Annotated in this window: 56 protein-coding genes (1 of these 56 only partly in view); 8 read left to right on the forward strand and 48 right to left on the reverse strand. The window is 67.1% G+C overall.

What is annotated here, in order from left to right:
- Positions 1-273: 273 nt before the first annotated feature.
- From ABZ348_RS25070 to glmS, 3 genes are all read right to left on the reverse strand, one after another.
- Entirely contained in the window at positions 274-1,710 is a 1,437-nt protein-coding gene (locus ABZ348_RS25070) for an NAD(P)H-hydrate dehydratase (protein WP_358936668.1), read from the reverse strand.
- A 532-nt stretch (positions 1,711-2,242) separates the two neighbouring features.
- Positions 2,243-2,611 carry a holo-ACP synthase gene (locus tag ABZ348_RS25075; RefSeq protein WP_358936670.1) on the reverse strand — a complete coding sequence of 123 codons (369 nt, stop codon included), beginning with the start codon at positions 2,609-2,611 and terminating at the stop codon, positions 2,243-2,245.
- 4 nt (positions 2,612-2,615) lie between these two features.
- A complete protein-coding gene (gene glmS, locus ABZ348_RS25080) occupies positions 2,616-4,463 on the reverse strand; it encodes a glutamine--fructose-6-phosphate transaminase (isomerizing) (RefSeq protein WP_358936672.1) in 1,848 nt (615 codons plus the stop codon).
- Positions 4,464-4,702: 239 nt separating this feature from the next.
- Here glmS and coaA point away from each other — a divergent pair, with 239 nt between their 5' ends.
- The gene (gene coaA / locus ABZ348_RS25085; RefSeq protein ID WP_358936673.1) at positions 4,703-5,698 is read left to right on the forward strand and encodes a type I pantothenate kinase; all 996 of its coding nucleotides are present in this window, start codon (positions 4,703-4,705) and stop codon (positions 5,696-5,698) included.
- A gap of 342 nt (positions 5,699-6,040) precedes the next feature.
- On the opposite strand, the gene glmM is transcribed toward coaA, so the two are convergent.
- The 3 genes from glmM to rplM all read right to left on the reverse strand — a co-directional run bounded on the left by glmM (position 6,041) and on the right by rplM (position 8,574).
- Positions 6,041-7,399: a phosphoglucosamine mutase gene (glmM, locus tag ABZ348_RS25090; RefSeq protein ID WP_358936675.1), complete on the reverse strand. Its 1,359-nt coding sequence runs from the start codon at positions 7,397-7,399 to the stop codon at positions 6,041-6,043.
- Between the two features lie 171 nt (positions 7,400-7,570).
- Entirely contained in the window at positions 7,571-8,089 is a 519-nt protein-coding gene (rpsI, locus tag ABZ348_RS25095; protein ID WP_358936677.1) for a 30S ribosomal protein S9, read from the reverse strand.
- A gap of 41 nt (positions 8,090-8,130) precedes the next feature.
- Complete coding sequence (rplM, locus tag ABZ348_RS25100) at positions 8,131-8,574, reverse strand: 50S ribosomal protein L13 (protein ID WP_358876471.1); 444 nt, start codon at positions 8,572-8,574, stop codon at positions 8,131-8,133.
- A 618-nt stretch (positions 8,575-9,192) separates the two neighbouring features.
- Here rplM and ABZ348_RS25105 point away from each other — a divergent pair.
- Entirely contained in the window at positions 9,193-9,819 is a 627-nt protein-coding gene (locus ABZ348_RS25105; RefSeq protein WP_358936679.1) for a hypothetical protein, read from the forward strand.
- A 44-nt stretch (positions 9,820-9,863) separates the two neighbouring features.
- On the opposite strand, the gene ABZ348_RS25110 is transcribed toward ABZ348_RS25105, so the two are convergent.
- The gene (locus tag ABZ348_RS25110) at positions 9,864-11,486 is read right to left on the reverse strand and encodes an ATP-binding cassette domain-containing protein (RefSeq protein ID WP_358936681.1); all 1,623 of its coding nucleotides are present in this window, start codon (positions 11,484-11,486) and stop codon (positions 9,864-9,866) included.
- 55 nt (positions 11,487-11,541) lie between these two features.
- Here ABZ348_RS25110 and ABZ348_RS25115 point away from each other — a divergent pair, with 55 nt between their 5' ends.
- Positions 11,542-12,468, forward strand: a complete 927-nt coding sequence (locus ABZ348_RS25115) for a hypothetical protein (RefSeq protein WP_358936683.1) — start codon at positions 11,542-11,544, stop codon at positions 12,466-12,468.
- Here the strand turns inward: ABZ348_RS25115 and truA are convergent.
- The 38 genes from truA to ABZ348_RS25305 form a co-directional block, all read right to left on the reverse strand.
- Entirely contained in the window at positions 12,439-13,308 is an 870-nt protein-coding gene (gene truA, locus ABZ348_RS25120) for a tRNA pseudouridine(38-40) synthase TruA (RefSeq protein ID WP_358936685.1), read from the reverse strand. The genes ABZ348_RS25115 and truA overlap by 30 nt on opposite strands.
- Before the next feature lie 100 nt (positions 13,309-13,408).
- The gene (gene rplQ, locus ABZ348_RS25125) at positions 13,409-13,915 is read right to left on the reverse strand and encodes a 50S ribosomal protein L17 (RefSeq protein ID WP_358936687.1); all 507 of its coding nucleotides are present in this window, start codon (positions 13,913-13,915) and stop codon (positions 13,409-13,411) included.
- A gap of 133 nt (positions 13,916-14,048) precedes the next feature.
- Entirely contained in the window at positions 14,049-15,071 is a 1,023-nt protein-coding gene (locus ABZ348_RS25130; protein ID WP_003956430.1) for a DNA-directed RNA polymerase subunit alpha, read from the reverse strand.
- 125 nt (positions 15,072-15,196) lie between these two features.
- Positions 15,197-15,601 (reverse strand): 30S ribosomal protein S11, encoded by a 405-nt coding sequence (rpsK, locus tag ABZ348_RS25135; RefSeq protein ID WP_003956432.1) that lies wholly within the window; start codon positions 15,599-15,601, stop codon positions 15,197-15,199.
- A 98-nt stretch (positions 15,602-15,699) separates the two neighbouring features.
- Entirely contained in the window at positions 15,700-16,080 is a 381-nt protein-coding gene (gene rpsM / locus ABZ348_RS25140; RefSeq protein WP_146481856.1) for a 30S ribosomal protein S13, read from the reverse strand.
- A 194-nt stretch (positions 16,081-16,274) separates the two neighbouring features.
- Positions 16,275-16,388, reverse strand: a complete 114-nt coding sequence (gene rpmJ / locus ABZ348_RS25145) for a 50S ribosomal protein L36 (protein WP_003956441.1) — start codon at positions 16,386-16,388, stop codon at positions 16,275-16,277.
- A gap of 58 nt (positions 16,389-16,446) precedes the next feature.
- Positions 16,447-16,668: a translation initiation factor IF-1 gene (infA, locus tag ABZ348_RS25150; RefSeq protein WP_003956442.1), complete on the reverse strand. Its 222-nt coding sequence runs from the start codon at positions 16,666-16,668 to the stop codon at positions 16,447-16,449.
- A gap of 333 nt (positions 16,669-17,001) precedes the next feature.
- On the reverse strand, positions 17,002-17,838 hold the full coding sequence (gene map, locus ABZ348_RS25155) for a type I methionyl aminopeptidase (protein WP_358936840.1): 837 nt from the start codon (positions 17,836-17,838) through the stop codon (positions 17,002-17,004).
- Positions 17,839-17,948: 110 nt separating this feature from the next.
- Entirely contained in the window at positions 17,949-18,617 is a 669-nt protein-coding gene (locus ABZ348_RS25160) for an adenylate kinase (RefSeq protein ID WP_358936689.1), read from the reverse strand.
- Positions 18,617-19,936, reverse strand: a complete 1,320-nt coding sequence (gene secY, locus ABZ348_RS25165; protein WP_358936691.1) for a preprotein translocase subunit SecY — start codon at positions 19,934-19,936, stop codon at positions 18,617-18,619. Before secY ends, ABZ348_RS25160 begins: the two co-directional genes overlap by 1 nt.
- Positions 19,937-20,171: 235 nt before the next feature.
- On the reverse strand, positions 20,172-20,627 hold the full coding sequence (gene rplO / locus ABZ348_RS25170) for a 50S ribosomal protein L15 (protein ID WP_329022223.1): 456 nt from the start codon (positions 20,625-20,627) through the stop codon (positions 20,172-20,174).
- A 1-nt stretch (position 20,628) separates the two neighbouring features.
- Entirely contained in the window at positions 20,629-20,811 is a 183-nt protein-coding gene (gene rpmD, locus ABZ348_RS25175) for a 50S ribosomal protein L30 (RefSeq protein ID WP_358876479.1), read from the reverse strand.
- Complete coding sequence (gene rpsE, locus ABZ348_RS25180) at positions 20,811-21,416, reverse strand: 30S ribosomal protein S5 (protein ID WP_005313527.1); 606 nt, start codon at positions 21,414-21,416, stop codon at positions 20,811-20,813. The genes rpmD and rpsE overlap by 1 nt, the downstream gene beginning before the upstream one ends.
- Before the next feature lie 46 nt (positions 21,417-21,462).
- Complete coding sequence (gene rplR, locus ABZ348_RS25185; protein WP_329022220.1) at positions 21,463-21,846, reverse strand: 50S ribosomal protein L18; 384 nt, start codon at positions 21,844-21,846, stop codon at positions 21,463-21,465.
- A 3-nt stretch (positions 21,847-21,849) separates the two neighbouring features.
- Positions 21,850-22,389, reverse strand: a complete 540-nt coding sequence (gene rplF / locus ABZ348_RS25190) for a 50S ribosomal protein L6 (protein ID WP_358876480.1) — start codon at positions 22,387-22,389, stop codon at positions 21,850-21,852.
- Between the two features lie 20 nt (positions 22,390-22,409).
- On the reverse strand, positions 22,410-22,808 hold the full coding sequence (rpsH, locus tag ABZ348_RS25195) for a 30S ribosomal protein S8 (RefSeq protein ID WP_329022216.1): 399 nt from the start codon (positions 22,806-22,808) through the stop codon (positions 22,410-22,412).
- Positions 22,809-23,073: 265 nt separating this feature from the next.
- Positions 23,074-23,259: a type Z 30S ribosomal protein S14 gene (locus ABZ348_RS25200; protein ID WP_003948630.1), complete on the reverse strand. Its 186-nt coding sequence runs from the start codon at positions 23,257-23,259 to the stop codon at positions 23,074-23,076.
- A 3-nt stretch (positions 23,260-23,262) separates the two neighbouring features.
- A complete protein-coding gene (gene rplE, locus ABZ348_RS25205; RefSeq protein WP_250923446.1) occupies positions 23,263-23,820 on the reverse strand; it encodes a 50S ribosomal protein L5 in 558 nt (185 codons plus the stop codon).
- Entirely contained in the window at positions 23,820-24,143 is a 324-nt protein-coding gene (gene rplX / locus ABZ348_RS25210) for a 50S ribosomal protein L24 (protein WP_250923445.1), read from the reverse strand. The genes rplE and rplX overlap by 1 nt, the downstream gene beginning before the upstream one ends.
- Before the next feature lie 2 nt (positions 24,144-24,145).
- A complete protein-coding gene (gene rplN / locus ABZ348_RS25215; protein ID WP_023539336.1) occupies positions 24,146-24,514 on the reverse strand; it encodes a 50S ribosomal protein L14 in 369 nt (122 codons plus the stop codon).
- Between the two features lie 96 nt (positions 24,515-24,610).
- Positions 24,611-24,895, reverse strand: coding sequence for a 30S ribosomal protein S17 (gene rpsQ / locus ABZ348_RS25220; protein ID WP_329022213.1), 285 nt, complete (start codon positions 24,893-24,895; stop codon positions 24,611-24,613).
- The gene (gene rpmC / locus ABZ348_RS25225) at positions 24,895-25,119 is read right to left on the reverse strand and encodes a 50S ribosomal protein L29 (RefSeq protein ID WP_329022211.1); all 225 of its coding nucleotides are present in this window, start codon (positions 25,117-25,119) and stop codon (positions 24,895-24,897) included. The genes rpsQ and rpmC overlap by 1 nt, the downstream gene beginning before the upstream one ends.
- Complete coding sequence (rplP, locus tag ABZ348_RS25230) at positions 25,119-25,538, reverse strand: 50S ribosomal protein L16 (RefSeq protein WP_072485538.1); 420 nt, start codon at positions 25,536-25,538, stop codon at positions 25,119-25,121. The genes rpmC and rplP overlap by 1 nt, the downstream gene beginning before the upstream one ends.
- A gap of 5 nt (positions 25,539-25,543) precedes the next feature.
- Positions 25,544-26,377 (reverse strand): 30S ribosomal protein S3, encoded by an 834-nt coding sequence (rpsC, locus tag ABZ348_RS25235; protein ID WP_358876481.1) that lies wholly within the window; start codon positions 26,375-26,377, stop codon positions 25,544-25,546.
- The gene (gene rplV, locus ABZ348_RS25240; RefSeq protein WP_358876482.1) at positions 26,377-26,724 is read right to left on the reverse strand and encodes a 50S ribosomal protein L22; all 348 of its coding nucleotides are present in this window, start codon (positions 26,722-26,724) and stop codon (positions 26,377-26,379) included. Before rplV ends, rpsC begins: the two co-directional genes overlap by 1 nt.
- A gap of 51 nt (positions 26,725-26,775) precedes the next feature.
- Complete coding sequence (gene rpsS, locus ABZ348_RS25245; RefSeq protein ID WP_030351437.1) at positions 26,776-27,057, reverse strand: 30S ribosomal protein S19; 282 nt, start codon at positions 27,055-27,057, stop codon at positions 26,776-26,778.
- A 12-nt stretch (positions 27,058-27,069) separates the two neighbouring features.
- The gene (rplB, locus tag ABZ348_RS25250) at positions 27,070-27,906 is read right to left on the reverse strand and encodes a 50S ribosomal protein L2 (RefSeq protein WP_358876483.1); all 837 of its coding nucleotides are present in this window, start codon (positions 27,904-27,906) and stop codon (positions 27,070-27,072) included.
- A gap of 39 nt (positions 27,907-27,945) precedes the next feature.
- Positions 27,946-28,278, reverse strand: coding sequence for a 50S ribosomal protein L23 (rplW, locus tag ABZ348_RS25255; RefSeq protein ID WP_358936693.1), 333 nt, complete (start codon positions 28,276-28,278; stop codon positions 27,946-27,948).
- Entirely contained in the window at positions 28,278-28,931 is a 654-nt protein-coding gene (gene rplD, locus ABZ348_RS25260) for a 50S ribosomal protein L4 (RefSeq protein WP_358936694.1), read from the reverse strand. The genes rplW and rplD overlap by 1 nt, the downstream gene beginning before the upstream one ends.
- 5 nt (positions 28,932-28,936) lie before the next feature.
- The gene (gene rplC, locus ABZ348_RS25265; RefSeq protein ID WP_153486756.1) at positions 28,937-29,581 is read right to left on the reverse strand and encodes a 50S ribosomal protein L3; all 645 of its coding nucleotides are present in this window, start codon (positions 29,579-29,581) and stop codon (positions 28,937-28,939) included.
- A 14-nt stretch (positions 29,582-29,595) separates the two neighbouring features.
- The gene (rpsJ, locus tag ABZ348_RS25270; RefSeq protein WP_003948644.1) at positions 29,596-29,904 is read right to left on the reverse strand and encodes a 30S ribosomal protein S10; all 309 of its coding nucleotides are present in this window, start codon (positions 29,902-29,904) and stop codon (positions 29,596-29,598) included.
- Between the two features lie 547 nt (positions 29,905-30,451).
- A complete protein-coding gene (locus tag ABZ348_RS25275; protein ID WP_358936696.1) occupies positions 30,452-31,000 on the reverse strand; it encodes a hypothetical protein in 549 nt (182 codons plus the stop codon).
- A gap of 338 nt (positions 31,001-31,338) precedes the next feature.
- Positions 31,339-31,920, reverse strand: coding sequence for a hypothetical protein (locus tag ABZ348_RS25280; protein WP_358936698.1), 582 nt, complete (start codon positions 31,918-31,920; stop codon positions 31,339-31,341).
- Positions 31,921-32,089: 169 nt separating this feature from the next.
- Entirely contained in the window at positions 32,090-32,473 is a 384-nt protein-coding gene (locus tag ABZ348_RS25285) for a hypothetical protein (protein WP_358936700.1), read from the reverse strand.
- Positions 32,474-32,478: 5 nt separating this feature from the next.
- Positions 32,479-37,254: a putative T7SS-secreted protein gene (locus ABZ348_RS25290; RefSeq protein WP_358936702.1), complete on the reverse strand. Its 4,776-nt coding sequence runs from the start codon at positions 37,252-37,254 to the stop codon at positions 32,479-32,481.
- A gap of 182 nt (positions 37,255-37,436) precedes the next feature.
- Positions 37,437-38,057, reverse strand: coding sequence for a hypothetical protein (locus ABZ348_RS25295; protein WP_358936704.1), 621 nt, complete (start codon positions 38,055-38,057; stop codon positions 37,437-37,439).
- Positions 38,054-39,865: an alpha/beta hydrolase gene (locus tag ABZ348_RS25300; protein ID WP_358936706.1), complete on the reverse strand. Its 1,812-nt coding sequence runs from the start codon at positions 39,863-39,865 to the stop codon at positions 38,054-38,056. Before ABZ348_RS25300 ends, ABZ348_RS25295 begins: the two co-directional genes overlap by 4 nt.
- A gap of 5 nt (positions 39,866-39,870) precedes the next feature.
- Positions 39,871-40,338, reverse strand: coding sequence for a hypothetical protein (locus ABZ348_RS25305; protein WP_358936708.1), 468 nt, complete (start codon positions 40,336-40,338; stop codon positions 39,871-39,873).
- Positions 40,339-40,759: 421 nt separating this feature from the next.
- Here ABZ348_RS25305 and ABZ348_RS25310 point away from each other — a divergent pair, with 421 nt between their 5' ends.
- The 3 genes from ABZ348_RS25310 (at position 40,760) to ABZ348_RS25320 (ending at position 45,717) form a co-directional block, all read left to right on the forward strand.
- The gene (locus tag ABZ348_RS25310) at positions 40,760-42,472 is read left to right on the forward strand and encodes an RNA ligase family protein (RefSeq protein WP_358936710.1); all 1,713 of its coding nucleotides are present in this window, start codon (positions 40,760-40,762) and stop codon (positions 42,470-42,472) included.
- A complete protein-coding gene (locus ABZ348_RS25315) occupies positions 42,459-44,630 on the forward strand; it encodes an RNA repair domain-containing protein (RefSeq protein WP_358936712.1) in 2,172 nt (723 codons plus the stop codon). The genes ABZ348_RS25310 and ABZ348_RS25315 overlap by 14 nt, the downstream gene beginning before the upstream one ends.
- A 136-nt stretch (positions 44,631-44,766) precedes the next feature.
- Positions 44,767-45,717 carry a hypothetical protein gene (locus tag ABZ348_RS25320; RefSeq protein ID WP_358936714.1) on the forward strand — a complete coding sequence of 317 codons (951 nt, stop codon included), beginning with the start codon at positions 44,767-44,769 and terminating at the stop codon, positions 45,715-45,717.
- A 908-nt stretch (positions 45,718-46,625) separates the two neighbouring features.
- Here ABZ348_RS25320 and ABZ348_RS25325 read toward each other — a convergent pair.
- The 3 genes from ABZ348_RS25325 to ABZ348_RS25335 are packed head-to-tail and all read right to left on the reverse strand — an operon-like array spanning position 46,626 to position 52,359.
- Positions 46,626-51,320, reverse strand: coding sequence for a putative T7SS-secreted protein (locus tag ABZ348_RS25325; RefSeq protein ID WP_358936716.1), 4,695 nt, complete (start codon positions 51,318-51,320; stop codon positions 46,626-46,628).
- Positions 51,320-51,958: a hypothetical protein gene (locus ABZ348_RS25330; protein WP_358936718.1), complete on the reverse strand. Its 639-nt coding sequence runs from the start codon at positions 51,956-51,958 to the stop codon at positions 51,320-51,322. Before ABZ348_RS25330 ends, ABZ348_RS25325 begins: the two co-directional genes overlap by 1 nt.
- Positions 51,955-52,359: an SseB family protein gene (locus ABZ348_RS25335; protein ID WP_358936720.1), complete on the reverse strand. Its 405-nt coding sequence runs from the start codon at positions 52,357-52,359 to the stop codon at positions 51,955-51,957. The genes ABZ348_RS25330 and ABZ348_RS25335 overlap by 4 nt, the downstream gene beginning before the upstream one ends.
- A gap of 361 nt (positions 52,360-52,720) precedes the next feature.
- On the opposite strand from ABZ348_RS25335, the gene drmD reads away from it, so the two are divergent.
- Positions 52,721-56,002, forward strand: coding sequence for a DISARM system SNF2-like helicase DrmD (gene drmD, locus ABZ348_RS25340; protein ID WP_358936722.1), 3,282 nt, complete (start codon positions 52,721-52,723; stop codon positions 56,000-56,002).
- Positions 56,002-56,415, forward strand: partial view of a type IIL restriction-modification enzyme MmeI gene (locus ABZ348_RS25345; RefSeq protein ID WP_358936724.1) — the start only. The gene runs 3,759 nt beyond the window's last position; 414 of the gene's 4,173 nt are visible here — the first part of the coding sequence; it begins with the start codon at positions 56,002-56,004; the stop codon falls past the right edge of the window. Before drmD ends, ABZ348_RS25345 begins: the two co-directional genes overlap by 1 nt.

Genomic DNA, 56,415 nt, shown 5'->3' on the forward strand with positions numbered 1-56,415 from the left:
CGCACCCCACCCCCAACCCGCACCCGGACCCCCAAAACCCCCAAACCCGAGCACCCCCAGCCCGTCCGGCGCTTGAGGACGGAAACCTCAGCCCCCCAAGGCTGAGCCCAACAAACGAGCCCCACCCGGAACAAGCCGGCACCCCCGTACCCCAGCCCCGGGCAAAGGCCCAGCGCCAGCCCTCCCAGCCCGTCCGGCGCTTGAGGACGGAACCCCCAGCCCCCAAGGCTGAGCCCAACAAACGAGCCCCACCCGGAACAAGCCGGCACCCCCTCAACCCAACCCCAGGCCCCCCGGCCAGGACACCCCCTCCGCCACCTCCCATGCCGTGATCGGCGTGCCGCGGCTCGCCGCGTTGCGGGCTGCGAGGCCGTGGAGGTAGGCCGCGAGCGTGCCCGCGTCCCGGGCGTCGAGTCCGGTTGCCAGGAGCGAGCCCGCCAGGCCGGAGAGCACGTCCCCGCTGCCCGCGGTCGCAAGCCACGGCGTCCCCATGGGGTTGACCCGTACGGCCACCCCCGGCTCGGGGGAGGCGATCAGGGTGGTCGAGCCCTTGAGGAGCACGGTCGCCCCGTACCGTTCTGCCAGTTCGCGTACCGAGGCCAGCCGTGCCGACTCGACGTGCCCACGGGTGGTGCCGAGCAGTGCCGCGGCCTCACCGGCGTGCGGGGTGAGCAGGGTGGGTGCGGCCCGGCGGCGTACGGCTTCGGCGTCCAGCAGCCGCAGTCCGTCGGCGTCGATGAGCACGGGCACGTCGGAGGCGAGGATTTCCGCCACGGCGCCGATGTCGTCGCCGAGGCCGGGGCCGACGACCCAGGACTGTACGCGGCCGGCCTTGGCGGGCGGTCCCGCGTGGACCAGGGCTTCCGGGAACCGGCCGATCACCGCGTCGGCGGCCGGTCCGACATAGCGCACTGCTCCCGCTCCCCCGCGCAGGGCACCGGCGACGGCGAGGACCGCGGCACCCGGGTAGCGGGCGGACCCGGCGACGATGCCGACGACTCCGCGGCGGTACTTGTCGCTCTCCGCGGACGGGCGGGGCAGGAGCCGTGCCACGTCTTCGTGTTGGAGCGCTTCGACGTCGGGCACGGACGGCAGTTCGGCGTCGAGGCCGATGTCGACGAGCCGTACGGTCCCCGCGTACTCGCGTGCCGGGTCGATGAGGAGTGCGGGTTTGTGGGTGCCGAAGGTGACGGTGGCGTCGGCGCGGAGGGCTTCGCCGGTGACTTCGCCGCTGTCGGCTTCGACCCCGCTGGGCAGGTCGACGGCGACGATCACGGCGTTGGATCCGCGGGCCGCACGCGCCACGGGGACGGTTTCGGGCCGTAGCCCGCCCCGGCCGCCGATGCCGGTGATGCCGTCGAGGACGAGATCGGCCGTGGCCAGTACGTCGAAGGGGTCGTCGGCGATGCGTCCGCTTGCGGCCGTGAAGGCACCGAGCGCACCGGGGTAGGTGCGCTCGGGTGCGAGGAGTACGGCGCTGACTCCCGCTCCCCGCCGGGCGAGGCGCACCCCTGCGTAGAGCGCGTCGCCGCCGTTGGCGCCGCTGCCGACGAGGAGGACGACCCGTGCTCCGTACACCCGGCCGAGGAGGTCGGCGCAGGCCGCAGCGAGCCCGGCGGCGGCGCGTTGCATCAGCGCGTCGGGGGGAAGCCGTGCCATCAGCGCGGCTTCTGCGGTTCTGACGGTCTCCACGCGGTGAGCGGTACGCATGGGTCCGAGTCTGCCCCAGGGTGCGCGCCCCCGCCCCTCACGACCCTTGCCCGACCCAATTGCTCCGGGGGTTGGCCGAGTTGCCGTTGGGGCGCGAGGAAACAGTGCAGGGTTGACGCGGCTTCCTGATTCAACTTAGGTTTGCCTTACCTAACAGGACTTGCCCCGATGTTCCTCCTGCGAAAGGTGCACCTCCCATGCGTTCGCCTGTCCGCACCGCCGGCCGTGTCGCCACGGCCGTCCTGGGAGCCGCCGCCCTCACCCTGGGGGACCACTGACGGGGGCGGGAACAGCACGGGCGGAAGCGCGGGGGTGCGCTTCCGTCGACGGAGGCGGCAGTCTGGCCGCCACCAGGTCGCCCCTGTTCCCCCCTCACCATCGCCGCAGCCGCACTCACCGCCCTGGGCGCGGCAGCGGTGGCCCTGCGCCGTAGGACACGCGCGTAGGCCAGCTGGCACGGTCCCCTCCCGTTCATCGGCCGGGAGGGGGCCGCGTCCATGCACGGCAGGGCCCTCCGGCGCCGCACCTGCGGCTACCCCTCGGCGATCACCATGGCCGAGGCGACCCCCGCGTCATGGCTCAACGAGATGTGCCACGACCGCACCCCGAGCGCCTCCGCGCACGCGGCGACCGTCCCGTACACCCGAAGACGGGGCCGTCCGCTCTCCTCCACGTACACCTCGGCGTCCGTCCAGTGCAGTCCGCTCGGTGCGCCCAGCGCCTTCGCGACGGCCTCCTTGGCGGCGAACCGGGCCGCCAGTGAGGCGTATCCGCGCTGTTCACCACTGGGGAGCAGCAACTCGCTCGCCAGGAAGAGCCGCTGGGCCATCGCCGGCGTACGCCGCAGTGACGCCGCGAACCGGTCGATCTCGGCGACGTCGATCCCCACCCCGATAATCACTCACTCACTCCACTGTCACTGATTTCGCCAGGTTCCGCGGCTGGTCAACCTCGTTGCCGCGGGCCGTCGCCAACTCGCAGGCGAAGACCTGCAAGGGAACGGTAGCCACCATCGGCTGGAGCAGCGCGGGAGTGACCGGGATGCGGATGAGATGGTCCGCATAGGGCTCCACCGTCCCGTCGCCCTCCTCCGCGATCACGATCGTCCGGGCGCCGCGCGCCCTGATCTCCTGGATGTTCGACACGATCTTGTCGTGCAGCACCGGCTGGCCGCGCAGGGAAGGCACCAGGACCACCACCGGCAGGTCTTCCTCGATCAAGGCGATGGGCCCGTGTTTGAGCTCCCCCGCGGCGAACCCCTCGGCGTGCATGTACGCCAGTTCCTTCAGCTTGAGCGCCCCTTCCAGTGCCACCGGGTAGCCCGTGTGCCGGCCCAGGAAGAGGACGGTGTCCTTGTCCGCGAGCGAGCGCGCCAGTTCCCGTACCGGCCCCATCGTCCGGAGCACCCGTTCCAGGGCGTCGGAGATCTCGGCGAGCTCCCGGATCACGGCCCGTACCGCATCGGCTGCCAGGGAGTTGCGGGCCTGCCCCAGATAGAGGGCGACCAGGTAGCACGCGACCAGTTGGGTGAGGAACGCCTTGGTGGACGCGACGGCGACCTCGGGCCCCGCATGGGTGTAGAGGACCGCGTCGGACTCCCGGGGGATCGTCGAGCCGTTCGTGTTGCAGATGGCGAGCACCCGGGCGCCCTGTTCCCGGGCGTGGCGCAGCGCCATCAGGGTGTCCATGGTCTCGCCCGACTGGGAGATCGCGATCACCAGGGTGCGTTCGTCGAGGATGGGGTCGCGGTAGCGGAACTCGCTCGCCAACTCCACTTCGCAGGGGATGCGGGTCCAGTGCTCGATGGCGTACTTCGCGATCAGGCCCGCGTGGAAGGCGGTCCCGCAGGCCACCAGGACGACCTTGGTGACCTCGCGGAGCACCGCGGCCGGGATGCGGATCTCGTCGAGTCGCAGCGATCCGGTCGTGTCGATGCGTCCGAGGAGCGTGTCGGCCACGGCCTTCGGCTGCTCGGCGATCTCCTTGAGCATGAAGTAGTCGTAGCCGCCCTTCTCGGCCGCCGAGGCGTCCCAGTCCACGTGGTAGGCGCGGACCTCGGCCTCGGCGCCGGCGAAGTCGGTGATGGTCACCCCGCCGGGGCGCAGTTCCACGACCTGGTCCTGGCCGAGTTCGATCGCGGAGCGGGTGTGGTCGATGAAGGCGGTCACGTCGGACGCCAGGAAGAACTCGCCCTCTCCGACCCCGACCACCAGCGGCGAGTTGCGGCGGGCCCCGACGACCACGTCCGGTGCGTCGGTGTGCACCGCCACCAGGGTGAACGCCCCTTCCAGTCGTCGGCACACCTGACGCATGGCGTCGGCGAGGTCCCCGCAGGAGGAGAAGGACTCGGCGAGCAGGTGCCCGACGACCTCGGTGTCCGTGTCGGAGACCAGTTCGTGCCCCCGGGTGGCCAGTTCGGCGCGGAGGAGGGCGAAGTTCTCGATGATTCCGTTGTGGACGACGGCGACGCGTCCGGCGTTGTCCACATGGGGATGGGCGTTGACGTCGGTCGGGGCGCCGTGGGTGGCCCACCGGGTGTGGCCGATCGCGGTCGGACCGTCGGGCAGGGGCCTGTCTTTGAGTTCCTTCTCCAGGTTGACGAGCTTGCCCGCCTTCTTCGCGGTGGCGAGGCCCCCGTCCGCGAGCACGGCCACGCCCGCGGAGTCATAGCCGCGGTACTCCAGTCGCTTCAGCCCTGCGATGACGACGTCGAGAGCCGACTGTCCACCGACATAACCCACGATTCCGCACATGTCGGCAGCCTAAGGCCAACTCCTCCGGCGCACCCGGGCGTGGCGCGACGGGTGGTCAGCAGGCCACCCGCAGGCACCCGTCCAGCGGGCGCGCACCCACCCGTACGGCGGTAGCCCCCACCCGGCCCGAGCGATGATGCGTGCAGCATGCACCCCATGCGCCGGGACCGTCGGCAAGCCCGCTCCGACGTGATCTTCTGCACCATCCACAACCTCCCCGGAGCACCCACAATGGCGATGTGATCACTTCGTCGCCGCACAGTGCGCCTCGCCGGGCCGAGCAGCCGTCGACCCCGTACGTCGACCTCAGCCGCGCGGAGTGGAGCGCCCTGCGCGACAAGACCCCGCTGCCCCTCACCGCCGAGGAGCTCGAACAGTTGCGCGGACTCGGTGATGTGATCGACCTGGACGAGGTCCGCGACGTCTATCTGCCGCTGTCGCGGCTGCTCAACCTCTACGTGCGCGCGACGGGCGAGCTGCGGGGCGCGCTGAACACCTTCCTGGGCGACGCGGGCCACGGGCAGGGCGAGCAGTCCGGCACCCCGTTCGTCATAGGCGTCGCCGGGTCGGTGGCCGTGGGTAAGTCGACCGTGGCCCGACTCCTCCAGGCGCTCCTCGCCCGCTGGCCGGAGCACCCGCGGGTCGAACTGGTCACCACCGACGGCTTCCTGTTGCCCATGAAGGAGCTCCAGGCCCGCGGGCTGATGTCGCGGAAAGGTTTCCCCGAGTCCTACGACCGCCGGGCGCTCACCCGCTTCGTCGCCGACATCAAGGCGGGCAAGGACGAGGTCACCGCACCCGTCTACTCCCACCTGATCTACGACATCGTCCCCGACGAACGCCTCACCGTGCGCCGCCCCGACATCCTCATCGTCGAGGGCCTCAACGTCCTCCAGCCCGCCCTCCCCGGCAAGGACGGCCGCACCCGCGTGGGCCTCGCGGACTACTTCGACTTCTCCGTCTATGTGGACGCCCGCACCGAGGACATCGAGCACTGGTACCTCAGCCGGTTCCGCAAGCTGCGCGAGACCGCCTTCCAGAACCCGTTCTCGTACTTCCGCAAGTACACCCAGGTCTCCGAGGAGGAGGCCCTGGACTACGCCCGCACGATGTGGCGCACCATCAACAAGCCCAATCTGCTGGAGAACGTGGCTCCCACCCGCGGCCGGGCCACGCTGGTCCTGCGCAAGGGCCCCGACCACAAGGTCCAGCGGCTGTCACTGCGCAAGCTCTGAAGCCCGGCCCACACCGGCCCCGAGGAAGTCGGGGCGCCGATGTGGGTGACGATCCCGGACGTCACCGTGCCAGCCGGCACGCACCGCAGAGGTACGGGCGCAGGGGTACGGACGAAGGGGTACGGGCGCAGGCGTCTGCGGTCCTGACGGGTGCCCGGGGACGTACCCCGAGCACCCGGACCGTCCGCAAGCAGTCCTGACCGGCCCTCACCCACCGGCCCTCACCCACCGAACCGCGCCCGAGAACGGCGGCGCCCGATGAGCGCGACCGCTGCGGCGTGCCGTTGGCCCGTCCGGAGCCCGGGCACCCGGCAGCGGTACGACGCCTATCCCGCTATCCCGCTATCCGAGCGTGGACTTCACCGCATCGGCCAGCCGTCCCGCGACCGAGCGGGCCTGCTCGATGTCCGCGGCCTCGACCATGACCCGTACCAGCGGTTCCGTGCCCGAAGGGCGCAGCAGCACCCGCCCGGTGGAGCCCAGTTCGCGTTCGGCGTCCGCGACCGCGTTCGCCAGTTCCGCGGAGGTGTGCACACGGGCCTTGTCCACGTCGGGAACGTTGATCAGGACCTGCGGCAGCCGGTCCATCACCGCCGCGAGGTCCGCGAGGGAACGGCGTGTCGCCGCGACCCGGGCGGCGAGCATCAGACCGGTCAGCGTGCCGTCCCCGGTCGTCGCGTGGTCGAGGACGATGACGTGCCCGGACTGCTCGCCGCCGAGCGCGTAGCCGTGCTCCTTCATCGACTCCAGGACGTACCGGTCGCCGACGCCCGTCTGGACGATCTCCAGGCCCTCGCGCTCCATCGCCAGTTTGAAGCCGAGGTTGGACATCACGGTCGCGACGACGGTGTTCCCGCGGAGCGTGCCCGCCTCCCGCATGGCGAGCGCCAGTACGGCGAGGATCTGGTCCCCGTCGACCTCTTCGCCTGAGCCGTCCACGGCCAGGCAGCGGTCCGCGTCACCGTCGTGCGCGATGCCGAAGTCGGCGCCGTGTTCGACGACGGCGGCCTTCAGCTGTTCCAGATGGGTCGATCCGCAACCGTCGTTGATGTTGAGCCCGTCGGGCGCCGCGCCGATGGTGATGACCTCGGCACCGGCCCGGGCGAACGCCTCGGGCGACACCTTCGCCGCAGCGCCGTGCGCCTCGTCGAGGACGACCTTCAGCCCGTCGATCCGATTGGGCAGTACGGCCATCAGATGGGCGACATAGGTGTCAAAGCCCTCGTCGTAGTCGCGCACCCGCCCCACGCCCGCACCCGTCGGCCGCTCCCAGGGGGCACCGGTGCGGTGCTGCTCGTACACCGTCTCGATGCGGTTCTCCAGTTCGTCGGCGAGCTTGTGCCCGCCGCGGGCGAAGAACTTGATGCCGTTGTCCGGCATGGCGTTGTGGCTGGCGGAGAGCATCACTCCCAGATCGGCACCGAGTGCACCGGTGAGATGGGCGACTGCGGGCGTCGGCAGCACGCCCACCTTCAGCACGTCCACTCCCGCGCTTGCGAGCCCCGCCACCACTGCGGCCTCCAGGAACTCTCCCGACGCGCGCGGATCACGTCCGACCACGGCGGTCGGCCGATGCCCCTCAAAGGTTCCCGCCTCGGCGAGCACATGCGCCGCGGCGACCGAGAGACCGAGCGCGAGCTCCGCCGTCAGGTCCGCATTGGCGACACCGCGCACACCGTCCGTGCCGAAGAGTCGTCCCACAGCTGTCCTCCGAAATACTCCGTGAAGCTTCGTGATGCTCCGAGAATGCAAGCTTATGAACGCTTCAAGCCCGTTCTACAACCAGTGATCCCAGTGGTCATGGAAAAACGTACGCCCCCGCGGCACTGGGTGCCGCCGGGGCGTACGTAAAAGAACAGACCGAGCAGGCGATTAGCGCTTGCTGTACTGCGGAGCCTTGCGGGCCTTCTTCAGACCGGCCTTCTTGCGCTCGACCGCACGGTCGTCGCGGCTCAGGAAGCCTGCCTTCTTCAGCGGGCCGCGGTTGTTGTCCACGTCCGCCTCGTTCAGCGCGCGGGCCACACCGAGGCGCAGGGCGCCGGCCTGGCCGGAAACGCCGCCACCCGAGATGCGGGCGATGACGTCGTAACGGTCGTCGAGCTCAAGCACCTTGAAGGGCTCGTTGACTTCCTGCTGGTGCACCTTGTTGGGGAAGTAGTCCTCAAGGGTGCGACCGTTGATCTTCCACTTGCCGGTGCCCGGAACGATCCGGACGCGGGCGATGGCGTTCTTGCGACGGCCCAGGCCGGCGGCCGGCTGGGGGTCGCCGAAGCGGGATGCGAGGGACTCGGAGGTGAACTCGCCCTCGACGGGCACCTCCGACTCGAAGGTGGTGACCTCTGCGTAGGTCTCTTCGCCCTCGACGGGGATTTCAGCGGTGGTCTCGGCCACGATGCTCCTCAGATTCTTTTCGTCTTAGGGGGTGGCCGGAACTACTGCGCGACCTGGGTGATCTCAAACGGAACAGGCTGCTGCGCAGCGTGCGGGTGGTTCTCGCCCGCGTAGACCTTCAGCTTCGAGAGCATCTGGCGACCCAGGGTGTTCTTGGGGATCATGCCCTTGATGGCCTTCTCGACGGCCTTCTCGGGGCTCTTCGCCATCAGCTCGTCGTAGCGGACGGAACGCAGACCGCCCGGGTAGCCAGAGTGGCGGTAGGCCATCTTCTGGGTCTTCTTGTTGCCGGACAGGTGAACCTTGTCGGCGTTGATGATGATGACGAAGTCGCCCATGTCCATGTGGGGGGCGTAGATCGGCTTGTGCTTGCCCCGGAGGAGGTTCGCTGCCGTTGTCGCCAGACGGCCCAGGACGATGTCCTGCGCGTCGATGATGTGCCACTGGCGCGTGACATCGCCGGGCTTGGGGCTGTACGTACGCACGGTCGTAGCCTTCGCTTCTTCAGTGAGTGGGTCTCCCTGGGCTCGAAAGCCCGGAGAGTGGGTCCTGACAAGGCCGCCCGGTCGATCACAACAGCTCTGGTGACACCTCGGGGACGCAACCCGGATGCCTACCGCTGGTCATTGACCGGTGGACCGGCGTAAGGGCCCCTCACGTGAGATAGAGCAAGCCAATACGCATAACGAAGCAGAAGCTTACCCGGGGCCCGCCGGAAGGGTCAAAACGCGGCCCCTCCACCTCGCCGGAGACCACCGGAGACCGGCCGGCCACCACGCTCCGCCAGCACTCCCACACGGGGAGAAATCGGCGCATCGGGACCCGCCGCGGAGAGGATTCCTCTCCGCGTGATCTCCAGCGTACCCCTGTGAACGAAGACCGGACGAAGAGCCGAACGAAGGGCTGGACGCAGACGAACAGCGGCAATGAGAAGGAACCGCAGGTCAGATGGGGCAGCCGACCGTTGGGCGCTCATCGCCCCGGGCCGCCGAGGGGGCGCGGCCCTGGGGATGCCCGACACCGGGACGCGAACGACGAAAGTCGCCCCCGGCGTCCACTTCCGGCGCCTGTGACTCCCCTCTCACTCTTCCTAGGGTCCGACCATGCAGCAGATGAGTGAGTTCCTCGTCACCCAGAAGATCACTCCCGTGGTGAACCGCTATCTGGTCACCGCGCACGAAGGCGCCACGGACGACGCCAAAGACGACGGCACGGGCAGCGGTACGGGCAAGGCCCCGATCCTCGCCTTCGCCGAACAGAAGCGACTCGCCCTCAAGGAACGGGTCACCCTCTGGACCGGCGAGGACCGTACCGAGGAGATCTGCACCTATCGCGCCCGCAATGTCGTGGACCTCGGTCCCACCTGCGACGTCACCGGCAGGGCGGGCGAGCCCATCGGCTGTTTCCGCAAAGACGTCAAGTCCTCCATGCTCCGCTCCACCTGGCAACTCGCCCCCGAGGGCCAACCCCCGGCCGTGGGCACCGAGCGCAGCGGGGGCATCGCCATCGCCCGGCGGGCGTGGAAGGTCGCCGACGTCGTCCTGCCGTTCACGGTGCCCCTGCCGTTCGTCTTCCACTTCGACTTCGTGCGGCAGGACCGGCCCGTCCTGACCGTCGAGCGACTCTGGGGCGTGCGGGACCGCTACCGCGTCCGGATCCACGACCCGTCCCTCGACCGCAGACTCGCCCTCGCCCTGAGCGTGGCCCTGGACGCCTTCCAGTCCCGCTGACGGCGACGGACACCGACCCGGGGCACGGGAGCCGGACCCGGGCGCTACCGGGCGCGCTCCACCCGCCGCTCGTCCCACACCGGGCCGGCGGTCTCCCGCACCACCCCGTCCGAGCCGAACACCAGATAGCGGTCGAAGGACTTCGCGAACCAACGGTCGTGCGTCACCGCCAGCACCGTCCCGTCGTACACCTCAAGCCCGTCCTGCAATGCCTCGGCCGACTCCAGGTCGAGGTTGTCCGTCGGCTCGTCCAGCAGGAGCGCCGTCGTCCCCGCGAGCTCAAGCAGCAGGATCTGGAAACGTGCCTGCTGCCCGCCCGAGAGCTTCTCGAACGGCTGGTCCCCCTGGCGCTCCAGTTCATAGCGCCGCAGGACCGACATCGCACCGCCCCGGTCCTTGGCGTGCTCGGTCCACAGGATGTCCACCAGCGTCCGGCCCAGCAGTTCGGGATGGGCATGGGTCTGTGCGAAGTGCCCGGGCACCACCCGGGCGCCCAGCTTCCACGCGCCCGTGTGCGCCACCGACTCATCGCCGGCGAGCAGCCGCAAGAAGTGTGACTTCCCGGAGCCGTTGGAGCCGAGCACCGCGACCCGCTCGCCGTAGTAGACCTCCAGGTCGAACGGCTTCATCAGGCCCGTCAGCTCCAGACCCGTGCAGGTCAGCGCCCGCACCCCGGTCCGGCCGCCGCGCAGCCGCATCCGGATCTCCTGCTCGCGCGGCGGCTCCGGCGGCGGGCCCGCGTCCTCGAACTTCTTGAACCGGGTCTGCATCGCCCGGTACCGCGATGCCATGTCCGGGCTGTTCGCCGCCTGCTGCCGCAGCCGCAGCACCAGCGCCTTCAGCCGGGCGTGCTCCTCGTCCCAACGCCGCTTGAGCTCCTCGAAGCGGGCGAACCGCTCCTTGCGCGCGTCGTGGTACGTGGCGAATCCACCGCCGTGCACCCATACGTCCGACCCGGCGGGGCTGGGCTCCACACTGACGATCTTCTCTGCGGTCCGGGCGAGCAGTTCCCGGTCGTGGGAGACGAAGAGGACCGTCTTGCGGGTCTCCTTCAGCCGCTCCTCCAGCCAGCGCTTGCCGGGCACGTCCAGATAGTTGTCCGGCTCGTCGAGCAACAGGACCTCGTCGGGTCCGCGCAGCAGCGCTTCCAGCGCCAGCCGCTTCTGCTCACCGCCGCTGAGCGTCCGCAGCAGCCGCCACTGGGCCTTGTCGTACGGAACGCCCAGCGCGGCCACGGTGCACATGTCCCAGACGGTCTCGGCCTCGTAGCCGCGTGCCTCCGCCCAGTCACTGAGCGCCTGCGCATACGCCATCTGCGCGGCTTCGTCGTCGACCGCCATGATCCGGTGCTCCGCCGCGTCCACCGCGGCTGCGGCTTCCCGCACCCGGGGCTGGGCGAGGGACACCAGGAGGTCCCGTACGGTCCGCTCGTCGCGCACCGCACCGATGAACTGGCGCATCACCCCGAGGCCGCCGCTGACTGACACCGTGCCGCCGTGCGGCTGCAACTCACCGGAGATCAGCCGCAGCAGGGTCGTCTTGCCGGCGCCGTTCGCTCCGACCAGCGCGACCACCGCGCCGTCGCCCACCCGGAACGAGGCATCTGCGAGCAGCACCCGCCCGTCGGGTAGGTAGTACTCCAGGTGCGCAGCTTCGAGGTGTCCCATGTCCCCATAGTGACGGCCCCTCCTGTGCAACCCCAACCGGTTTAGGATTCGCGGCATGAGCTTTGGCCAGGGGGGACCTCAGTGGGGGTCCGGCGGACAGCATCACGACCCGTACAACTCCCGTCAGGGGGCGCCGGATCCGTTCGGTACGCGGCGGCCGGGGGATCCCGACACACCGGACTGGGCGGCCCTCGCCGAGGCTTCCGCGGCACGTGCCCGGCGCAAACGCTGGCTGATGATGGGGGGCGGGGCGCTCGCCACCGCCGCCATCGCGGGCATCGTGGCGACGGCGATCGTCAGCTCCAATGACGACGGCGACGACCGTTCGCAGAACACGTCCAGCGAGCTGCCCGGCCCCGAGGACCTGCCGAGCGGCAGCGGCGGCCCCGAGCCGTCCTTCTCCTCGGTCGCCCCCGCTCCCCCGCCCAACCCCAAGGACTTCATCTCCAGCGAGACGAAGGACACCGCCCCGCTTTCCGTCGACACTCTCTTTCCCGGCACGAAGCTGACGATGGCCGGGCGCTCCTATGCCAAGGGGCCGACGGCCCGCACCGCTGCCTGCACCGCGGCGGTCCAGGGCGGCCTCGGGCCCGTACTGACGCGCAACGGCTGCGACCAGGTCTTCCGCGCCACGTACAGCAAGGACGGCGTCGCGGTCACCGTGGGCGTGGCCGTCTTCGGTCGGGAGGCCGAGGCGAAGAAGGCCATCCAACAGCGGGTGCGCGGCCAGAACCTGGCCCCGCTGGCGGGTGCCGGCGTCAACACCTTCTGCAAGGCCGGACCGACGTGCCGCTTCACCGCCAACTCCTACGGCCGGTACGCATACTTCACCACCACCGGCTACACCACCGGCAAGGACGTGGTGACGGGCGACACCAAGGCGTTCCAAGCCGGTGACGATCTCGCCGAGTTCGTCTTCCGACAGATCGTGGCCCGGGGCAACGCCCAGGCGTCAGCAGCAGCCGTCGCGCCCGCCGGCTGACAGCGGCAGCGAACGCCGGTTGCGGGCCTCCACGTTGCGGGCCGCCAACAACTCGTCAGCGGGGTAGCCGACCTCTTCGAGGGTCAGGCCGTGGGGGCGTACGACATGGACGGCCGAGTCCCGCACCCCTGCGGCGAGCACCGCCGCGGGCCACTGGACCGGGCGGTGTCCGTCCCCGACGAACAACAGCGCGCCCACCAGTGAGCGCACCATGTTGTGGCAGAAGGCGTCGGCCCGCACGGTCGCGGTGATGATCCCGGCGTCGTCCCGCTGCCAGGAGAGCTGCTGGAGGGTGCGGATGGTGGTCGCACCCTCGCGCTTCTTGCAGTAGGCGGCGAAGTCGTGTTCGCCCACCAGGCGCCCGGCGGCCTCGTTCATGGCGTCGACGTCCAACGGCCAGTCGTGCCACAGCACATGGCCGCGCAGCAACGGGTCGACACCGCCGGGGTTGTCGGTGACCCGGTACGCGTAGCGCCGCCAGATCGCCGAGAACCGTGCGTTGAACCCCGCCGGCGCCTGGGCGACCCGCCAGATCCGCACATCGCGCGCCAACCGCCCCGCGAGCCGATTCAGCAGCTTCTCGCGGTGCTCGTCCCACACCTCCTGCGGCACGTCGACGTGGGCGACCTGCCCGCGGGCGTGCACCCCCGCGTCGGTCCGCCCCGCGACGGTCAGCTCGTACGTCCGCGAGGACCGCGTCACCGTACGCAGCGCGTCCTCGATCTCCCCCTGCACGGTGCGACGGCCGCCGGCCTGTTTGGCCCACCCGGAGAAGTCCTTGCCGTCGTACGACAGATCCAGCCGCAGCCGGACCCAGCCGGACGCCACCTCATCACTCACGTGTTCAGATCCTCTCAGGGCCCTCGATCCCACCGAGGGCGCCGGACAAGCGGAACGGGTCCGCTCCCCGAGGGGAACGGACCCGTCACCAGGGACGCGATCAGGCGTCCTTGGACTCCTCAGCGGCCTCGACCGGCTTGGCGTCCTCAACCGGAGCGGCCTCTTCGGCAGCGTCCTTCTTGAGGGCGTCTTCCTTGACCGCGCGCTTGGCGGCGGCCTCGGCCTCGGCGACGGTCGCCTTCTTCGCGATCTCGCCCTCGACGAGCTCGATCACGGCCATGCGGGCGTTGTCACCGCGGCGGTTGCCCACCTTGGTGATGCGGGTGTAGCCACCCGGGCGCTCCGCGTACCGCGGCGCGATCTCGGTGAAGAGCGTGTGCACGATGCCCTTGTCCGTGATCGTCTGAAGAACGAGGCGACGGTTGTGGATGTCGCCCTTCTTCGCCTTGGTGATCAGGCGCTCGGCGACCGGACGCAGGCGGCGGGCCTTCGCCTCGGTCGTGGTGATGCGGCCGTGCTCGAACAGCGACTTCGCGAGGTTCGCGAGGAGCAGACGCTCGTGCGCGGCGCTGCCGCCCAGACGGGCACCCTTGGCGGGCTTCGGCATGGTGTTTCTCCTTGTGTGCTGCACCGGCCGTACCAGGTACCGGTGTCAGTTCCCCCGAAGCGGCTGCCACGGGGAAGTCATACGGCACCCGTACGGGACGCGGCCAGGGCGTCCCGCAGGGTGACGGTGGTGCCTAGTACTGCTCGGTCTCGACGAAACCGGCGTCCGCGTCGTCGTCGGCGCCGAAGGCGTCGGCGGCGGCGGTCGGGTCGAATCCGGGCGGGCTGTCCTTGAGCGCCAGGCCCATGCCGGCCAGCTTCGCCTTGACCTCGTCGATCGACTTGGCACCGAAGTTGCGGATGTCGAGCAGGTCCGCCTCGGAGCGGGCGACGAGCTCGCCGACCGAGTGGATGCCCTCGCGCTTGAGGCAGTTGTAGGAGCGGACGGTGAGCTCCAGCTCCTCGATCGGCAGGGCCAGGTCCGCGGCGAGCGCGGCGTCCGTCGGGGACGGGCCCATGTCGATGCCCTCGGCGTCGATGTTCAGCTCGCGGGCGAGACCGAACAGCTCGACCAGGGTCTTGCCGGCGGAGGCCATGGCGTCGCGCGGACGCATCGCCTGCTTGGTCTCGACGTCGACGATCAGCTTGTCGAAGTCGGTGCGCTGCTCGACTCGGGTCGCCTCGACCTTGTAGGTGACCTTGAGGACGGGCGAGTAGATGGAGTCGACCGGGATGCGACCGATCTCCTGGCCGACCTGCTTGTTCTGCACGGCGGAGACATAGCCGCGACCGCGCTCGACGGTCAGCTCCATCTCCAGCTTGCCCTTGCCGTTCAGGGTGGCGAGGACGAGGTCGGGGTTGTGCACCTCGACACCGGCCGGGGGCGCGATGTCGGCGGCGGTGACCAGACCCGGGCCCTGCTTGCGCAGGTACATCACGACCGGCTCGTCGTGCTCCGAGGAGACGACCAGCTGCTTGATGTTGAGGATCAGGTCGGTGACGTCCTCCTTGACGCCCGGCACGGTAGTGAACTCGTGCAGGACACCGTCGATGCGGATGGACGTGACCGCCGCACCCGGGATCGAGGAGAGGAGCGTACGGCGGAGGGAGTTGCCGAGGGTGTAACCGAAGCCCGGCTCCAGCGGCTCGATCACGAACCGGGAGCGGTACTCGTCGACGACCTCTTCGGTCAGCGACGGACGCTGAGCGATCAGCATGGGGAAATCCTTCAGTCGTGGGCGCCCGCTATTTGACGCCCGACGGATGTCTTACAAGGGTACGGGCGGTACGACCCGAAGGAGCCGTACCGCCCGTAACCACAGCCACTCGGCTCAAGCGAGCGTCAGACGCGACGACGCTTGGGCGGACGGCAGCCGTTGTGCGGGGTGGGGGTGACGTCCTGGATCGAGCCGACCTCAAGGCCGGTGGCCTGGAGGGAGCGGATCGCGGTCTCACGGCCGGAGCCGGGACCCTTGACGAAGACGTCGACCTTGCGCATGCCGTGCTCCTGCGCGCGGCGGGCGGCCGACTCGGCGGCCATCTGCGCGGCGAAGGGGGTGGACTTGCGCGAGCCCTTGAAGCCGACGTGGCCGGCGGAGGCCCAGGAGATCACGTTGCCGGACGGGTCCGTGATCGAGACGATGGTGTTGTTGAACGTGCTCTTGATGTGCGCGTGGCCGTGAGCGACGTTCTTCTTTTCCTTGCGGCGCACCTTCTTGGCAGCGCCCTGACGACCCTTGGGGGGCATCTATATCTCCTACGGGAGGTGGTCGGTCCTACAGCGAAGACCGCTTGGCTGTGCGGCGCCCCGGGCAGTCCCCGGGATTCCGCAGCGTCCGCTGAGGACTACTTCTTGCCCGGCTTCTTCTTGCCGGCGATGGCGCGACGCGGGCCCTTGCGGGTACGAGCGTTGGTGCTGGTGCGCTGACCGTGGACCGGCAGTCCACGACGGTGGCGCAGACCCTGGTAGCAGCCGATCTCGACCTTGCGGCGGATGTCGGCCTGGATCTCGCGGCGGAGGTCACCCTCGGTGCGGAGGTTGGCGTCCACGTACTCGCGGATCTTGACCAGGTCCTCTTCGGCCAGGTCACGAACGCGGGTGTTCGGGTTCACGCCGGTCGAGGCGAGGATCTCCTTGGACCGGGTGCGCCCGATACCGAAGACGTAGGTGAGTGCGATCTCCACACGCTTTTCGCGCGGGATGTCAACACCGGAAACGCGTGCCATTCAATGGCTCCTGTGTGATCGGGGGTCTTCCGCAGAACCACTCCCTGGCCGCCGACTCCGTGCTGGAGTGGTACGACCGGGTCTCCGGCCCCCGCCGGAGGTGTCGCCGACCCATATGGGCTGGGCGGGCTCTGCGTATGTACGAATTCGCTTGCGTCGCGCGAAGAACTGCGAGGTGCAGAAGTCGGCGTGCGTCAGCCCTGGCGCTGCTTGTGGCGCAGGTTGTCGCAGATGACCATGACCCGACCGTGACGGCGGATCACCTTGCACTTGTCGCAGATCTTCTTGACGCTCGGCTTGACCTTCATGGGATGTCAGGTTCTCCGGGTCAGTGCCATCGCCCCCGCGAAGGGGACCAGGCAAGATCTACTTGTACCGGTAGACGATCCGGCCACGCGTCAGGTCGTACGGAGACAGCTCCACCACGACCCTGTCGTCCGGAAGGATTCGGATGTAGTGCATCCGCATCTTGCCGGAGATGTGCGCGAGGACCTTGTGACCGTTCTGAAGCTCCACCTTGAACATCGCGTTCGGGAGGGACTCGATCACGGTGCCCTCGATTTCGATGGCACCTTGCTTCTTGGCCACGCTTCGCCCTTCGAATCGGCTACCTTGATCAGCTCCCGTCCACCGTGTGCGGACACACGGGTACACGAGAGCCGACGCATCAGTCTACGTCAGGGCATTCGAAAAGACGAATCCTGGAAGCTTGCCCACTCGTAGAGATCGTTACTCAGCCGATTCGATACCCGAATTGGCCATGCGGCCACCGAGGGTCACCGCAGAACCGACCGCGGCCCGCCATTCCCTAGGCGACACCGCCCTCTGGAAGAACCGGCAGCCGGCCGGGCCACCCCATCGGAATGCCCCGTACGGTTCACCCGTACGAGGCAAGGCTCCTCCATGGTCACCGAGTGCGGTTCAGCCCAGCGGGTCGGGGGCGGCCGTGATGCCGAGTTCGGCGAGCTTGGCCCGGCCGCAGTCGGGCGAGGTGAGCACCAGCGGGCCCTCCTCGGTGACCGCCACCGAGTGCTCCCAGTGCGAGGACCAGGTGCCGTCGGTGGTGATCACGGTCCAGTCGTCGGCGAGCACCTCGGTCTTCGGCGTCCCCAGGGACACCATCGGCTCGATCGCCAGACAGAAGCCGGGCACCAGCCGCGGCCCCTTGCCCCGCTTGCGCGAGACGTAGTTCAACAGGTGCGGGTCCATGTGCATCTGGGTGCCGATGCCGTGGCCGCCGTAGTCCTCGATGATCCCGTACCGACCGCCGCCGGGCTTGGGCTGACGACGGATGTACGTCTCGATGGCGCGGGAGACGTCCACCAGACGGCTACCGGACTTCATCGCCGCGATCCCGGCCCACATCGACTCCTCGGTCACCCGGGAGAGCTCGATCAACTCCGGAGCGTGACCGGAGCCGACGAACGCCGTGAAAGCGGCGTCCCCGTGCCAGCCGTCCACAATCGCTCCGGCGTCGATGGAGATGATGTCGCCGTCCTTGAGGACGGTCTTGTCGTCGGGGATGCCATGGACGACGACCTCGTTGGCCGACGTGCAGATGGTCGCGGGGAAACCGCCGTACCCCAGGAAGTTCGACTTGGCGCCGTGGTCGGCGATGACCTTGCGCGCCACCTCGTCCAGATCCCGGGTGGTCGCACCGGGGACGGCGGCCTCGCGCGTCGCCGCATGGATCGCGGCCACGACCAACCCCGCCTCGCGCATCTTCGCGATCTGCTCCGGGGTCTTGATCTCCACCATGGCCTTGCCTTCCACCTCTGTCTTGTCCGGTACGCCCGGTCGGCCCTCGCTCAACAGTACGGCCGCGGCGTCCATCGGACACCGCGGCCGTACCGGGACGGTCAGGACCGTCAGGCCTTGTCGGCCTTGGCCGTCTTGCTCAGTGCTTCCATCGCCCGCTCGGTCACGTCCGTGACCTTGCCGAGCGCCGAGATCGTGACCACGAGGCCCTGGCCCCGGTAGTAGTCGATGATCGGCTCGGTCTGCGTGTGGTAGACCTCAAGGCGCTTGCGGACGGTCGCCTCGGAGTCGTCGTCGCGCTGATACAGATCGCCACCGCACACGTCACAACGGCCGTCTTCCTTCGGCGGCGCGTACGTCACGTGGAACACATGGCTTGAGTCGTTCCGGCAGATGCGGCGGCCCGCGATCCGCTTCACGACCTCGTCCTCGGGAACCTCAAGGTCGAGTACCCCGTCCAACGCCATGCCCTCGGACTTCAGCATCTCGTCGAGCGCCTCGGCCTGCGAGACGTTGCGCGGGAAGCCGTCGAGCAGGAACCCGTTGACGGCGTCCGGCTGCTCCATCCGGTCCTTGGCCATGCCGATGGTGACCTCGTCGGGAACCAGCTCACCCTTGTCCATGTAGGACTTGGCTTTCCGACCGAGGTCGGTGCCCTTGCTGATGTTGGCGCGGAAGAGATCGCCCGTGGAGATGTGCGGGATCGACAGGTTCTCGGCAAGGTACGCAGCCTGCGTTCCCTTGCCGGCACCGGGAGGTCCGACGAGGACGATTCGCATTAGCGGAGGAACCCTTCGTAATTGCGCTGCTGGAGCTGGCTCTCGATCTGCTTCACGGTCTCCAGACCCACACCCACGATGATGAGGATGCTCGTCCCGCCGAACGGGAAGTTCTGGTTCGCGCCTCCGAAGCCCGCCAACGCCATCGTCGGAACAAGAGCAATCAGACCCAGGTACAGCGAGCCCGGCCAAGTGATCCGGTTGAGCACGTAGCTCAGATACTCGGCAGTAGGTCGACCAGCCCGGATGCCCGGGATGAAGCCACCATACTTCTTCATGTTGTCCGCGACTTCCTCGGGGTTAAACGAGATCGCCACATAGAAGAACGCGAAGAACACGATCAACAAGAAGTACGCAGTGATGTAGTACGGGTGGTCGCCCTTGACGAAGTACTGCTCGATCCAGGTCTTCCAGGTGGAAGTGCCGCTGGAGAACTGGGCCACCAGCGCCGGGATGTAGAGCAGCGAAGACGCGAAGATGACCGGAATCACACCCGCCTGGTTGACCTTCAGCGGGATGTAGGTCGAGGTGCCACCGTAACTGCGCCGCCCGATCATTCGCTTCGCGTACTGAACAGGGATACGACGTTGTGCCTGTTCCACGAAGACGACCAAGGCGACCATCACGAAGCCGATCAGAATGACCGTGCTGAACTCGATCCAGCCCTTGGCGAGCTTGCCGCTCTCCTTGATGGCCCACAGGGCACCCGGGAAGCCGGCGGCGATCGAGATGAACATGAGGATCGACATGCCGTTGCCGATGCCGCGGTCGGTGATCAGCTCACCGAGCCACATCACGGCAGCCGTACCGGCCGTCATGGTGATCACCATGACGATGGTGGTGTAGATGGTGCGGTCCGGCACGATCTGGCTGGCGACCGGGCAGCCGCTGAAGAGCGCACCGCTGCGAGCGGTCGCGACCAGGCCCGTGCCCTGGAGCACGGCGAGGGCCACTGTCAGATAACGGGTGTACTGAGTGATCTTCGCGGTGCCGGACTGGCCCTCCTTCTTGAGGGCCTCCAGCCGCGGAATGACCACGGTCAGCAGCTGCAGGATGATGCTCGCCGTGATGTACGGCATGATGCCGAGCGCGAAGATGGTGATCTGCAGCAGCGCACCGCCACTGAACATATTCACCAGGCCGAACAGACTGTTGTTGTTCTGCTGAGCCAGATTCACACAGGTCTGTACGTTCTGGTAATCGATGCCCGGTACGGGGATGTGTGACCCGATGCGATAGAGCACGATGATGGCGAGCGTGAACAGCAGCTTCTTGCGCAGGTCGGGCGTCTTGAACGCCCGGGCGAACGCGGTGAGCACGGTGCCTCCTGCGACCCCCGCGCTTCTGCGTCAGAGGTGACGGTCTTGAGGATCGATGAATACGAATCAGGAAGTCCGCACGATCTCGGTGGTGCAGACCGTACGGGGGGTCTTTACAGCAACATCGCACGCCACCTTACCGGCGGCAGTGCCCCGCTTGGAACGACCAACCGGGGATGCCCCATTTGAGAGGCATCCCCGGTCGGTGTTTCAGCTTCCCACCACAGAACTTGTGTCAGACAAGCTCGGTGACGGCGCCGCCAGCGGCGGTGATCTTCTCCTTGGCGGAACCGGAGACGGCGTCAACCGTCACCTGCAGTGCCACGGAGATCTCGCCCTGGCCAAGGACCTTGACGAGCTGGTTCTTGCGAACCGCACCCTTGGCGACCAGATCGGCCACCGTGACTTCGCCACCCTCGGGGTAGAGCGAAGCGAGCTTGTCCAGGTTGACGACCTGGTACTCGGTACGGAACGGGTTCTTGAAGCCCTTGAGCTTCGGGAGACGCATGTGGAGGGGCATCTGCCCACCCTCGAAGCGCTCCGGAACCTGGTAACGGGCCTTGGTGCCCTTGGTTCCACGACCGGCCGTCTTACCCTTCGACGCCTCACCACGGCCCACACGGGTCTTCGCGGTCTTGGCACCGGGGGCGGGACGGAGGTTGTGGACCCTCAGCGGGTTCTGCTCCGCCATATCAGTCAACCTCCTCGACCGTCACGAGGTGGCGGACGGTGTGCACCATGCCGCGGAACTCGGGGCGGTCCTCCTTGACCACCACGTCGCCGAGCCTCTTCAGGCCGAGCGAACGCAGCGTGTCACGGTGGTTCTGCTTGCTGCCGATGTACGACTTCTTCTGCGTGATCTTGAGGCGGGTCATTACGCACCCGCTCCCGCACGTGCACGCAGCAGAGCCGCGGGGGCGACGTCCTCGAGGGGCAGACCGCGGCGAGCCGCGATCTCCTCGGGACGCTGCAGGCCCTTGAGGGCCGCCACGGTCGCGTGCACGATGTTGATCGCGTTGTCGGAGCCGAGGGACTTCGACAGGATGTCGTGAACGCCGGCGCACTCCAGAACGGCGCGCACCGGGCCACCGGCGATAACACCGGTACCGGGGGAAGCAGGCTTGAGCAGAACGACGCCCGCAGCCTTCTCGCCCTGGATCGGGTGGGGAATGGTGCCCTGGATGCGGGGGACCTTGAAGAAGTGCTTCTTGGCCTCCTCAACACCCTTGGCGATGGCGGCCGGCACCTCCTTGGCCTTGCCGTAACCGACACCAACGGTGCCGTCACCATCGCCCACCACGACCAGCGCGGTGAAGCTGAAGCGACGACCACCCTTCACAACCTTGGCGACGCGGTTGATCGCGACAACGCGCTCAACGTACGCGGTCTTCTCGGCGGCAGCTGCGCCGCCGTCACGGCCCTTCCGGTCCCGCCGCTCGCCGCCACCGGCACCGCTTCCGCGGCGCTGGGGTCCAGCCATTGGATCTACCTCTCTCTGTTACGTCCGCTAGCTCCGGAACCGGGGCCTAGAACTTCAGCCCGGCTTCGCGGGCGGCGTCAGCCAGAGCGGCGATCCGCCCGGCGTACTGGTTGCCACCACGGTCGAACACGACGGCCTCGACACCAGCGGCCTTGGCGCGCTCGGCGACCAGGGCGCCGACCTGCTTGGCCTGGGCGCTCTTGTCGCCCTCGCCACCGCGGATCGAGGTGTCCAGGGTCGACGCCGACGCCAGCGTGTGGCCGGCGATGTCGTCGATGACCTGCGCCACGATGTGGCGGTTGGAACGCGTCACAACCAGGCGCGGGCGCTCCGGCGAACCGGAGATGCGCTTGCGAACGCGGATGTGGCGGCGCTTGATGGCGGCGCGCTTGTACGCGTCACCCTTGGCGATCTTCACACCGTATGCCATGGCTTACTTACCCGCCTTTCCGACCTTGCGGCGGATGACCTCGCCCGCGTACTTGACGCCCTTGGCCTTGTACGGGTCGGGCTTCCGCAGCTTGCGGATGTTGGCGGCGACCTCGCCGACCTTCTGCTTGTCGATTCCCTCGACAGAGAACTTGGTCGGCGACTCGACCTTGAAGGAGATCCCCTCGGGGGCCTCGACCAGGATCGAGTGGCTGTAGCCGAGCTGGAACTCCAGGTTGGAGCCCTTCGCGGCGACGCGGTAACCAACACCGCTGATTTCGAGCGCCTTCGTGTACCCCTGGGTCACGCCGGTGATCATGTTGGCCACCAGCGTGCGGGACAGGCCGTGGAGGGCCTTGTTCTGACGCTCGTCGTTGGGGCGGGTGACGCTGAGAACGCCGTCCTCACCCTTAACGATGTCGATCGGCGCGGCGACGGTGTGGCTCAGGGTGCCCTTGGGACCCTTCACCGCGACCGTGCGGCCATCGATGGTGACGTCCACACCGGCGGGAACCTGGATGGGGAGCTTGCCGATACGCGACATTGCTATTCCTCCGTTCCCGACTACCAGACGTAGGCGAGGACTTCCCCACCTACGCCCTTCTTCTGCGCCTGCTGGCCGGTCAGGAGACCGTGGGACGTGGAGATGATCGCCACGCCCAGGCCGCCGAGGACCTTCGGCAGACTGGTGGACTTCGCGTACACGCGCAGACCCGGCTTCGAGATCCGCCGGATGCCCGCGATGGAGCGCTCACGGTTGGGACCGAACTTGAGCTCCAGGACGAGGTTCTTGCCGACTTCGGCGTCCTCGACCTTCCAGCCCGTGATGAAGCCCTCCTGCTGGAGGATCTCTGCGATGTGCGACTTGATCTTGCTGTGCGGCATGGTCACGGAGTCGTGGTACGCCGAGTTCGCATTCCGCAGACGCGTCAACATGTCTGCGATCGGATCAGTCATGGTCATGAATTGGCCTTCGGCCTCTCTCGCCGGGGTTTCCTGTATGCGCCATCCCTCTCCCCACACTGGGGCGGGACGGGTGCGGCGCGGGGACCTACGGCGTAGTAAGTCGTTCAGGGCGGCGGACGCCCAACCCTCCTAGCCTAAGCCATGGAAGGACGGGCCTCCGCCTACCCTCTGCTTACCGAGAGCGTCCAGATAATCCCGAACTCCGACCCGGTGCTCCGAAGGCGCCCCGGAGGGGCACCGTCCGCGCACCGGGTGGAGGGGTTTACCAGGAGCTCTTGGTCACGCCCGGCAGCTCGCCACGGTGAGCCATCTCACGAAGGCACACGCGGCACAGGCCGAACTTGCGGTACACGGAGTGGGGACGACCGCAACGCTGGCAGCGCGTGTAGCCACGCACGCCGAACTTGGGCTTGCGGGCGGCCTTGGCAATGAGAGCCTTCTTTGCCACGGCTCACGCCTCCTTGAACGGGAAGCCGAGGTGACGCAGGAGCGCGCGGCCCTCAGCGTCGTTGGTCGCCGTGGTAACCACGGTGATGTCCATACCCCGGACGCGGTCGATCTTGTCCTGGTCGATCTCGTGGAACATGACCTGCTCCGTGAGACCGAAGGTGTAGTTGCCACGGCCGTCGAACTGCTTGGGGGACAGACCACGGAAGTCGCGGATGCGCGGAAGCGCGAGCGACAGGGTGCGGTCCAGGAACTCCCACATGCGGTCGCCACGGAGGGTGACGTGGGCACCGATCGGCTGACCCTCACGCAGCTTGAACTGCGCGATGGACTTGCGGGCCTTGGTGACGGCCGGCTTCTGACCGGTGATCGTGGTGAGGTCCTTGACGGCACCATCGATCAACTTGGAGTCGCGGGCGGCGTCGCCCACACCCATGTTGACCACGATCTTGACGAGCCCGGGAACCTGCATGACGTTCTCGTACGAGAACTCCTCAAGCAGCTTGCCCTTGATTTCCTCGCGGTACTTCGTCTTGAGACGCGGAGTGGTGGTGGTAGCCATCAGATGTCCTCACCCGTCCGCTTGGCAACGCGGATCTTGTTGCCCTCGTCGTCGAAGCGGAATCCGACGCGCGTCACGACCTTCTTGCCGTCCTTCTCCACGACGAGCTGAACATTGCTCACGTGGACGGGGGCCTCGGTGGTGACGATCCCGCCGGTCTGCGAACCACGAGCGGTCTGGCCGGCCTTGGTGTGCTTCTTGACCCGGTTGACACCCTCGACCAGGACACGGTCCTCGCGGGGGAAGGCCTGAATGACCTTGCCCTGCTTGCCGCGGTCCTTACCGGTGATGACCTGAACCAGGTCGCCCTTCTTGATCTTCATGCTTACAGCACCTCCGGCGCGAGCGAGATGATCTTCATGAACTTCTTCTCGCGCAGCTCACGGCCCACCGGGCCGAAGATACGGGTGCCGCGAGGGTCGCCGTCGTTCTTCAGAATGACAGCGGCGTTCTCGTCGAAGCGGATGTACGAGCCGTCCTGGCGGCGGCGTTCCTTCACGGTGCGAACGATGACCGCCTTGATGACGTCACCCTTCTTCACGTTGCCACCGGGGATCGCGTCCTTGACGGTGGCAACGATGACGTCACCGATGCCGGCGTAGCGGCGACCGGAGCCACCGAGAACACGGATGCAAAGGATTTCCTTGGCACCAGTGTTGTCGGCGACACGCAGTCGCGACTCCTGCTGGATCACGTGTATCTCCTGTTTGTCTGCCGGTTCCCCGGGGGACCGCTGAGCGGCCCCCCGGAGCCTGGCGGAACTGACTCGAAGGGTTACCCCTTCAAGTAATTACTTGGCCTTCTCAAGGATTTCGACGATGCGCCAGCGCTTCGTCGCCGAGAGGGGCCGGGTCTCCATGAGGAGAACACGGTCGCCAACGCCAGCGGCGTTCTGCTCGTCGTGTGCCTTGAGCTTGCTCGTACGGCGGATGACCTTGCCGTACAGAGCGTGCTTCACGCGGTCCTCGACGGCGACGACGACGGTCTTGTCCATCTTGTCGCTGACGACGAGACCCTCACGGGTCTTGCGGAAACCGCGGGCAGTGTTCTCTTCAGTCACATTCGTCTCGCTCATCAGGCGCTCTCCACCATCTCGATGCCCAGCTCGCGCTCACGCATCAGGGTGTAGATCCGGGCGATGTCCTTGCGGACGGCCTTCAGCCGGCCGTGGTTTTCGAGCTGGCCCGTCGCCGCCTGGAAGCGGAGGTTGAACAGCTCTTCCTTGGCCTCGCGGAGCTTGTTGAGGAGCTCCTCGTTGCCCAGCTCGCGCAGCTCAGACGCCTTGGTTCCGGCCGACATCACGCCTCACCTGCCTCGCGCCGAACGATGCGGCACTTCATCGGAAGCTTGTGAGCAGCGCGGGTGAGCGCCTCACGAGCAATCTTCTCGTTCGGGTAGGAGAGCTCGAACATCACCCGACCGGGCTTGACGTTCGCGATCCACCACTCCGGGGAACCCTTACCGGAACCCATGCGGGTCTCGGCGGGCTTCTTGGTCAGCGGGCGGTCCGGGTAGATGTTGATCCAGACCTTGCCGCCACGCTTGATGTGGCGGGTCATCGCGATACGCGCCGCCTCGATCTGGCGGTTGGTCACGTACGCCGGAGTGAGGGCCTGAATGCCGTACTCGCCGAACGCAACCTGCGTACCACCCTTGGACATACCGCTGCGCTTCGGGTGGTGCTGCTTGCGGTGCTTGACCCTACGGGGGATCAGCATTTCGGTCAGGCCTCCGTTCCGGTGCTCTCAGCCGGAGCAGCGGCAGCGGCGTCGGCCTTGGGGGCCTCGGCTGCGGCGTTCTGCTGCTGCGGCTTACGGCCGCGTCCGCCACGCTCGCCACCGCGGCCACCACGGCCGGCCGGGCGGTCAGCGCCGCCACGGGCCGGGCGGTTGCCAGCGCGGGCAGCAGCGTTCTCAGCGCGGACCTCGGCGATGTTCTTGACGTCGCCCTTGTAGATCCAGACCTTCACACCGATGCGGCCGAAGGTGGTCTTGGCCTCGAAGAAGCCGTACTCGACGTTCGCACGAAGGGTGTGCAGCGGCACACGACCCTCGCGGTAGAACTCCGAGCGGGACATCTCGGCGCCGCCGAGACGGCCACCACACTGGATCTTGATGCCCTTGGCGCCGGCCTTCATCGCCGACTGCATGCTCTTGCGCATGGCACGGCGGAAAGAGACGCGGGAGGACAGCTGCTCGGCAACGGCCTGGGCCACGAGCTGAGCGTCGACCTCGGGGTTCTTGACCTCAAGGATGTTCAGCTGGACCTGCTTGCCCGTGAGCTTTTCGAGGTCGCCGCGGATGCGGTCGGCCTCGGCGCCACGGCGGCCGATGACGATGCCGGGACGCGCGGTGTGGATGTCCACCCGCACGCGGTCACGGGTGCGCTCGATCTCAACCTTCGAGATGCCGGCGCGCTCCATGCCGGACGTCATCATCCGACGGATGGCGACGTCTTCCTTGACGTAGTCCTTGTACAGCTTGTCGGCGTACCAGCGGGACTTGAAGTCCGTGGTGATACCGAGCCGGAACCCATGCGGGTTAACCTTCTGGCCCATTACCGGGTTCCTTCCTTGCTGCTGACGACCACGGTGATGTGGCTGGTCCGCTTACGGATCCGGTAGGCGCGACCCTGTGCACGCGGACGGAACCGCTTCAGGGTCGGGCCCTCATCCACGTACGCCTCGCTGATGACCAGCGTAGAAGCGTCACTGTGGTCGTAGTTGTGCGCGGCGTTGGCAATGGCGCTGTCCAGCACCTTGCCCACCGGCACGCTCGCGGCCTGCGGGGCGAAACGCAGGACCGCCTGAGCCTCCGTGGCATCCATGCCACGGATGAGGTCCACCACTCGGCGGGCCTTCATGGGCGTGACGCGGATGTACCGCGCTTGGGCCCTGGCTTCCATGGTTGTCCCTTCAGTGTCTGACACGTTCGTCATAGTCGTTTCCACCCCGCGTTAGCGGCGCTTCGACTTCCGGTCGTCCTTGACGTGGCCTCGGAAGGTGCGAGTCGGCGAGAACTCACCGAGCTTGTGGCCGACCATCGACTCGGTGACGAACACCGGGACGTGGATCTTGCCGTTGTGCACCGCGATCGTGTGGCCCAGCATCGCCGGGACGATCATCGAGCGACGGGACCAGGTCTTGATGACGTTCTTGGTACCTGCTTCGTTCTGTACGTCCACCTTCTTGATCAGGTGGTCGTCGACGAAGGGCCCCTTCTTGAGACTGCGCGGCATCTAAACCCGCTCCTAGCGCTTCTTGTTCGTCTTGCGGCGGCGGACGATGTACTTGCTGCTCGCCTTCTTGGGAGAACGAGTACGACCCTCCTTCTGACCCCACGGGCTGACCGGGTGGCGACCACCGGAGGTCTTGCCCTCACCACCACCGTGCGGGTGGTCAACCGGGTTCATCGCGACACCGCGGACGGTCGGGCGAACGCCCTTCCAGCGCATACGGCCGGCCTTGCCCCAGTTGATGTTCGACTGCTCGGCGTTGCCGACCTCGCCGATGGTGGCGCGGCAGCGAACGTCGACCAGCCGGATCTCGCCGGACGGCATACGGAGGTGGGCCATGGCCCCCTCCTTCGCCAGCAGCTGCACGGAGGCACCCGCGGAACGGGCGAACTTCGCGCCGCCGCCGGGCCGCAGCTCGATGGCGTGGATGGTCGTACCGACCGGGATGTTGCGCAGCGCCAGGTTGTTGCCGGGCTTGATGTCGGCGGTCGGGCCGTTCTCGACGCGGTCGCCCTGGCTCAGGCCACGCGGCGCGACGATGTAGCGCTTCTCGCCGTCTGCGTAGTGCAGAAGGGCGATGCGCGCGGTGCGGTTCGGGTCGTACTCGATGTGAGCGACCTTGGCCGGCACGCCGTCCTTGTCGTGACGACGGAAGTCGATCACGCGGTAGGCGCGCTTGTGGCCACCGCCCTGGTGACGGACGGTCACACGACCGGTGTTGTTACGGCCGCCCTTGCTGTGCAGGGGGCGGACCAGCGACTTCTCCGGCGTGGACCGCGTGATCTCGACAAAGTCGGCGACGCTGGAGCCACGACGGCCCGGAGTCGTCGGCTTGTACTTGCGGATACCCATTTCTCAGTCCTCGTCCGATTCCGGACGACTCGACCTCACTTAAGAGGTCGGGCCGCCGAAGATGTCGATACGGTTGCCCTCGGCAAGGGTCACGATGGCGCGCTTGGTGTTGGCGCGCTTGCCGAAACCGGTGCGGGTGCGCTTGCGCTTGCCCTGCCGGTTGATCGTGTTGACCCCGGTGACCTTGACCGAGAAGACCGCTTCCACGGCCTGCTTGATCTGGGTCTTGTTGGCACGCGGGTCGACGATGAACGTGTACTTGTTCTCGTCGAGCAGCGCGTAGCTCTTCTCGGACACGACCGGCTTGACGAGGATGTCACGCGGGTCCGTGTAGGTCTTGCTGGTAACGGTCGCCGTGGCGTTCTCGGACATCAGGCGTCGCTCCCTTCGGTCTCAATGGCCTTGTCGGGGCCGGACACGAAGGACTCGAAGGCGGCCTGGGTGAAGACCACGTCCTCGGAGCGGATCACGTCGTACGTGTTCAGCTGGCCCGGCTCCAGGATGTGCACCTGGGGCAGGTTGCGGGCGGACAGCCACGCGGCCTCGTCGGAGCGCTCGACGACCAGGAGCAGGTTCTTGCGCTCCGAGATCTTGCCGAACAGCGTCTTGGCGGCCTTGGTGGAGACCTCTCCCTCGATCACGCCGGTGACGACGTGGATGCGGGAGTTGCGGGCCCGGTCGGTGAGGGCACCGCGCAGGGCGGCGGCCTTCATCTTCTTCGGGGTCCGCTGCGAGTAGTCACGCGGCACGGGGCCGTGGACGACGCCACCGCCGGCGAACTGCGGAGCACGCGTCGAACCCTGACGGGCGCGGCCGGTGCCCTTCTGGCGGTACGGCTTCTTGCCACCACCGCGGACCTCGCCACGCGTCTTGACCTTGTGCGTGCCCTGACGGGCAGCGGCCAGCTGCGCGACGACGACCTGGTGGATCAGCGGGATGCTGACCTTGGCGTCGAAGATCTCGGCCGGGAGCTCAACGGTCCCGGTCTTGTCGCCTGCGGGCGACAGAATGTCAATGGTGCTCATAGTCCTCAGGCCCCCTTGGCCGCAGTGCGGACCAGGACCAGGCCGCCGTTGGGGCCAGGAACCGCACCCTTGATCAGGAGCAGGCCCTTCTCCGCGTCAACAGCGTGAACGGTCAGGTTCTGGGTGGTGACCCGCTCGTTGCCCATACGGCCCGCCATGCGGAGGCCCTTGAACACACGGCCCGGGGTGGCGCAGCCACCGATGGAGCCGGGAGAGCGGTGCTTGCGCTGGGTACCGTGACCGGCGCCGAGGCCCTTGAAGTTGTGACGCTTCATGACACCGGCGAAGCCCTTGCCCTTGCTCTTGCCCGTGACGTCAACCTTGACGCCGGACTCGAACACAGCGGCGGTGATCTCCTGGCCGAGCGTGTACTCGCTGGCGTCGGAGGTGCGGAGCTCCACCAGGTGGCGGCGGGGGGTCACGTCGGCCTTGGCGAAGTGGCCCTTGAGGGGCTTGTTCACCTTGCGCGGGTCGATCTCGCCGAAGGCGATCTGGACCGACTCGTAGCCGTCGGAGTCATTCGTACGGACCTGGGTTACGACGCAGGGTCCGGCCTTGACGACGGTCACCGGGACGACACGGTTGTTCTCGTCCCAGACCTGGGTCATGCCGAGCTTCTCGCCCAGGACGCCCTTGATCTGCTTTGCCATCTCTTCCGCGCCTCTCAGAGCTTGATCTCGATGTCGACGCCGGCCGGAAGGTCCAGGCGCATCAACGAGTCAACGGTCTTGGGCGTCGGGTCGAGGATGTCGATCAGGCGCTTGTGCGTACGCATCTCGAAGTGCTCGCGCGAGTCCTTGTACTTGTGCGGCGACTTGATGACGCAGTACACGTTCTTCTCAGTGGGCAGCGGCACCGGGCCCGCGACCGACGCACCAGTACGCGTCACCGTCTCGACGATCTTCTTCGCCGATGAATCGATGACCTCGTGGTCGTAGGCCTTGAGCCGGATGCGGATCTTCTGTCCCGCCATGGCTACTTCGTAGTCCTGTCTCTGTGTATGAACGCTCTGGCAGCTCGGCGAGTCCAGCGATCCCCTCCGACCCACGCGGTCGGGCGTGTCGCACACCCTCTACGTAGATATCCCGAAGGATTTCCCAACCAAGGGGGTGCGGGCCCAGCCCGCGCATCGAGGGAGAACACCCACCGAGTGCCTGGCTGGCACCCCGCTGACGCTTCCCGGAAGATTCCCGTACGTCCGCTCCAGCGCTGCCCAGGAGGCAGATGGGGCGACGAGTACTGTGGGACTCGCTTCCGGTCCTCCCGGCGGGAGGCGCGCAGCATCGGCACTCAACCGAGCAACCCGGATAGTCTGCCACACGGGTCTACGGCCTGGCCAATCGAGCCGTAGAGGCTACCCCAGGCCACAGAGAGCCACACACGGGGAGCCGGCGGGTCGGGGACGGGCGCCATCGGCGCCGGGATGGGGGCTTAGCGCCATCAAGACCCGGCGACGGTGTGATGCAGGGTGAGCCCTCGGGCGGACGCCGGAAAGGGGTTACCACGCCGGAACGGCGTCACTACGAGTAGACCCGTTCCACCATCGGCGTCGCCCACTCCGGAAAGACGTCTCGCGCGGGAAGCGGCGGAGCCGGGGACGTGCCGATGCCCGGCGAACCCGGTGGAATCTGACGGTGAGCGTACTGGCGTGACCACCAGAGCCAGCGCCGCACAAGCTGATTGGCGCTCCACACCATGACCAGTCCACTTCGCAACTCGGGAACCTCGTACCAGTAGGTGGCCAGAAGGGCCGCCCGGGCCGAAGCGATCTCCGGGGAAGCCGGCCTTGAGTCCCCGGCCAGTTCAGTTCCGATGGCGAATCCTGCATGAGGGCTGCCCCGCAGGAGAATGTCGCAGTCTCTGAGCACCATTTCAAGAATCCGAAGCGGGACGTGTTGCGTTTGCCGCTCCAATTTTTCCAGCAAGCCGGCAAAGTCATCTGCCAGGACGGATTCCTGGCTGGGCATCGCATTGAGACACCGGATTGCCTTACTCTCCTCGGGCCCACCACTCAGCATTCCGAGATAGGCGAGTGCCCTCGCCACCTGCCAACGGCTGAGTGAATCCATAATTCTGATTCGAGAGGGCCGAAAGGCCGGCCGCGTCGGCCAATCGACAGCACATACGTGCGGCTGCAAAGACGCAAGGCCAGGCGACACTGGCGCCGGATAGAGCGGCAGATGCGGAGGCGCTGGGGATTCTTCACTCATGGACTGCCCTGATCTCCACCCGGCGAGCTTCAAGGAATCTGCCATCTCGGTGTCGCCCTACCCGGGGGGACTGTTCGAGGGGGTTCGTCCATGTGTGTGGGTTAGGCTGGTAGGTGGTGGGATTGAGTGCCGGGCGGGATGCTCTCTGGATACCCCATGAAACCTCAGAAGGTGCGGCAGCCGATCCATCCAAGGGTCTACGGCAATTTCGAGACGAGAGAAGCCCAACTCTCAACTTCCCGCCAGAGAGGGTTCCCATCCTTGAGGGATTCGGAAACCTCTTTCAGAGGCGTCAGCATGTTCTTGACGCGTCGCAATTCCAATATCCCCTCGCGAGGGAGGTCCATCCAATTGCAAGCCTCCCGTGCGATCTCCTCGCGATCCATTCCAATATTTTTCACAACAAGAGAAAGCAGTGCGGCGGGATCTCTGAAGCTCTCGATATCACTGGGTCCAAACTGACACATCAGATATGCTCGCACCCTCGCCTCTTCAGCCACTGCCACTTTCACCTCGACCGATGATTCCCGCTTCCTTTCAACAGCACGGATCGCCACCCGGCCCCATTGCTGACGCTCCGCAGCTGCCAGCTCTCCCCTCTGCATCTTGCCGACTGCGATATCGCGCAGTTCCTCCCACTGGCGCCAGACAGTCCCATCGAGCGAGCTGCGCTCGACCAGGGTTACGGCTGCGCGAAGCGAAAGGCAGCGGCCCTCCAAGAAAGCAGCCACGGTCGGATCGACAGCCGAGCTATGTGAAGTTGATTCCTGCTCGCTCAAAGAACTTCCTTTCCGATCGCCTCCACACTTTCAAGGGAAGGAATTTCCCACAAAGAGCAGGAAGCATCGACATCGGATTCTGGACGGCCAGCGGCAAAGAACTTAGATTCGCACCTTAGCTCAAGCGAAAGGGCAGACAAGAGAGCAATGATTCTGACACCACTGAGCCCTAATCCACCATGACCGCAGCCATTGCAGCCCTACAGTACTCGTCAGGCGGCATGTATGCATGCGCCTCCACATAGTGCACAATCATGACCGGCGAAGCATAAACGACACCATTTCCCGTCACCCGAATCTCTCCGCTGGCGATGAAGAGATCACCCCGATACATGCTATCCCTCGCGGTTTGGAAGTCTGGACACAGTTCACAGAAATGCATCCCGCGCAGCACGTTCTCCGCCCCCCTACCCAACACGACAAGCGCCTCAAGTAGACCCTCGGGCGCAGCCCCAGTCACATAAGGGTGAACCTCGTCCAGCCAACCCACATTCAGCATTGCCGGCTGAGATTCCGTGTACTCATAGGGGCTGAGATCGGCATAGTAGGTCACACTTCTCACCTTGGCCTAACGTGTTCGCGGCAGATCAAGACATGCACTGCACCCATTTTATCTTTCACGATTTCACTCAGAAACGTCGGCGAATCCACCGTGATCGACTTGCTACTGATCGCCAGATTCGCCGGAACATCCACCGTATAATTGGGCAAACTCTTGCCAGGGCCGAACGTCTCTACCGGCGGATAATTCCCTCCCGTTTCAATATCGTGAGCAAACCTATCGTTCAGTCGCGCACCGTCCTCGATATAGAATTTTAGCCAAGTCCCCGGCGGAACAATCATGTCTCCCGACCCGAATTGATAGTACCCATGCCCGGAGATTACTTGAGAATTATCGCTCCTACCTGTCTGAGTGATGCTCTTTGCCCACGCTTCGCCCTTTCCCTCACCGTGTGAGGGGGGTTGTGGTCGCCGATCCTGCTCCGCTGGACATGGGGACAGTCCGAGAGGGTCCGTCCAGGTGTGGGGGTTGTGGGGGTACGTGGTGGGATTGGGTGACGGGGTGAGGCCGAGGGGGTCTGGGGTGAGGTAGCGGGCGGTTTCGGGGTCGTAGTGGCGGAAGTAGTTGTAGTGGAGCCCTGTTTCGGGGTCGTGGTACTGGCCGGGGAAGCGTAGGGGTGTGTAGGTGGTCGCGTCCCGGTTCCAGGTCGTGGTGCCCCAGAGGGTCGCCCGGCTGTACCAGGCGATGGTGCCCGACTCGTCGATAAGTTCGCTGGGGGTGCCGACCAGGTCCGTGGTGATGGCGAAGAAGCGCTCGTCGATCGTGTCCTGGGAGGCATCCGCGGTGAGGATGCGTTCGGTCTGGGCGAGCGGGCGGCGTCCCTGGTGGTCCCAGGTGAGGGCGACGGGGTGGGGCAGATCGTTCGAGGTGGTGATCTGTTCGGCCAGAGTGGTGCCGTCCCAGCTGAAACGCGTCTCCTCGACGACGGTCTCGCCGTCCGGTGCCAAGCGCTGTTTGGTCGTGCGGCGGCCGAGCGGGTCATAGCGGTAGCGCCAGCGGGTGCCGTCCGGGGTGGTGACGGCGGTGAGGCGGTCCTCCGCGTTCCAGGTGTAGCGCCAGGTGTCGGGCTTGCGGGAGAGGCGGGTCTTCTGACGCAGGGTGGTGCGACCCGCGGGATCGTGCTCGTAGCGGACGTTCCCGGCCCGGGTGAGATTGGTCCCGGCGTAGGCGCGGGGCCCGGTGGCTTCCTGGCCCGGGTGCGACGTGGGCCAGGTGGCAGCGGTCTGGTTGCCGGCTTCGTCGTACGCGTACGTCTCGGTCCAGTTCGCGGCGGTGACCGCGGTGACCCTGCCCGCCGGGTCGAGGTCGAAGCGCTGGGTGCCGCGAAGGTCGTCGTCGAGTGAGGTGAGGTAGCCGTCGTCACGGTAGGCGTAGGCGCGGCGGTTGAGGACGCGCTCGCCCGCGGTGGAGATCTCGGTGGCGAGCCGTCCGGCTTCGTCCCACGTGGAAGCGGTGCGCAGCACGTCGCCGAAGGTGCGTTCCAACTCCCGGCCGGCGGCATCGTGGGTGAAGGTGATGCGATGGTCACCGCTGGTGAGCAGGGTGGGGCGACCTGCGAGGTCATGGCCGTAGGTGGTGACCCTGCCGCTCGGTGTCACCCGACGGGTTCGACGGCCGAGTGCGTCGTAGGTGTAGGTGGTGGCGAGCCCGTCGAACTGTTCGGTCTTGGTGAGCCCCCGCCGGTCGTACTGGAAGATCAGCTCGCCGTCCGGGCTGCTCGCCCTGAGCAGGCGCCCCGCACGGTCATGGGTGTACGCGGTGATCTCGCCCGCCGCGTCCTTGCGGATCACCTGTCCGAGTACGTCGTGTTCGTAGGCGATGCGTGCGCCGAGCGGCGTCGTACGCGCTGCGAGTTGCCCGGCCGGGTCGAGGGCGTAGGTGAGTGTGCGACCGTCGAAGTCGGTTTCGGAGGTGAGCCGCCCGGCCGGATCGTAGGTGTAGGACCAGGTCAGTCCCTGTGGATTGGTGACCTGGGTGAGCCGTAGTTCGCGGTCGTGCTGGAACTCGTAGCGCACCCCGTCGGGGTCGACGCGGGCGGACATGACATCGAAGTGCGTGTGTTCGAAGCGCGTGGTCCGGCCGAGGGGGTCGGTGTGGCTGGTGCGGTTGCCCTCTCCGTCGTACGTCCACGACTCCGCGGTTCCGTCCGGTCGGATGCGGTGGGAAAGCTGTCCGTCGACGGTCCACCGCAGGGTCGTGGTCGCACCCACTGCGTCCGTCGCCCGAACCGGTCGGCCGAAGGGGTCGCGTTCGACACGGGTGGTGCCGCCGAGCGGATCGGTGACCTCCAGCAGCAGCCCGGCCGCATCGCAGCGAACGGTGGAGACCGCGCCCAGCGCGTCGGTGACCGAGGTGAGACGTCCACGGGGGTCATAGCCGTAGCGGGTGGTGTGACCGGCCGGATCGGTGAGCGCGGTGCGGTTGCCCCGCTCGTCGTACTCCTGGGTCCAGCGCGTTCCGTCCGCACTGACCAAGGTGACGGGGTGTCCCGACGCATCGCGCGTCGTCGTCAGCTCGCTACCGTCCGCCCGGATGACGGCTGCGAGTCGACCGTCGGCGTCGTACCGGAAGGCCGTGGTCCGACCGAGCGGATCAGTGCGGGTGAGGAGTCGACCACGACCGTCGTAGGTGAACCGGGTGGTGTGGCCGAGCGGATCGGTGGTGGCGAGGACTCGACACTTGGTGTCGATGAGGTGCCGAGTGGTGTGACCGTCGGCGGTGGTGAGGGCGGTGGTGCGATGGCCGGTCGCGGAATCCGGGAGGCCGTAGGCGATGGTCAGTTGGTAGTGACCCGCTTCACCGCCCTCCCCTATCACCCGGTCCTGTTCGTCGTAGACGTAGTCATACCTGCTGCGGTTGGAGTCGATCCAGGTGACGATCCGACGCCGGTCGTCGTAGGTGAAGGTGAGTGTGGCCCCGGAGGGCTTGGTGACGGTGGTCAGGTTGCCGTCCTCGTACCCGTAGGACATGACCGGGTGCGGCCCGTCCGGGGCGACGAGTGCGAGAGAGGTGACGCGGCCTTCCTCCAGGGACAGGGCGAGCCGGTGGCCGGCCGAGTGGACGAGGGCCAGCGGTACGCCGTCTGACGTGCGGTCGAAGGTGATGGTGCGGTGGTTGCGGTCGGTGATCTGCACCAGCCAGGCATCGCCGTCGCCCCCGGGTTCCCCACCGGGTGGCGCAGTGAAGTGACGCGTCAGTCCGCTGTCCGGGTCGGTGATCGTGTAGTCGCCCGCCTCGTCCCGGGCGAGGGTGCAGCGGCTGGCACCGGTTCCGGGGAGGGTGGGCAGTCCGGGTACGGGGTGCGGATAGGTCAGCAGGAGCCCGTCAGCGGTGACATGGACGACTCCGGCGGCATCGACCTCAAGACGCTCGTCGACGGTGGATGACCAGGTGGGCCCGAAGAAACGGCCCGCGCGGTAGCCCGACTCGACGCGTCGGGTGAACAGCAGCGGCAGTGCCCCGGGCAGCGTCACATCGGTCTGCGGCAGGAACATCCGCCCCGAGGCGAGGTCGACCGGGTCAGTGTTGGTGGTGGTGCGCTGGCCGTCCTGACGGTCGTGGGTGCCCTCCGGAGCGTCGTCGACCGCCTTGCGGGCACGACTGGCGTCGGCTGCGAGGTCCGCCGCCTCCTTGGCAATCCGGGCCCCCTTGACCGCCGCGCCGCCGCCTCCCGTGGCGGCGGTGAGCAACAGATCGGGCACCAGACGGCCGATGCCCTCGGCCGGGTCCTTCATAAAGCCGGTGACCATCTGCTTGCCCGCGCCCCACGGGTCGTTCGCCACCTGCACCAGGCCGGCTGCGGTGTTGCTCAACGCAAGTGCGTACTCCGCCGGGTGGGTGAGGTTGTAGGGGTCGAGCGGATTGACGCTTCGGACGAAGTTCACCAGCCCTGCCGTGCCCTTGATGACCCCGCCGACGAAGTGGGACTGGATCACCTCCATCTCATTGAGGCCGCTCACCGCCTGCTCGTGGTACGCGGGCTTCGGCGGCGCCGCATCACGTGCCGCCCGCACCGCGCTGCGCGCCGTCTCCGCCGCGCTGTTGCGCTGCTTGCGGGCCTCGGCCAGGAGTTCCTGCGCCTCCTTCATCAATGCCGTGCCCGGGTCCTTGAAGTCGCCCGGGCGCGGCGGCAACGACGAGGGGTCACGCTGGTCGGGGGGAAGGGCGTTGTACGTCTCGGCAGCGCGGTTGAAGGTCTCGTGCTTCGCCTTGTGCGCGTCCCACGCCGTTTCGGACGCCTTGGTGCCGGCCTTCCACTTCTCGACCGCCGTCTGTGCCTGCCCCTGCGCCCACTCCACCGTGCCCGCGAACGCCTCCAGGGCGCTCGCGGCATCCCCGCAGGCGTCCGCGCCCTTCAGCCACTTCGGCGGCTCGATCGCCACCGTCTCCCGGAACGCGTCCGCCGCCTCGCCCTTCACCGCGGACGAGTCCAAGCCCTTCAATCCCTGGCCCACCGAGGTGAACGACTTCTGGAAGTCCTTCAGATGGGTGGCCGTGGAGCGGAGTTTGGACGGAGAGCCGTAGATGAGCTTGGTCTTGTCCTCGGTCTGCCCGAGGTCGAGTTCATCGACCTCCGCACCCATCCGGTTGGCCAGCGAACGGGACTGTTCCCGCACCCAATCTGCGCCCGAGTCCCATCCCACGTCCTTGAGCCGGTCCGCCGTCCAGTCCCCGGCGTCCTCGACCCGGTCGCCCACCCACTCGGTGGCATCCTCTACGGCGTCCTCGACGACGTCCGGGGTCAGATCGCTGACCAGATCACCGATGCCCATGGCTTAGCTCCCCCGTCGCCCCCGCGAGCCAGGCTCGGGCACTCCGACCCACCCGACCTCTACGAGCACCGTAGGAGGCCGCGCCCCGCCCACAGCAGACGGTTTCTGGCCCTGACGGTGGCTAAATCCCGCCAACACGTCTGAATGTCACGCCACTTACCGGCGGCTTCGGTGGATGGCGCTCATCTGGTGGGAGAGGTCGAGGGGATGCTCGTGGTGGCGGACCAGAAGTCGGAACGGACGTAGGGGTCGGGAACGACGGAGCCTTCGAAGGGGGTGCCGTTGGGAGTGGTCTTGGGGTCCTCCACCTTGGACAGGATGAAGCAGGGGGTCGTGATGCCGAAGAAGAACTGGCCCTTCTTTCCGACCTTGGCGACCAGGCGGAAGTCCTCTGGGGTGCTGGCGTAGATCGCTGGAAATGCCTTGCTGCGATTCACTCCGGTGATCTTGTATCCCGCGCCCTTCCAATGTCGCTCAATCACTCCCAGTAGGCTGCCGCGCCTTTCCTGGGACACGATGGTCATGACGGCGACACGTCGGGTAGCCGAGCCCGTCGCCTTTCCGTCGATGGTGTAGGAGTCGCAGCCTTCGTCCGTCGGCGCATAGTGCACCCAGTTCAACTCGGGCTTGACGGACGTCATCGTGGCGAGCATGATCCCGTCTGCCTCTTCGGCGGCCACCTGCAAACTAACCTTGCGCACTTTGCCCTTCTCGCTTCCCCCGTCGTCGGACATCCCCACAAAGCCACAACCTGTCACGGCCATGGCGAGCACGGCAGCCAAGGCCGTCCTCACTGCCCTCATCGGTGCTCCTGAGTAGTGATCGCAGCCCCCTGGCCCGCGACAATCATCGCAATGTTGTCCGCGGACTCCGAATCCTTCTTGGGGTTGAAGTAATTTGAGTGCGCCGGCGTTTGGGGGCCACCGTCGAAGTGGACACCAGGACCGTCGTCCACCTTGAATCTCCTCGCACCGAAGTCCGCGTGGGAGGGGTCAGTGCCGTAGTAGATCTGGCTGCCGTCTGTCGCCACATTCCCCACGAAGAAGCCGCTCACCGCTCCGGTAACGGGCCCCAGGGGAGTCACGGATCCCATTAGTGCGCCCGCCTTGAGGCCCTTGGCAGAGTTCTGATCGGGGAGCTTCGTGACCGGGTCATTCTCAGCAGCACCCACATAGACCCGGTCCCGCGGTACACCCAGGTCTTCGGCCGTCTGTGCTCCCGTTCCGGGGCTGCCAACAAGAACGATATTGTCGGCGCCCGGGATGCCGCCCTCTCTCTGGGCAGCCATACCCACGGTGAGAGAGCCATAGGAGTGACCGATGGCAGTCATATGAGGATCGTCGTGCTGATTGGTAGCACTCAGTCCGGCCATGAACTCGTTGTACGCCGGGGCGCCAGCTTTCGCGTCCTTGTCACTTGTCACAGCCAAGTTGTCGAGCACCTTTTCCGCTGGCAGCTGCGGCGGGTCGTAACCGAGCCAGACGATCGATGCACTGGACGGATCGATTTCAGCAGCTCCGATTGCAGTGTCCCGAGCCCGCTGAACATCGTTCCTCGCGAAATCCGCGTCCAGCGAAGTCCCCAACCCCGGCACGTAGGCCGACACGTTCTTCGCCGTGTCCGGATTGCCGAACGAGACGATGGCTCGCCCCAGCCCCTCGTCCCCGATCCCCAGCAGGTACATCGGCGGCACACCCGGCTTCGGTTGTGCCCTCAGTTGTTCGTCGATGCTCTTCAGCCCCGCCAGTTGGTTCTGCGACCGCTCGTCCGGCTGCCCCTCCAGTTTGCCGATGAGCAGTTGGAGGTTGTCCCTGTTCGCCGTGTCCCTGACGTCGGCCGGAAGACCGTCCAGATTGCCGATGCGGTCCGGGTAGGTCGCCAGGAGTTCTTCGCGGTGTTCCTGGGTGAGCCCGTCCCACCAGCCCTTGCGGGCGGCCGGCGTTCCGCAGTCCGGGATCGCTTCGGGAAGGTATCCCTTGGCCGCTGCCCGTACCGCTTCGGCGTCGTGGGCCGCGTCCGTCCAGGTGGCCGCGGTGACGGCGAGCCCCGGTGGGGCCTTGAGCGCGGTGAGGATGCGGCTGAAGCGGGTGTCGATCTCGTTGGCATTGCGGACCGCGTCCGAGATGGTGTCCGCGATTCGCTGGGCTTCGGCGCGGTGCGGATTGGGGCTGATCAGCGGGGAGGGCTGTTCGAGCATTCCGCGGCGGCGCGTGGTGCCGCCGGCCGCCGGCTGGTCCAGGACGTTGTTGCCGCCCGCCGGGTAGCTGACCGAGCCGTCGGCGTGAACGGTGAACTTGCGGCCGGCCGCGTCTTCGAGTGCGCGATTGAGCTGTCGCTGTTCCTCGCGGAGTTCATGGGCGAGCGCGTTGAGGGTCGTACGGATCAGACCGCATTCCGTGTACGCGTACTCGAAGTTGCGGTCGAGTTGTTCGAGGCGTCCCAGTGCTGCATCGGCCGCCTCGCCGACTTGGGATTCCGTGAGCGTGTTGATCATCTGATTGCTGATGCGGTCGCGGGCTGCGTCGGCCTGATTGCTGGCCACGCCCCATCCGTCGGCCGCGCCCTCTAACTCGGACAGCTTGAGGTCGCGCAGCGTCTGCCAGGTCAACATGGCTGCTACCTGCCCTTCTCGGCGGGCTGGGCGGCCTTCTGGAAGGACGACTTCACGGCCTTTTCGTGCTCACCCTGGTCCGTGGCGACCCGCTTGAGGACCGGTGCCAGGGAGCCGCATTCATCGCGTACGGCTCCGAGCCGCTTCTCCCAGGAGGTGAGGACGGTCTTCAGCGCCCCGAGACTCGTCAGTCCCGCCGCCCCCGAGTCGACTCCGTCGTGTGCCGCGGTGAGCTTGGCATTGGCGCTCGCGGTGTTCGTGCGCAGCACTCCGGCTGCGGCTGCCGCCGAAGTCCACGGTTGGGCAGCGTGCTTCAGGACCCCCGTCGCCCCTTCCGTACCCGCCCCGCCAGAAGAACCCGCGGAGGAACCCGCCACGGACGCGAGCGACATCCCGGCCCCCGTCGTATCCGTCCGGGGCTGTTCCGCCAGATGTAAGAGCTCCTGCCATGGGTCCGCCGCTGCCCCCGTCATGCCCCAACTCCCTCGTCCGGTCCCTCGTCCGGTGTTCCTTCCGCGGTCACGCTAGAGGGTCGACAAGGGTGCGTACCGCTCTTCGATCCACCCCGGCGAAAAGAAAACCCGCTGGTCATAACAGATGCATATAGCCCGATACAAGAGTGCTCACGCTCACTCATGTGGGCTACGGGTCAAAGGACTCGCAACCGCGGGAGCGCGATGGCCAGGAGGTGTCCCGCCCATCGCGTCCCACTGGGTCCGGTCCTTCCTACCGCAGTCCGGTGTCGATCGCCGTCAGCAACTCGGCGCCCTCAGTGCTGTACGGCTCCGACCGCTGAATGTCCTGTAGGTCCGCGGAAAATCGCTCGATCGTTCTGATCAACGGCTTCTACAGTGGCCCGGCACGTCCATCGTCTGCGCCGGGGGGCCGACCATCATGCGGATGCACTATCCGCGCACACCGCATCTGCCGTGGTCGCCGGGCGCCACCTCTGACGACGTACGGACCGGTGATCTGTCGCACCTGGTAGGCCGGGAGGTCGTCGTCACCGAGAAACTGGACGGCGAGAACACCACGTTGTACGCGGACGGACTGCACGCCCGTTCCCTGGACTCCGCCCACCACCCTTCCCGGACCTGGGTCAAAGCCCTCCACAGCCGCATCGCCCATGGGATTCCGAGCGGCTGGCGCATCTGCGGCGAGAACGTGTACGCCCGGCACTCCGTCCCGTACGACCGGCTCGACGGCTACTTCTACGGGTTCTCCGTCTGGGACGCGCAAGGGCGTTGTCTGGACTGGGACCGGACGGTTCTGTTCCTGCGGGGGTTGGGGGTTCCCTCGCCGGCCGTTCTCTGGCGGGGCGTCTTCGACGAACGGGCGTTGCGCGCCCTGCGACTCGATCTCTCCCGGCAGGAGGGATATGTCGTCCGGGCCGCGAAGGGGTTCGCTGCCGCCGATTTCCGGCATTCCGTGGCCAAGTGGGTACGGGCGGGGCATGTGCAGACCGACACCCACTGGATGCACTCGGCGGTCGTCCCCAACGGCCTGGGACCGGCCGCCGCGCTGTGGTCCGTACGGTCGGGAGGTCCGGCACATCCGGAGCAATTGGCGGGCGCGCTCGGTGTGCGCGCGAGTGCGTCGTACGGCCCGGTCGCCGAAGTGGCCGAGCGGTCGGGGCGTACGGGGGACGCACGGCTGACCGCGGTCCTCGCCGCCCTGTTGCACGGGGAACACCGATCCACCCTGGCGGCCGGGCTGCGCCCCGTGCTGGGGATGCGGCTCGCCCGCCGGGTCGCCGATGTCGTCGGGCTCGCGCCCGGTCTGCACCGCCCGTACCCCGACGCGGACCGCCGGACCGGTCTCATCCGGTTGTCGTACGCCGCTGACCTCGACGTCCTACACTCCGTCGCCGCAGCCCTGGCGAGGACCGACGAGGAGCGGGAGCAGGTGGAGTGGTCGGCGTTGTACGCGGACGAGGTACGGGCCTGGAAGCCGCCACGGTTCGACGAGTTGGCACCGGATGCGGCGGACCGCTGCCGTGCCGAGGCGCGGGACGCGTACGCGGAGGGCAGGATCGCCGGGCCCGAGGAGGCCACGGCGGCGACCTGGCGTTGGCGGGACGGTGACTTTCCACGGCTGGTGCAGATGGTCGGCCCCTCGGGGAGCGGCAAGAGCACCTTTGCGCACGGACTGGGCGCCGACACGGTCGTATCGCTGGACGATCTGCGGGAGGCGGCCGGGTCACGGGCCGACCAGCGGGGGAACGGCGATGTGTTGCGGGCCGGTCTCGACCGTCTTGACCGGGCGCTGGCCGCGGGCGGCACGGTCGTCTGGGACGCCACCTCGATCAATCGGCACCAGCGCGCGCTGGTGCACAAGGTCGCGCGCCGCCGCAATGCACTGACCACCCATGCGATCGTCGTCCTGGACGAGGGCCAACTGAGACGGCGGAACGCGGGTCGCGCCCATGCCGTGCCGGACGGGGTGCTGGAGTCCCAACTCCGACGGTACGAGCCTCCGTACCCGGGTCAGGCGCATCGGACGTGGTACATCGGCTCGGACGGCACCATCGAGGACACACACGGAGACGGAAACGGAGACGGAAACAGGGACGGAAAAGGGGACGGAAACGGCCATGCAGACGAGTGAGGGTCTCTACCACCGGGTGCGCTGGGACGCCCGTTTCGATCCGGCCAGATTCACCCTGGGTGTGTTGCAGCGCGGCGCCCAGCCCAAGCGGGTGCCACTGACGTCGTTCGTCCCGGGTGGGGAGGTCCCCTGGCACCGGGTGCTGTTCTTCGAGGCCGACGGCGAGGTGGTGTGGGACCGGCGTACGGGAGTGGACCGTGTCGACCTCACCGAGGCCGGACGGATGCGGACCCCTCGCCGTCTCCCGTCCCCCTTCTTCGAGCCGATCACGCCCCGGAGTTGGGACGGCACGACCTGGGGCACCTCGCCCGTACCGCGCCCGGGTTCGGCCACGCTGCGGGTACTGACGTGGAACACGCTCTGGGACCGGTACGACGCCGACCGACTGGACACCGCACGGCGTCGGCCGCTGCTCCTCGACGCGCTGCGGGACGCGGACGCCGATGTGATCGCGCTCCAGGAGGTGACGTCCGAACTGCTGAAGCTGATCCGAGCGACGCCGTGGATCCGCGAGTGCTACACCCTGACGCCGGCCGGACGCGAGGTGGACGAGTACGGGTTGCTGCTGCTCAGCCGACTGCCGATACAGGAGGCCGGACACCATGCCCTCGGGCCGCACAAGGCGCTCACCGCGATCGTCGTGGAGTCGGAGGCATACGGTCCGGTCACCGTCATCGACACGCATCTGACCAGCGATCACACGGCGGACGGCTCGGCCGTACGGAACGGGCAGCTCGACGAGACGGCGGAGGGGCTGGCCGCGCTGGACGGCCCGGTGGTGGTGTTGGGCGACTTCAACGACGGCGGAAACACGGCCGAATTGCGGCTTGAACTCAGCGACGCCTGGACTTCGGTCCATGGCACGGGTGACCAGGCCCCGACCTTCGACCCGCCGCGCAATCCGCTGGCCGCGCTCTCCTCGCTGACGGGCCGCTCGGGCCGGCTGGACCGGGTGTTGCTGCGCGGTCCGGAGGCACAACGGGCGGTTCTGTTGGGAGACGTCCCGGACCTGGACGGCCTCTTCGCATCCGACCACTACGCGGTGTCGGTCGACCTCGGTCCGCGCTCCGATCCCTTCGTCGGAGCAACGGCCCAACGGGTGGCGTTGGCACTCACGGAAGGCGTGGTGCACACGGAAGGCGTGGTGCATATGGTCGGTTCGCGCCGGCTGGGCTGCGCCCTGGCCGATGCCGATCTCGATCTGGTCACCGCACTTCCCGGTGAGATCGACATCGCGGCGGTACGGGAACGACTGGCCGCGGCCCTTCCGGACGCCGACGGTCTCCGAGTGGTGGAGGGAGCCCGCCTTCCCGGGCTGCGCTTCCGGGTCGGCGGGCTGGTGGTGGATCTGTTCGTCGTCGGTACGGGCGAGGTCCCCCCGGATGAGGCCGTTGCACGCCGGGCCGAACTCGGCGACTCGGCAGCCGTCGCCTTGAGCGCGGTCAGCGATGCCGAAGCGCTCCTCGAACTGGTGGGTGAGCAGCGGGAGGCGTTCGCGCGGCTCGCTCGGGAGGTGAAGGCATGGGCACACGCCCGCGGCCTGGACTCGGCGCCCTTCGGCGGGATCCCCGGCATCGGCTGGGCGGTACTTGCGGCCCGTACGGTCCATGAGGCAGGTCCACTATCGGGCCCTGAGCTGCTTCGACACTTCTTCGGCAGTTGGGCGGCCTGGGACTGGCGCACGGCAGTGGGCGGATCTGACACCGCCCTCCCGCTGACGATCATGACCCCGAGCGAGCCGGTCCGCCCCTGTACAGAACGGGTGAGCACGGCCGGCCGGGACCTGATCGCGGAGGAACTCTTCCGGGCCTGGGAGGCCCTGGAGTCCCCATCCGATCCCTGGCCGGAACTCCTCGCCGTACCGGCGTGGGAACAGCGCCACCGCCAGTGGCTGATCGTGTCAGTACCCGAGCATCAAACGGGCCGGGTGCGAGGGCGGATGCACGCCCTGCTGCGAGCCCTGGAGGACTCGGGAGCCTCCGACATCCACGCCTGGCCGCGCCCCTTCGCCGCGAACCCCACGCAGTACGCGATCGGCCTCGGCCCCAACCCGCTGGACACCACCCGGCTGGCGGACATCTCGTTCCACTGGACGCGCGGGTTGTCGGGGGTTGTCCTGAAGCCGTGGGAGGCAGCGGCGGCGCCACCCCTGCGGTGAGCCCCCTCACTCGGCCTCGCACAGCCTCCGGAATGGCACGCCCGTTCGCGTCAACCAATCTCCGACGTTCATACATTCGGATTGCTATGTGTCATTGACATAATCATGAAGTCGGCGATTCCCTAGCGTCCGGATCATGGTCACTTCCTCACACGAGGCCGCGCACCGGATCTTCCAGGACCGGCCTGAATTACTCACCCCGGTTTTCGGGGTGCTGGGCATCCCCTTGCCCGCCAAGACATCCGTCGAGGTCCTGACGGGTGACGCCACCGAGATCCGCCCGCTGGAGCGACGCGTGGACAGCGTGCTCCGGGTGGAAACATCGGAGGGACAGCGTTTCCTCCTCGCGATCGAAGCCCAAGGCCGCAAGGACCCTGGCAAAGAAACGAGTTGGCCCTACTACACGGCGTATCTCCGGGACAAGCACGACCTCCCGGTCCTCCTCCTGGTCGTCTGCAAGGACCGGGCCACGGCGAAGTGGGCGGCGGGGCCGTTCACCACGGGGTACGAGAACTGGATCTTGCAGAGCACCCATCCGATGGTCCTGGGGCCTGACAACCTGCCCGTGATCACCAGCCCCAGAGAGGCCGGTAGGAATCTGGCACTCGCCACTCTTGCTGCGATGACCCACAGCAAGGACAGGGACGTCGACGCCATACTGGAAGCGCTGGCGTCGGCGCTCGGCTCTGCCGACAGGGAATCTGCCGACTACTTCTTCGAGTTGTTGGAAATCGGCCTGGGAAACACCCCGGCCAGGGAAAATTGGAGGAATCTGATGGCCGTAGGTACCTACTTCCCCGGCCGAGGGACGTTGGTCGAGGAGACCTTCCTCAAAGCCAAGGCGGAAGGCATGGCTGAGGGCAGGGCGGAAGGCAAGGCGGAAGGCAAGGCGGAAGGCAAGGCCGAGGAGCGCGCCCTCTCCGTCCTCCGCATCCTGGAGGCCCGCCAGATCCCCACTCTGGAGAGCCACCGACAGCGGATCACCGAGTGCTCGGACCTCGACGTCCTGGATCACTGGCTGAGGCGTGCCATCACCGCCACCGACGCCGAAGACCTCTTCACCGAGGACGAACCGGCCGACGACTGATACCCCCGCACAGCAACGATGCCCTGTCTTCGATGAAGGCGGGGCATCTGCCGTTGGCGCTCAGATGATGGAGGTGTACGAGACGAAATCGACCCACGCGCTTACCCCCTACTAAGAGCTGAGGACCCGACGATCTTGGAGTCCCGAGCATGCACCACGACAACAGTCGCGACCTCGACCCAGTCGTCGTCACCCAGGCCCGCGCTACCGCACCGCGCCACTTCTGCCCTCGTGTGAGTGCCCACCACACCCCTCATCGCGAGAACTCCCCATGCGGACCATGCGCCGAACTAAATCGGTTTCGCAGATTCACCGCGAGCAGGCCTCGTTAGAGCCGGACCAGAGAGACAGGGCAAGCGCCTGAATCTCACACTCTCAGTCCCACCTCAATTCATCAAAGACACCCATTGCCCCTGAATGGAGAATTCACCTCACGGCAGGACCGCGCCTAGCGCCCCAGAGCCCCTGGAACTGGGCGACCGAATCACTGAATGCATGCAGGTCGGCATCTTCGAGCCCATACTTGAGGCGGGGGCGTCCATCTCGAAGGCCAACTCAAGCAGTCCCCCGCAACGGTCCAAAGCGAGAGGGAGACCTCTGGTCCCCCTCGTCCTCGAACCACTGAAAGTCAGCTGACCAGACATACCCTTCCCCCCCATTCAGCAGGAAGAGAGACCCATGCGAGATCCCTGGATGCACCCCCAGCCATTCAGCAACCTCATCCTGGGCAACCACGTCGATTCTCAAAGTCCTGTAAGTAGGCTGAAGTTTCATGATTTCAACAGCCGGGAAGGCAATATCAATCCGAGACCTCAGAGGACTTGAAACTACACTCCGCAGCAACAGTGTCGAATGGCTAACCGAGTACTGCCAAACTTGAAATTTTCTCTCCCAGCAGCCAACTTCGTTCACCTTTTGACACCTTCCCCTTCCTGCGGCTTCGGAAATTCCATTTCTGGTATCTTCACTTTCACGCCGTCTTCGTAAAAGGTTATACTATCCCATTCTCGATCGCCCACACGAATCGCCTTCCCTACATGATAGATTTCACGTTCCGTCGCGAACCAATTATCACCTGAACCGCTTTTATATGCAGCCATAATCTTTTCCGTAGGGGTTTCTCCGAAAAACCCGTCGATCGCAATATGCAAGTGAACGTCGGGGTTGTGGGCTGCGCCCCGCACACTCGACTCCCAGTCCAAGTCATCAAGATAGTGAGCGAATTCGTTCTTCGCCGCGAACTCCCGCAAATTGTGCTCACGAATACCCAGAGCAAGATTGGGCGGATACGGAGCGAGCCCGAGTGGATCGGACCAGAGATGCGGATTGCGGACATAGGCGACCGGGTTGGGAGCCGGTGCCAGCCCCAGCGGGTCCGAGGAGAGGTAGCGCCCGGTCTCCGGGTCATAGTGCCGGTGGAAGTTGTAGTGAAGGCCCGTCTCCGGGTCGAAGTACTGGCCGGGGAAGCGAAGTGGGGTGTACGCGGTGCTGGTCGTGGACCAGGTGGTGGTGCCCCACAGTGTGCTCCGGGTGTGCCACGCCAGGTCGCCCGACTCATCGATCAGTTCGGTCGGGGTGCCGACCAGGTCGGTGACGATGCTGAAGAAGCGTTGGTCGATCTCCGACTGAGGTGCTTCCGCCGACGTGATGCGTTCTGTTTGCGTGAGGGGGCGCACGCCGTCGTGGTCCCAGGTGAGAGTGACGGGATTCGGTAAGTCCTCCGCCGTCGTGGTCTGCTCGCAGAGGATCGCGCCGTCCCAGGTGAAATCGACCTGTTCCAGGATGGTGTCGTTTTGCCCCAGCCGCTGTTTGGCGATGCGACGGCCTAACGGGTCATACCGGTAGCGCCAGCAACTGCCGTCCGGGGTCACTACGGAGGTCAGGTGGTCCTCGGCGTCCCAGGTGTATCGCCAGGTGTCCGGCTTGCGCGACGACCGTGGTTTCTGCCGCAGTGTGATGCGGCCCCGTGCGTCGTGCTCGTAGCGAACCTTCCCCGCGCGGGTGATCGTGGTACCGCTGTAGGTGCGCGGCCCTACCGCTTCCTGACCAGGATGGTTGAGCGGCCATGAGGCGTGTCTCTGATTGCCCGCCTCGTCATACGCGTAGCTCTCCGTCCAGCCTTCGGCGTTGACCGCGGTGACTCTGCCGACCACGTCAAGGCTGAAGGCTCGGACTCCGGTGAGCTGATCGTCCACCCCGATGACATGGCCGTCTGCCCGATAGCTGTAACCGCGGCGCTGGACACTGCGGCCTGCGCTCATGACCTGCTGGCTCGTGAGCCGTCCCACCAGGTCGTAGCTGTTCGTCAAGGCCAGGGTCTCGCCGATACCGCGGGTGACTTCTCTACCAACTGCGTCTCGTTCAAAGGTGAGCGTCCGGCCTGACGCAGTCAGTGTGTTTCGCCGCCCTGCGGCGTCGTAGGTCCACGTGCTGACGGCACCCGAAGGCGTCGTCCGGGAGACCCTGCGGCCGAGTTCGTCGTAAGCGTAGGAGGTGGTGCGACCGTCGACGGTCTCCGACCTCAGGCGGCCGAACCGGTCACGCAACATGCTGATGCGTGCGTCCGGACCGCTTGCCTCGGCGAGTTGGTCGAAGAGGTCGTACCCGTACGTGGTGACCGCTCCATCGGCGTCCTTGGCGACAATCCGGTCCAAGGTGTCTCGCTCGTAGCGAACCAGTTGTCCCAGCGCATCGATACGGGCGGTCAGCCGGCCTGCCGCATCGTGCTCATAGTCGAGCGTACGGCCATCGAAGTCTGTCTCCGAGGTGAGTCGACCCGCTGGATCGTAGGCGTAGTCCCAGCTCAAACCTTGCGGATTCAGCACCTGGGTGAGACGTAGCTCTGTGTCGTGGGTGAACTCGTACCGTGCCCCATCCGGCCCGGTCCGGGACGACATCAGATCGAAGTGCGTGTACTCGAATCGTGTCTGTGCTCCCAGAGCATCCGTGTGGCAGACGCAGTTTCCCTCACCGTCATACGTCCAGGACTGCTCGCTCCCATCCGCCTCGATCCGTCGGGCAGGTCTGCCTTCCGGCGTCCACTCCAGACGGGTCACTGTCCCCAGTGCGTCGATCAGGGCGACCGGTCGTCCGAAACCGTCGCGTTCGATGCGGCTGACCGCACCCAGCGGATCGACGATTTCGAGAGGGAGACCCGCTGGGTCGCAACGTATTCGGGTGAGGTGACCGAGCCCATCGGTCACCGAGGTCAATCGGCCGGTGTCGTCGTAGACGAACAGAGTCGAACCGGAATGGCCGGCGACCCGGATGCAGTTCCCACGTTCGTCGTACTCACGTCGGACCGTGGTTCGGTCCGGGCCGACCACTCTTACGGGCAGGCCGAGCTCTCCGTACTCCGCAAGCAACTCCCGGCCGTCCGGCCTGACCACCCGTACCGGGTTGCCCTCGTCGTCGTACGTGAACCGTGTGGTCAGCCCCAACGGGTCAGTGCGGGAGAGCAGTCTGTTGTAGCGGTCGCGCTCATACCGAGTGACCGCGCCCAGCGGGTCCGTCTCCGCGACAATTTGGTGGGCGGTGTTGACCTGGTATCGCCGGACCGCGCCGTTCCTGCTGGTCAGAGTCGTTGTGCGCAGCCCGGTTCCGGGGTCCGCGGTGCCATACGCCAGGCGCACGGCCATGTGCCCGGCCACACCGCCTTCCGCGACGCACCGGTCATCGTCGTCGTAGGCGTAGTCATAGCGGCTGCCGTTGGTGTCGGTCCATGACATCACCCGTCCCGACGCGTCGTACGCGAACCGCAGGGGCAGACCGGAGGAGTTGGTCACCTCGGTCAGCAGTCCGTCGGTGTACCCGTACCGCAGGATCTGCTGATCGGCGCCGCCGGCTGCGGCCGAGGCCAGGCTTAAGGAGCTGATCCGGCCTTGGTCGGTCGCAAGCTTCAGGTGATAGCCGCCGTGGTGCACGATCGAGGCGGGGGCCCCGTTCTCGTCGTACTCGAAGTCGATCCAGTTGCCGTTGCGGTCTTCTATCCGGGTGAGGAGAGCGAGTTCCCTTTCCGAAGTCGCAAGATGCGCATAACCCCGCGTCGTGAAGTGGTGGACCTGGCCGGTCCCGTGCTCGGTGACGGTGTAGTCGCCGCCCTGGTCGATTTCGAGGGCGCGCCGGGGCCCATGGCTTGGCAGCACCGGAACGCCGGGCGCGGGATGGGGGTAGGCCTGCAGGAGGCCGTCTTCGCAGACCAGCACGACACCCTGAGAGTCGATCTCCAGCCGTTGATCCGCTGTCGACGCCCATTGCGGCCCGAACCAGCGCCCTGCCTGATAGTCCGATGCCACTCGCCGTCCGAATACGAGAGGTAGCAACCCGGGTAGTGCGATGTCCGTCTGCGGCAGGAACATGACGCCGGTTGCTAGATCGATGGGGTCGGTGTGCCCGCTCTCCACGGCGTTCCGGGTGCGGGACGGCTTCGCCGGATCGTCCACGCTCTGCCGAGCCACTGAGTCCGTGCCCGTCTTCGCCCCGGCCCGGATGCCGCCCCGGACGACTCCCGCGCCCTTCGTGCCGATCAGCTCCGGGAGCAGGCGGCCGACGAACTCCCCCGGGTCGTTCTTCGCCGTCTCCCAGAGGTTCTTCAGCGCCCGGTCCGGGTTGGCCGCTGTCGAGACCAGACCGGCGAGGACCGTGCTGGTGCCCTTGTAGTACTCAGCGGGGTGGGTGAGGTTGTAGGGGTCGATCGGGTTGACGGCACGGACGAAGTTGAGGATTCCCGCCGTCCCTTTGATCACCCCGCTGCCCACGTGCTGGAGTTCGGTGATCTGCGCGATTCCGGTGTCGATCGCGTCAAGCTTCAGCCGCTCGACGCCCTTGGGTTCCGCCGGGGCGTGTGCGAGGGCCCCGGCGACCGCTGACTTGGCCATCTCCGCGGCGTCGTTGCGCTGTCTACGGGCCTCGGCGAGCATCTCCCTCGCCCGTTCTCGCTGGGACTCGCCCGGATCGACGAACGTGTCCGGCTTGGGAAGCAGATCGGGCCCGTTGCGTGCGACGTTGTACGCCTCCGCCTTCTTGTTGTACGTCTCGATCGCGGTGTTGGAGGTGTTGTTCCCCTCCTTGTGGAGTGCGATGGCCTCCCTCGCCTTGCCCTGCGCCCAGGTGACCACCTCGGCGTAGGAGCCCAGCGCTTTCGCCGCCGCACCGAACGCGTCCGCCGCCCGGAGCCAGTCCACCGGCAGTACCGAGAACTTCTCCCGGAAGGTGTCTGCCGCCTCACCCTTCCACTGCTGTGAGTCCAGTCGCTTCAGACCCTGCCCGACGCTGTCGAACGCGGTCTGGAAGTCCCGCAGGTTCTTCGCCGCACCGTTGATCCGTCCGGCGTTGCCGTGGATCAGCTCATTTGCCTCGTCGGTCTGGCCTAACTGGGCCTCGTCCACCTGCGCGCCGAGCGAGGATGCCTTGCGGTCGCCCCAGTCCTCGAACGAGTCCGCCGCGCCCTCGGCACCGACCTTGTCCAGCAGATCGGCGCCCGCGTCGGTGGCGGCGTCCACACCTTCCCCGACGATCTCCTTGCCCTTGTCGATCCCGTCCCGGACCTTGTCATACGCGGAACCGAGCCCATCGAGCGCCTTGCCCCAGTCATCAAGCCCCATCAGCCGCCGTCCCCCTCACGAGCCCGCTGAACAGCCTCCTCTGATGGGTCGTACGTCTCCTGCGCCTGCACGTCCAGGGCATCACGGAACCGCGGATCGACGACTCCCGAATCCGTCATCGAATCCATCAGGGCGTCGTTCACGTCATACGTCGTGTCCTGCCAGGTCTGCTTCACCTCGCCATGGGCCTTGGAGACGGACTCCGCGCTGTAGTCCGGGTTGTCCCAGGCCGCCTGGTTCCGGATCTCGTCCCAGCTCTTCTTCGTGACCTCGTCCTCGCTCAGGTGGGGGTTGCCGTTGAGGGAGTTGAGTCCGATCTTGAACGAGTCCTTGCGGTACTGCTCCTGTTCATAGCTGGCCCCCGCCGAAAGCCCAAGCTCTCTCGCGAAGCCGTTGCCCCGCTGCATCAGGCCGCGTACACCCCACTCCCACCGCCGGCAGAAGGTCTTGAACTCCTCGCTGAGCCCCCGGTGCCCCAGATCCAGCCCCGACAGGGCAAGATCCGCGAACCCGCGGTGGGCGGTCGCGTCTCCGACCAGGCCGAGGTCCTTCAGTTCACCGTAGGCCTTGTCTATCCCGCTTGCGATCAGCTCCATCGCCCCCGGCGGCACCGCCAGGTCCGGATCGGTGCCGCTCACAGGGTCCCTCCCGCATCCACTGCCACCGCGTCCGGCACTATCCCCACGACAGGGGGGAAGAGCACTCCCCCATCACTGCCCGCGTCCAACGCCACCCCAGCCGGCCCTTCGAGGGTCGGCACCAGCACGTCGAGTAGCCGTGCGCCGAGCACGGTCTGATACGTCCATTCCCGTTCGGCTTCGCCCCGCGCCAGCGCAAAACGGGCCAAGGACTCCTCGTCGGAGAAGGCACATATCCAGCGAACACCACCCTGGTCCGCCGTCCAGAGGCTGCCGTACGGATCGAACGGAACTAGCACCGCCGTGCGCCTGAACTCCCCCAACAAGACGGCGAACTCACGTCTTGCCGAGGTCACTTGTGCTGATGACATTTCGCCCCCGCTGTCTGTCATGGACAGCATCGTTCCATAGGGAATCGCTCAGAGCGGGAAATAGCGCCACGGGGAGCGAGAGGCTTCCCAGGGGTCGCGAACCGACTCGGCGCTTGACCCGAAACCGGGCAGGGGCCCCTTCAGTGGCTGGCCCCGCGCTCCGGGAGAAGTTCTTCACCCGACGGTTGAGCGGACCAGTCGGACGTCTGGAGCGACCCACACCCACCCAGCCTCGTACTCCCACATTCACCACGTCAGCAACTCCAGCCACCCTCCCCCCAAGCCCGCCGTCTACCCCCGGTGTCCGAGGCCGCAACCACCGCATTTTCCGCTCAAGGCGGCCTAAACTCTCGGCAGTCGGCGAAGCACATGGATCATGGGGGCGGACGGCATGAGCACCACGGCACAGACGAGAACAGCGGCCTCCAAGGAACCCACCCCCGATGTCCCCGCCCCAGGCCAACTCGTCACCGTACGCAATCGCCCCTGGGTGGTCACCGAGGTGAGACCTTCCTCCTTCGCCTCGGACGACCCTTCCCACCTGGCCGAAGCCACCCATCTCGTCGAGCTGACCTCCATGGAGGACGACGCGGCTGACGAGGAGCTGCGCGTGGTCTGGGAGCTGGAGCAGGCGACGGAGGTGTTCGACGGTCACGCGCTCCCCTCGCCGCAGAACGGTTTCGACGAGCCCGACCGGCTGGACGCCTTCCTGGACGCGGTGCGCTGGGGCGCCATCGCGTCGGCCGACAAGACCGCCCTCCAGGCGCCCTTCCGCTCCGGCGTCGAGATCCAGGAGTACCAACTGGACCCGGTGGTCCGTGCACTGTCCATGCCCCGCACCAATCTGCTGATCGCCGACGATGTCGGCCTCGGCAAGACCGTCGAAGCGGGTCTGGTCATGCAGGAGCTGATGCTGCGCCACCGGGCCCGGACCATGCTCATCGTCTGTCCGGCGGGGCTCACCCTCCAGTGGCATGACGAGATGCGGGACAAGTTCGGCTTGGACTTCCGTATCGTCGACGCCGAACTCCTGAGGAAGCTACGCCGGTCCGCGGGCCTGTACGCCAACCCGTGGAGGCACTATCCCCGCCTGATCGTGTCGGTCGACTGGCTGAAGCGGGAACGCTCGCTGCGGATGCTGCGCGAGCTGCTGCCCGTCGTCCCCGAGTACCCCCGCGCCTTCGATCTCCTCGTCGTGGACGAGGTCCACACCTGCGCTCCCTCGGGGATCGGGAAGTACGCCGTCGACTCGCAGCGCACCACGGCCGTGAAGCTGCTCGCCCCGCACTGCGAGCACCGGCTCTTCCTCTCCGCCACCCCGCACAACGGCTATCTGAACTCCTTCACCGCCCTGCTGGAGATGCTTGACGACCACCGGTTCGCCCGAGGGGTCAAGCCGTCCGAGGAGCAGCTGCGCCGGGTGATGGTGCGCCGGATGAAATCCGAGCTGCCGAGTGACTGGAACGGCAAGCCTCGCTTCCCGCAACGGGTACCGCACTCCCTGGAGGTCTCCTACGCGGACGGGGCGCGGGACGCCTACGCCAAGCTCGCCGAGTACGCCCGGTCCCGCCGCACGGGGCAGGACGGGAACGGCAAGGCGGGCGGGGCCGCCTCCGACTTTGTGACGACCCTGCTGAAGAAGCGGTTCCTCTCCTCGCCGATGGCGTTCGACCGCACCATCCGCACCCATCTGAAGACGATGTCCGCCCAACCCGCCGACAACATGCCCACGCCGAGCATCCGCGTACTGCGGCCCCTCATCGACGGCGTCGAGGAGGCCGAGGAGGGGAACGAGGAGACGCGCACTCAGGCGGCGGACAGCGCGTTCACCGCCGCCCGGCACGCCATGCGCCCGCTCTCCGACGGCGAACGGACGCTGCTCACCGACCTCAGCGGTTGGGCGCAGGGAGCAGCGAAGCGCCCGGATGCCAAGTTCGCTCGCTTCCGTGACTGGCTGGAGGACATCGTCTGCCCCGGCGGCCCCGGGGCGGCTTGGACCGATGAGCGCGTCATCGTCTTCACCGAGTACCGCGACACCCAGAAGTGGCTGTACGGGCAGCTCATCGCGGCCAAGTACCCCCCGGACCGGATCGCCCAGCTGTTCGGCGGCCAGGACAAGGACGAGCGCGAGGGCATCAAGTCCGTCTTCCAGGAACACCCCGATCACTCTCCGGTACGCATCCTCCTGGGCACCGATGCCGCCAGCGAGGGCATCAACCTCCAGTCGTACTGCCACCGGGTACTGCACTGGGAGATCCCCTGGAACCCGAACCGACTGGAGCAGCGCAACGGCCGCGTGGACCGGCACGGCCAGCGCGCCGACCAGATTGATGTGTACCACTTCGTCCCCGAGGGCTGGCAGGGCTTCACCCCTGCCGACGACAGCCGTACCGACTCGGGTTACGAGGACGGCGCGCTGGAGGACGAGCTGCACTTCCTGGCCGTCGCCGCCCGCAAGACCGAACGCATCCGTGAGGACCTCGGCAGCGCGGGCGAGGTGATCGCCGCCCAGGTGGAGCAGAAGATGCTGGGCCGCCGCTCCGACTGGACGACCGCCGACGCGGAGATCACCCGGCGCTCCGGCAAGGCCGTACTGAAGGTGGAACGCGACCTGAACCGCGATCTGGAGCGGCTGTCGGCGACCCTGGTGGGCAGCAGGCAGGAACTGCATCTGAACGCGGACAACGTCAAGCGGGTGGTGCGCACCGCGCTACGGCTGGCACATCGCAAGGACCTGACCAAAGTGCCGGACCCCGATCCGGCGAAGGGCGCCCGCTGCTTCCGCCTCCCGGAGCTGCCCGGCAGCTGGGCGAGAGCACGCTCCGACGGTCTGCGCCACCCACTGACCAAGGTCGAACGCCCGATCGTGTTCGACGAGACGGAGGCCAGGGGCCGCACGGATGTGGTGCTGCTACACCTCGGCCACCGCCTGGTCCAGATGTGCCTGCTCCTGCTGCGCGCCGAGCTGTGGTCGGGCGGAGCGAAGCCCGAGCCCGGGGAGGTGAAGGCGCGGGCGAAGCTCTCCCGGGTGACGGCGCGGGTGGTCCCGGACGGCCTGCTGCGCTCTCCGGCCCTCATCGCGCACGGCCGGGTGATCGTCTCCGGTCGGGGCGGTAAACGCCTCCATGAGGAGATCATCACCGCGGGCGGCTCGATCGAGGCCGGTAAACTCACCTCCGCCCGTCAGGACGAGGTCGAGGCGTGGCTCGCGGCGGCGACCGACGAGCTGCCCGTCGACTCCGTCCGCGATGAGCTGACCAATCTCTGGCCCCAGCTGGAGAGCCGCCTCACCAGGGCGCTGAACACCCGCGCGAACCAGCGTTTCCGATCCCTCGAAGCCCTTCTCGCCAAGCGCTGCGAGGAGGAGGTCGAGGGGGTGCGTACCGTCCTGGAGGAGCTGGGGCGATCGATCAGGGCGCGCTTGGACGACACTGGTCACTGGGCACAGGAGTCACTGTTCGAGGTGGATGACGAGCGTCGCCAGCTGAACGCGGACCGCGACGGGCTCAAGGAGCGTCTGGAACGGCTGCCGGAGCTGATCCGGACGGAGACGGACGCGCTACGGAACCGCTGGGCCGATCCGGCACCGCGCTGGTTCCCGGTCTCCGTCACCTTCCTCGTCCCCCGCGCCCTGTCACCCGCCGTACCCGCCGCCCGCCAGGAGATCCGCTGATGCCGCCCGCCGCTCGCAAGACGTTCCCGGCCAGGAGCAATGTCCCGACACCGGCCGACCAGCACACGGACTGGCTGCGGCTGCTGCGCCCGGACGGCCCCTTCCTCTCCCTGCCGGTGCTGCTCAACACCTTCTCCGAGGGTCTGGACACCATCCCGGCCGAGCGGTGGACCAGGCTGCGCCAGGCGTGGACCGAAGTCCAGCAGGACCCGGCCCTGCTGCGGCCCGCCTGGGAGGGGCTCGTCCTGACCGAGCTGCTCGGCTGGCGCTCCCCCGGTCTGCGCGAGGGCGCCGCCATCCCCGAGTCGCTGCACGCGGGCGCAAACACGCCCGATGCCGCACTCGTCGGCCCCAGCTCCTCCGGCCTCGTCCCACGCGTCCTGTTCTTCCGTACGGACGGCTGGGACGACTCC

The sequence above is a fragment of the Streptomyces sp. NPDC005963 genome (assembly GCF_040638655.1).
Classification (GTDB): Bacteria; Actinomycetota; Actinomycetes; order Streptomycetales; family Streptomycetaceae; genus Streptomyces.

What these genes read in the sequence shown, in the direction of transcription:
- ABZ348_RS25070 (WP_358936668.1), bottom strand. Translation starts at nt 1,710, where the DNA reads ATGCGTACCGCTCACCGCGTGGAGACCGTCAGAACCGCAGAAGCCGCG.
- glmS (WP_358936672.1), bottom strand. Translation starts at nt 4,463, where the DNA reads ATGTGCGGAATCGTGGGTTATGTCGGTGGACAGTCGGCTCTCGACGTC.
- ABZ348_RS25105 (WP_358936679.1), top strand. Translation starts at nt 9,193, where the DNA reads ATGCAGCAGATGAGTGAGTTCCTCGTCACCCAGAAGATCACTCCCGTG.
- ABZ348_RS25110 (WP_358936681.1), bottom strand. Translation starts at nt 11,486, where the DNA reads ATGGGACACCTCGAAGCTGCGCACCTGGAGTACTACCTACCCGACGGG.
- ABZ348_RS25115 (WP_358936683.1), top strand. Translation starts at nt 11,542, where the DNA reads ATGAGCTTTGGCCAGGGGGGACCTCAGTGGGGGTCCGGCGGACAGCAT.
- rplQ (WP_358936687.1), bottom strand. Translation starts at nt 13,915, where the DNA reads ATGCCGAAGCCCGCCAAGGGTGCCCGTCTGGGCGGCAGCGCCGCGCAC.
- ABZ348_RS25130 (WP_003956430.1), bottom strand. Translation starts at nt 15,071, where the DNA reads ATGCTGATCGCTCAGCGTCCGTCGCTGACCGAAGAGGTCGTCGACGAG.
- rpsK (WP_003956432.1), bottom strand. Translation starts at nt 15,601, where the DNA reads ATGCCCCCCAAGGGTCGTCAGGGCGCTGCCAAGAAGGTGCGCCGCAAG.
- rpsM (WP_146481856.1), bottom strand. Translation starts at nt 16,080, where the DNA reads ATGGCACGCGTTTCCGGTGTTGACATCCCGCGCGAAAAGCGTGTGGAG.
- rpmJ (WP_003956441.1), bottom strand. Translation starts at nt 16,388, where the DNA reads ATGAAGGTCAAGCCGAGCGTCAAGAAGATCTGCGACAAGTGCAAGGTG.
- map (WP_358936840.1), bottom strand. Translation starts at nt 17,838, where the DNA reads ATGGTGGAGATCAAGACCCCGGAGCAGATCGCGAAGATGCGCGAGGCG.
- ABZ348_RS25160 (WP_358936689.1), bottom strand. Translation starts at nt 18,617, where the DNA reads ATGCGAATCGTCCTCGTCGGACCTCCCGGTGCCGGCAAGGGAACGCAG.
- rplO (WP_329022223.1), bottom strand. Translation starts at nt 20,627, where the DNA reads ATGGCGGAGCAGAACCCGCTGAGGGTCCACAACCTCCGTCCCGCCCCC.
- rpmD (WP_358876479.1), bottom strand. Translation starts at nt 20,811, where the DNA reads ATGACCCGCCTCAAGATCACGCAGAAGAAGTCGTACATCGGCAGCAAG.
- rpsE (WP_005313527.1), bottom strand. Translation starts at nt 21,416, where the DNA reads ATGGCTGGACCCCAGCGCCGCGGAAGCGGTGCCGGTGGCGGCGAGCGG.
- rplR (WP_329022220.1), bottom strand. Translation starts at nt 21,846, where the DNA reads ATGGCATACGGTGTGAAGATCGCCAAGGGTGACGCGTACAAGCGCGCC.
- rplF (WP_358876480.1), bottom strand. Translation starts at nt 22,389, where the DNA reads ATGTCGCGTATCGGCAAGCTCCCCATCCAGGTTCCCGCCGGTGTGGAC.
- rpsH (WP_329022216.1), bottom strand. Translation starts at nt 22,808, where the DNA reads ATGACCATGACTGATCCGATCGCAGACATGTTGACGCGTCTGCGGAAT.
- rplE (WP_250923446.1), bottom strand. Translation starts at nt 23,820, where the DNA reads ATGGCTACCACCACCACTCCGCGTCTCAAGACGAAGTACCGCGAGGAA.
- rplX (WP_250923445.1), bottom strand. Translation starts at nt 24,143, where the DNA reads ATGAAGATCAAGAAGGGCGACCTGGTTCAGGTCATCACCGGTAAGGAC.
- rpsQ (WP_329022213.1), bottom strand. Translation starts at nt 24,895, where the DNA reads ATGAGCGAGACGAATGTGACTGAAGAGAACACTGCCCGCGGTTTCCGC.
- rpmC (WP_329022211.1), bottom strand. Translation starts at nt 25,119, where the DNA reads ATGTCGGCCGGAACCAAGGCGTCTGAGCTGCGCGAGCTGGGCAACGAG.
- rplP (WP_072485538.1), bottom strand. Translation starts at nt 25,538, where the DNA reads ATGCTGATCCCCCGTAGGGTCAAGCACCGCAAGCAGCACCACCCGAAG.
- rpsC (WP_358876481.1), bottom strand. Translation starts at nt 26,377, where the DNA reads ATGGGCCAGAAGGTTAACCCGCATGGGTTCCGGCTCGGTATCACCACG.
- rplV (WP_358876482.1), bottom strand. Translation starts at nt 26,724, where the DNA reads ATGGAAGCCAGGGCCCAAGCGCGGTACATCCGCGTCACGCCCATGAAG.
- rpsS (WP_030351437.1), bottom strand. Translation starts at nt 27,057, where the DNA reads ATGCCGCGCAGTCTCAAGAAGGGGCCCTTCGTCGACGACCACCTGATC.
- rplB (WP_358876483.1), bottom strand. Translation starts at nt 27,906, where the DNA reads ATGGGTATCCGCAAGTACAAGCCGACGACTCCGGGCCGTCGTGGCTCC.
- rplW (WP_358936693.1), bottom strand. Translation starts at nt 28,278, where the DNA reads ATGTCCGAGAACGCCACGGCGACCGTTACCAGCAAGACCTACACGGAC.
- rplD (WP_358936694.1), bottom strand. Translation starts at nt 28,931, where the DNA reads ATGAGCACCATTGACATTCTGTCGCCCGCAGGCGACAAGACCGGGACC.
- rplC (WP_153486756.1), bottom strand. Translation starts at nt 29,581, where the DNA reads ATGGCAAAGCAGATCAAGGGCGTCCTGGGCGAGAAGCTCGGCATGACC.
- rpsJ (WP_003948644.1), bottom strand. Translation starts at nt 29,904, where the DNA reads ATGGCGGGACAGAAGATCCGCATCCGGCTCAAGGCCTACGACCACGAG.
- ABZ348_RS25275 (WP_358936696.1), bottom strand. Translation starts at nt 31,000, where the DNA reads ATGGATTCACTCAGCCGTTGGCAGGTGGCGAGGGCACTCGCCTATCTC.
- ABZ348_RS25290 (WP_358936702.1), bottom strand. Translation starts at nt 37,254, where the DNA reads ATGGGCATCGGTGATCTGGTCAGCGATCTGACCCCGGACGTCGTCGAG.
- ABZ348_RS25295 (WP_358936704.1), bottom strand. Translation starts at nt 38,057, where the DNA reads ATGAGGGCAGTGAGGACGGCCTTGGCTGCCGTGCTCGCCATGGCCGTG.
- ABZ348_RS25300 (WP_358936706.1), bottom strand. Translation starts at nt 39,865, where the DNA reads ATGTTGACCTGGCAGACGCTGCGCGACCTCAAGCTGTCCGAGTTAGAG.
- ABZ348_RS25305 (WP_358936708.1), bottom strand. Translation starts at nt 40,338, where the DNA reads ATGACGGGGGCAGCGGCGGACCCATGGCAGGAGCTCTTACATCTGGCG.
- ABZ348_RS25310 (WP_358936710.1), top strand. Translation starts at nt 40,760, where the DNA reads ATGCGGATGCACTATCCGCGCACACCGCATCTGCCGTGGTCGCCGGGC.
- ABZ348_RS25315 (WP_358936712.1), top strand. Translation starts at nt 42,459, where the DNA reads ATGCAGACGAGTGAGGGTCTCTACCACCGGGTGCGCTGGGACGCCCGT.
- ABZ348_RS25320 (WP_358936714.1), top strand. Translation starts at nt 44,767, where the DNA reads ATGGTCACTTCCTCACACGAGGCCGCGCACCGGATCTTCCAGGACCGG.
- ABZ348_RS25325 (WP_358936716.1), bottom strand. Translation starts at nt 51,320, where the DNA reads ATGGGGCTTGATGACTGGGGCAAGGCGCTCGATGGGCTCGGTTCCGCG.
- ABZ348_RS25335 (WP_358936720.1), bottom strand. Translation starts at nt 52,359, where the DNA reads ATGCTGTCCATGACAGACAGCGGGGGCGAAATGTCATCAGCACAAGTG.
- drmD (WP_358936722.1), top strand. Translation starts at nt 52,721, where the DNA reads ATGAGCACCACGGCACAGACGAGAACAGCGGCCTCCAAGGAACCCACC.